This is a genomic window from Klebsiella sp. V115_8, assembly GCF_029967715.1.
GTDB classification, from domain to species: Bacteria; Pseudomonadota; Gammaproteobacteria; order Enterobacterales; family Enterobacteriaceae; genus Klebsiella; species Klebsiella quasipneumoniae.
Genome location: NZ_JASCAR010000002.1, coordinates 222443 through 280113 on the forward strand (window position 1 = coordinate 222443; position 57671 = coordinate 280113).

Genomic DNA, 57671 nt, shown 5'->3' on the forward strand with positions numbered 1-57671 from the left:
ACCTGCCAACAGAGCTGGCAGAGTTCACCGCGTACTGGAAATCCGAGGGGAAAGTGTTCACTCAGATTCAATGGGAGCAGAAATTTGCCCGCAGCGTGATAAGTGCCAGAGCCAAATCCAAACCACAACCAGCAACCGGAGGTAACGGCAATGCAAGAATTCAATCAGTTAACACCGCATCCCGGGCAGTCCAGCAAATTCAGGAAGCCAGAGAGCTCTGGGAGAAGCAACGCGGACTTGCTGGCGGCGGATACGGCATGGCGGCTATGGACGGTCATGGGGGAGATATTCTCGAATCGGTGGACCCAGAAGAACGGGGCGGCGCCCTCGGATATGTGGATTGCCCAGATTGGATCGATGAGTGATGCCCAGATTACCCTGGTCTGCCGCCAGTGCATGGAGCGCTGCGCCGCGGGTAACACATGGCCACCGGATCTGGCTGAATTCGTTGCTCTGGTATCTGCCAGCGGTGCTAACCCGTTCAATCTGACATCCGAATCTGTAATGGCGGAATACAAGCGCTGGAGGAATGAGTCTTACCGATACTCGGGCAGCGACAAATACCCATGGAAACAGGATGTTCTGTATCACATTTGCCTTGAGATGCGCAGAACCGGAGTTGAGAGGAACCTGACGGAGGGAGAGCTGAAAAAACTGGCAGAAAACTTACTCACGAAATGGACCAAACACCTGGCTAACGGGTTTTCGATTCCGCCAATTCGTCAGCAGTTGGCAGCACCGAGACATCCAGCAGGACCGACGCCAGCGCAGATTCTGATGGAAGAGTACAGACGCCGAAAGGCGGCAGGTTTAACCAAGTAAACGAGTTTTGACCATGACCAAACAATCAAAAACCAAAGTAACCAAAGCACAGATGGTGCTTGCCATCGTTAGTCGGACGCCAGAATGCGTCCTGCAGGATGTCTGCGATGCGCTGGACTTGCAAGCCAGTACAGCAGGTAACTTGCTGCGGCAGCTACATGCCGCGGGAAAACTCCATCGTACCCATAACGGCTACCAGTATGTCTATCGAGTGGTTGAAGGCGTTGAGGTTCCCGATGTTGCCCTGCCGCAGACTGCAACACCATTATCTGAAGAGGATGTGAAAAAAGTCCAAAACGCACTGTCCCTGGCGAAGACGCTGGAAGACAAAAAGCTGTGGCGCCGGGCTGCGACTGTTTACACATCGATGCTTGGAATGACGACAACAGCAAACGAGCTCTGGTTGCTTGCCAGAATGCGCAACCGCTGCCTGCGCAACGCGGCGAGGTGCTGATTATGACTAAAAGAACCCAACTGCAGAAGGTGCGGGATGTTCGGAGGATTATTGATTTTGTCAAAGAACATGGGCGCATCACCACCGAACAGGTAGCTGAAATGACTGGGCTTTCCATAAAAGCGGCTCGGCTGGATATGCAGGTTGCGCAGAGAACCGGGGAGATCATCCGCCATGGCCGTCATGGATTATTCCGCGATCATCGTGCTGCTATCGATTTTGACTTGGTGAGGTATGACTTTCGTAGCAAAGGGGAGATTCTATGACAATCGCAAAAACTCATACTGGCACCGTGATCACCAAAGACGGTCCTCAGCTTAAACTTCTGCATGAAAACGTCCTCTATGTGGGTTGTCGGGAAAACGGAGTGTTACAGGAAAGACACGGGTAAACGGCATTTTGCTGAGCATACGCGCCGTCGGCTGCTTCTCGACTCCATTAAGCCTATCCAAGTGAAGCATGGCTGATTTAATCAAAAGTTTTCGAAAGTTATTGCTGGATATTGATTTCTAGTAATGTATAGCAACCTAGGAATAGTAAATAACATTTAACATCATGCAATAAACAGCGAGCGAAAACTGCATCTTGTTGGCATTATTCTGGACTAATTGCGCGGCTTTAGGCCGCGTAATCATTTCTTCCGATGAAGAAATCAGCATTCGATCAAATTTTCATTTTTTTTTCTGTTTTATTGACATCTTCTCCAGGCCTCATGCGACGTGGACTTGAGGAATATTACCCTCCTGCAACCTCAATTTAACGTCAAAATCAACACTTGTGCTCAGCAAAATTCATCGGATAATAGGTTACAGAAACAGCAATTCGGTGTTTTGTTTGCATGAAAAAACCCGGCATTGCTTGCCGGGTTTTTCGGTACTCACGTCAGGTTGGAGGCCTGAATGTGAGAGGGGCTTTCTTTACTTGACTCAAAAATGATAAATCGACGCTCCCACCTTTGCAATGGCTGCGTGCATTTTTGCTGTGGGAAAGATGTTTTTACAGGTAAATTTATTGTTATCTCATTGAAACCGAAATGGAAACTTTATAAAGCAATAAACATTTTTTTTAAGTGTTGCTAAAGTAGTAATAGTCCTTATCGGTAACGGGTGGAACCGTTTCTGAAACCCTCACAGGAGGGGGCTTTCTTTACTTGACATAAAGAAAACCATTGCTTGAGGAAGATTTAAAGGGCAGCAATGGGCTCTCCTCCGCTTACCCGTAACTCTTTTAAAGGGAAGTGGACATGATAAATGTTCTTAACTTTATGCAGTTCGCGACGAACCTGATCGAGGCAGTAATTAACCTCGTGCAGGCCATTCAAGAGCTGCTCCATATGTTCCCGCCTATTGTTTAGTCGGTACGTATGGTGACCAAGGCCGGGCGCTAGCTCGGCTTTTTTTACGTTTTGTTTAAGTCTGCGTAGTTGACTAAATCGCCCTGCGACAATACTGTATTTATATACAGTATTGTCGCAGGGGGGTACTATTGTGGGATTTCCATCTCCAGCAAATGATTACGTTGAACAAAGACTTACGGTATCGAGCCTTTGCCATTTCGGTGCAAACTGCAGGGTCATAGAAACGAGCGCTGGTTATGCCGTTGTTGATGTGTCACGTCGAGCACGTCAGGGCGATCATGTGCTTATATCTTGCTCAGGAAACGTTCAGTTTGCCATCGTACGTGGTCGTTCCCTTATAACCACCGAAGGTGAGGCTATAGAAGGTGAGGCTCTTGATGATGTAGTGGTTGAAGGGGTGGTAACTTTCCTGATCAACCGTGCTTATCACCACGACGATGACCAAATACCTGTAATTTAAACCTCGACCCGCTATGGCGGGTTTTTTTCATTTATGGAGAAAAGATCAAGCTAAACATGAGCATGGGTAGTGAAAAGTGACATTAAGATCTTGAACATTTCGCCTAACAGGTATACTGTTTATTTATACAGTACTTGCATGAGGAGCTAGTTATGAAAGTGGAAATCACAATTGATCGCCAAAAAAAATTGCCGGATGGCGCTGTGCCTGCTCTGGAGAAGGAGCTACTGCGGCGATTGGATCAAAACTTTAATAACTGCCGACTTGTGATTCGCCGGGCCAGTTCTGATGGGTTAACCGTGCTTGGTGGAATGGACGGAGATAAAAAACGTATCGAAGAAATCCTTCAGGATACCTGGGAAAGCGCTGATGACTGGTTCTGTTAAGTTGAGGCCCAGTGGCTTACCTGGTTTATTTTGAGGATTTTGCTGTGGGTAAAAAACAAGAAATGCCGAACACCGGCTATGCAATTATCAGATGCGACGATGGTGTGATCGTTGCCCGTCTGACATCCTTTCCTGTATGTGAGCGCGCTTTGATGTACCGGCGCGGCGATACTGTTTCGTTTATGCCTCTGCAGCCGGATGAGATCGTGGGGACTCTCTCTCTCTTTTCACAGATGATTGAAAAGGCTAGGTCTGGAGTTGGTTACCAGGTTCCGCCTGGTTCTGTTACACTCCCGTCATAGGCCTGAACAACCTATACCTGCTGCGTCGCGGAGAGAAACCATGACGCAAACCCCCGAAGTATCAAAATCCCATCAGACTGGTGCTCCTTCATCGAGCGCCGGTTTGCTTTCGTCTTCAAAACTAACTTTTCGACAGCAGGAAGTTTTCGATCTGCTGGTGGCCTACATCAATCAGCATGGCTACCCACCTACGCTATCCGAGCTGGCCGATATGCTCGGCGTTAGCTCGTCTAATGCTGTCCTGTTGCATCTGCGTGCGTTAGAGAGAAAAAATTTTATAAAACTCTCTCGCCGTGTCTCCAGAGGAATTTCCATCGTCGGGCGAAAGGAGCCTATGCTCGCCGTGCAACTGCTGCAGGAAATGATCGCTGAAGAACCCGGAGCGCGGGAAAGAGCGATTGAGTTTTTGCGACTGTTCGGTGATCAGCCATGAAGAAAAGTTGGTTTTTACACGAGCAGCTTTCAGAGGCTGAGGCTACAGAGCTGGTGGAGCGATACCGTAAAAATAACTGTGTGGTTGAGAAGAGCTTATCCAGAGACTTTGCATCGTGGGAGATCCGCGTGTTGTTGCCGGAATCGAAGAAGCCGCCACGGATTGACAGGACCTACATACAGAAGATGTGGAGGGACTGATGCGAGCTTTGCTTAACGTGGATATTGCACGCCATCTTGGAATTGTCCTGCTTAAACCGGGTAGTGAATTAATGCCGTTATTCGGTGCCGGCCGAGTTCTTGTTGAAATACCGCCGGCAAGCATGAAAAAGATACCCAGTGGTCGTCTTCCTGATGCCCGGCAGCCGTTGCGGGATGATATGGGGATTAGACCTTTTTTCATGAAGAAGGCAGTTATCACTGCAGCTGGTGGGGTTAGTGCCCTCGAGTCATGGTTGCGTCGGCAGGTTAAAAACTGTCAGTGGACACATTCCGATTACCATCACCATGAGCTCGTCCCGTTTCGCCATTCGACGGGTGTAATAATCGCATGCTGGCACTGTGATAATGAGCTGAAAAACCAACCGGAACAAACCCTCGATCAACTGGTAGGTGTTAATAACGCTGACTGGATAATCGACACTGCACGTATCGCGCTTTGTCTGGACGCTCAGCGATCATTGTCACTGGCGGAGCTATGCTGGTGGGCGGTAGGCGCCGGGATTGGAAATGAAATTACAGAAGAAATGGCGCGCCGATCCCTGCGTATTAAAGACGATGGCATTAAATCGGTTTACAGGGAGAGTGAGATTGTTCCGTCGGTACCGGCCACCAGCATTCTTTCTCCTCGTATCGAAAAAGCAATCAGGCCAACGGCAATAGCAACGCCGGACAAACCTCTGTTACCTGTGAACGTCGATCCTGTTGCACCGGCGACACTATTCGCCAGACCTAAGCGGATTCGATGGTTATCAGCTGACTTTATTTCATGGGTTAAAAAACAGCCGTGTATGTGCTGCGGGCAGCCGGCAGATGATGCACACCACCTTATTGGCTGGGGGCAGGGCGGCGTAGGCACCAAGGCCCACGATATTTTTACGATCCCATTATGCCGCAAGCACCATCGCTCTTTGCACCATGACCCAGCCGCTTTTGAGCGTGAATACGGCACCCAGCCGGTATTGATTATTAAATTGCTGGATCGGGCTTACTCGCTCGGCGTTCTATCCTGAGGAGCTTTAAAAATGAGAGATATGTACGAAATAATGGACCGTTGGGGAGCTTGGGCGGCATCCGATAATAGTGGTGTTGACTGGCAACCCATTGCTGCTGGGTTTAAAGGCTTGTTACCTCATGGAAAGAAAACACGCCAGCAATGTGATGACGATGAGGGGATCATGATTGACGGTTGTGTGGCGCGTTTGCGGAAGTATAAGCCAGAAGAGTATGAGTTAATTATTGCTCATTTTATTATCGGAATCTCCTTACGTAGCATCGCTAAGAAACTTAAATGCTCTGATGGTACCATCAGGAAAGAATTGCATAATGCCATGGGGTTTATTGAAGGGGTTTTAATGATGCTTTAGACTAGCTGGAGCTAGGGCTCCAGCTTAAATTTTGATAAAAACATTTCCTATTGACTCAGCCATTTTTGGCGGAACAGCATTACCTATTTGTTTCGCCTTAGATAGCATGGAGCCTTTAAAAATGTAATCTATTGGAAACGTTTGAAGCAGGGCCGCCTCCCGAACAGAAATAGCTCTGTCTTGTTCGGGATGCCCAAACCGGCCGTTTGAGTAACTAATGCATCGTGTAGTTAACCCACTTGCTGGTTTATCCCATGCCAAACGCCCATAAACGTCGCTATGACCTGTATGCTTCTTGTGGCATTCAAGCAAAAGTTCTCTTGGCCAATATTCTCGTCCTTTACCTTCAGGGGTGCATCTAATTCGTTTTAAATTCAGCTCTGAAAGTTTTGCACTAACATGGTCTTTCACCAACGGATGAGATTCCCCGGCTTCAATAGAGGGTATGTTACCAATCCAATCTCTAACCGTAGCGAATGGAATATCAGTTCCATTATGAGTGCGCTCCGGCAAATGAATTTGAGATTCAAGAGATGCCATTAAAACAAATCTTTCACGCGTTTGCGGAACACCATACCATAATGCTGGAATAACGCCATAAACAAGATTGTAATTCCTATTTTTTAGAATAGAAATAAAACCATAGAGAGGACCGTCATTTACATCCACTTTTTGTAAACCAGGCACATTTTCTATCAATACATAATCGGGTTCGTAGAATTCGACAAAGCGACCGAATTCTGATAACAAACCTCTTCTGGGATCTGAAGTGGTTTTATTCTGATTTTGCTTTGAAAAAGGTTGGCATGGAGCGCACCCGCAGAACAGAATCTTTGCATCTTTTTTTGCCGTTTCAACTAATTGAGAGATGTCAGCAACATCAACTGACCTAATGTCATCATTGATGAATACGGCATCAGGATTGTTAGCCTTAAAGGTTTCGCTTGAGTCATAATCAAAATCTAGGCCAAAAACAATCTCACAACCAGCAGTTTTTAGACCTTGGCTAGTGCCACCGCAGCCAGAGAAAAAATCGAAAACTCTGATCTTTTTGCTCATTATAAAACCCGCCATAACTTTACTTATCCCTGATCATACCATGTTCAAGAAAAAATTTCAGCATCTCTCTTGTTTCTATAAATGCAGGATGATTATCAGGTATTTTTGATAGGATTCTGATTTGCGTGGCAAATATATCATCTGATGTAATTTCATTGCTCCCAATATCATTTTTACATATTTCCACGGTTATTTCTTTGGGTGATAGGCCTGATGTATCCTTGTCTTTGATTAAATCTAAATAAAAGTCAGGTAGGTTTTCGATTAAAAAAACCTCTGGGTTTATTACCGGTAAATAACCTATGAAATTATATGAGAAATCAATAAATCCACGATGAAGAAGCTTTTTTTGCTTCTCATTAGGTTTGCCGCCATTTCCATCTGTCGGAATTTTTATTTCACACCCAAGGATGCTTTTTAATATTTCAGATAGAGCAGGATCTTGGTCTTCTGGAATTTGGGTGGACTTTATAAAGTCAGTAAGTGTTTTTTGATCTCCATCCAATAAAAATACTGCATTAGTTACATTGGATAAAAATAACGGGACAGCAATATTACCTAATAAAGTGGTTGCTCCAGCAGGACAGTAAATTATATCAAATGTATTGACTAAAGCTGAACCACCAGTTTTTAAAGCCTTTTCAACGAATTTCTGAGCGAGTTTATCTTCGACGAAAATTGTTTTTTTTGACAGTCTGTCACCGAGAGTGAAAAATGCCTCCTCTGGACTAACATTTTCAAGAATACTTACTTTGCCTGTTGTGGAATTTAATGTAAAAAGTTTTATAGACTCTTGAGGAAGATCCCTTACAATTGATGATGAATGGGTCGAAATAACAACCTGATGTTTGTTTTTAAGACAAATTTGGTTTAAAAATTCCATGAGTCTTATTTGTGCAGCAGGATGGAGCGAAACTTCTGGTTCGTCTAATAAGATTAAAGAAGCATTTGGGGCTTTTATTATCTGATTAACCAATAAAGTTACTGCAAATTCTCCACTGCCTGCAAAGGCTTCAGAATAGTTAAGACTGTTTGATTCCAGTATAACTGTAGATGCTTTATCATTAGTGAAGAGGGCATGCTCCACTAGTCTGATGCTTTTATAAGTTCGACCTAAAATATGGCTTATAATTTCAACTTTCTCTTTGGAAAGAAGTTCGTTATTATATAACCTCTCCTTTTTACCCTTGAAAGGTTTGCAGCTGGATGAATTATTTTCAATTACATCTTTTAATATGTGGCTTCTTTTACGTAAAAAAGTTTTCTTAGGATAAAGATTAAAGTCAGAGTGGTAAAAAAATTTGTCAAAAGCACTTATTGATGCCCTGAAGTCGATATAGGTAACTAATTTATCAATTTGTTTCCATCGCGACTTTTGTTGATTTGGGGAAACAATATTTTTTGGCATTTTTTTCATGCCATCACCTGCAAGTGGTCTAGATGTTTCCCAAAGATCAGGATCATCAGGGTCAACGATCCTTGTTTTAATTACTTCGACAACTTCTTTGATTGAATAATCGAAATAACCATAAATGAATCTTGATCTTCCATCATCTTTTATTTCATCAATGTCAGTGGAAAACCACAAGCTACCAAGAGAGTAGTTATTAGGAGAGCCATAGAGGGCCCTTAAAACCGAACTCTTATTTGTTCCGTTTTGTCCTACTAATGCTGTGATAGGATAATTAAAATTAATTACACTGAACTCTTCAAGATTTTTATAGAAAGGAAACCTAATGTGTCGGATGAACGGCTCTATGGTTTTTGAACTCATCAGCCCTCTTAATTTTATGATCTCGCTCACGTTTTGTACTTCCGTGTTGATTTTTCTAATATCATATAAAAACACTAACGCGTACGCAAAAACTATCGTAATCTGTTAAGAGTGGTCACTTCGACACACCGCTTAACCATTAGAACCCTGCCGCTCGGCGGGGTTTTTGCTTTCCGGCGATACGACAGGGGGTATTCGCGATATGCATTGCATCAGTACCCTTGTCACATCGTCGTATATCGCATAATTGATTTGCTTCGCCTCACCGTGGCGTAGAGGTGTTGGGCAATAGCTCCCACTGTTATTTTTATAAACAAAAATGTTTATTCTTTGCTTGATGCTATAAACAAAAATGTTTATACTTGTCTCAAGTTAAACAGACAGGAGGAGGAAGTGAAGCAAAGCGAGTTGAGGCGTTGGCTTGCAGCTCAAGGGGCAGAATTTAAAGATGGTACTAACCACTTGAAAATCTATCTCAACGGCAAGCAAACGGTAATGCCGAGACATCCGGGGAAGGAAATACCGGAACCGCTGAGGAAGGCAATTCTTAAGCAACTCGGTATCAAATAAAATCCAGCCCCTCGGGGCTGGTACTCGCGGAGGTTCACTTAATCAATATGCGATACCCGGTAATTTTTGAGCATGACGAAACCGGCTGGGCGGTATTCTTTCCGGATATCCCAGAGGCAATGACGGGAGGAGAGACCAGGGAGGAAGCGTTAGAAATGGCGCAAGATGCCCTGGTGACGGCGTTTGATTTTTACTTTGACGACCGCCGAGAGATTCCCGCTCCATCAGCAGAAGGTGATGCGTTTGTTGAGGTTCCGGCCAGCGTGGCAGCTAAAGTATTGCTGTTAAACCGTCTGGTCAGCACCAACACCAGCAATGCTGATCTCGCCCGCTTGATTAACACGCGCCCACAGGAAGTGCAGCGCATCGTGTCTCTTGGTCACAGTACCAAAATCGATACGATCCAAAAAGCGCTATCAGCGTTGGGGCAAAAGATGGAAATTGTCGTCCACTAATCTCTATATCTCCTAATCAAAGGTCGCCGTACTGGCGGCCTTTTTCATTTCAGGCTCACGGGAATCATCATCGATACGGCTTGTTGTTAAATCAGCCCGATGGGCCTGTTCCTATCAAACACACGCACAGCACCCGCACACAGCGAGGTGAGAGTATGTATCGCATGGACAAACTAACAACCGGCATTGCCTATGGCGCATCAGCTGGAAACGCCGGGTTCTGGATGCTTCAGGTGCTAGATAAAGTCAGTCCATCACAATGGGCAGCCATTGGCGTGCTTGGCAGCCTTCTTTTTGGTCTGCTTACGTACCTGACGAATCTGTATTTCAAAATTAAAGATGACCGGCGCAAAGCGGCACGGAGTGGTGATGGGAAACAGAGCGAAACTTAGTGCAGCAATGCTGGCCCTCATTGCTGCTGGTGTATCAGCTCCTACATTGATGGATCAGTTCCTTGATGAGAAAGAAGGAAACAGCCTTACAGCGTATCGCGATGGCAGTCAGGGGATCTGGACAATTTGCCGCGGGGCCACGCGTATAGATGGTAAACCTGTCACTCAGGGTATGAAACTGACTCAGGCCAAATGCGATCAGGTAAACGCGATAGAGCGCGACAAAGCGCTGGCATGGGTGGATCGGAATATCCATGTCCCTTTGACCCCGCCACAAAAAGTAGGCATTGCCTCGTTCTGCCCATACAACATCGGGCCCGGAAAATGCTTCCCGTCTGCGTTCTATCAGCGGATTAACGCCGGTGATCGTAAAGGCGCATGTGAAGCGATTCGCTGGTGGATAAAAGACGGTGGGAAGGATTGCCGGGTGCGCTCCAATAACTGCTATGGGCAGGTAACACGCCGTGATCAGGAAAGTGCGCTGACTTGCTGGGGGATTGACCAGTGAGTGCAGCCCACTTAAAGCCAGCTATCGCCGTAATGATTATTGCTGGTGCCTTTGTTGCTGGTTTAACCTGGAGCGATCGGGCATGGGAAAAGCGGTGGGCAGAACGTGATAGCGACGAATCGTCCCAGGAAGTTAACGCGCAAACCGCCGCCCGGATGATTGAACAGGGGCGTCTGATCGCCCGCGATGAGGCCGTAAAAAATGCTCAAGCGCAAACAGCTGCAGCGCGTACTGCTGCCGCTAATCTCTTTGATACTGTTAGCCAGCTGCGGCAGCAGGCAAAAAAACTTGCCACCCGCCTGGACGCCGCAAGCCACACCGCAAGTCTTGCCGCTACCGTCAGAAGCAAAACAACCGGCGCCACCGCCGGAGTGCTCGCCGACATGCTTGGCAACCTTGCAGAAGAAGCTCGACGGTATGCTGCAATCGCTGACGAACGCTACACAGCAGGAATGACCTGTGAGCGGATTTACGAATCAGTAAGAACGTCTATCCCCAGTAAGGGATAAGATGATGTTTATCCCTTTATGGGGATATCAACTGAATGGCCTCGCATCTGCGGGGCTTTTTTATTCGCAGAAGGTAACGCGATGAAGAACTTAAAAATTGCATACGTAGACGAGAAGCTGGTGGCGATTGAGTGTGACAGATTGTCATGCTCATCGCTGCCCGTTTCAGAGTTTACCATCGACAGTACCACTTTAACTCTCCCTCAACTCATGCTCGAGGATGCTTATGCCGCCACGAGCTAAACGACCTTGCCGGCACAGAGGATGCGCGACTGTGACCAATGATGTCGGAGGATACTGTGAGATGCATCGGCAGCAACACGCTGGTGATGGCTGGCGTAACTACCAGCCCGGAAAAACTCGGCAGGAACGTGGTTATGGTCGACCGTGGGAAATTAAACGGGCCCGTATCATGAAGAGGGATAAATACCTTTGTCAGAACTGCAGGCGAGACGGTATTGCCACGAAAGCCTCAAGTGTCGACCACATCATTCCTAAAGCTCATGGCGGTACCGATGATGACTTTAATCTGGAGTCATTGTGCTGGACCTGCCACAGCAAGAAAACAGCAACAGAGAGAACCCGATGAAGAGTTTCAAAATTGAATACGTTGATGGCGTTTTGACCGTTCTGGAGACGGATGGTCAGTCACGAATGAATGAAGCCGTGCATGGCATCCATTTTGAGCATGTCCAGGGCGGCCGCCCACTGCTGAAACTGACGATTGCGCATGATATTGCACCGGCACCGGCTGCTGAGTCGGCTCAGGAACCTTTAGGGGATGAGCTGGTACAGGATCAACAATCTCCGTTTCCCGGCGGTCGTCGTTCCCGCCATCGTAGGGGAGGTAAGCAATGATGTATAAACGCACGGATCTGACGCTCTCCATGTTCTATGCATCCAGCGCTGATGCAGACGGGAACAAAGTGGCTACGTTGACGATGCAGGTAATTGCAGCAGAGGTTGGAGCCGTCCAGACCAGCCAGCTGCGATGTATAACCGATAGCGCGAAGAAAAAAACGTATAGCGTAGGTGAACAATCTGTCAGTAATGGTTCCGATCCGTTGCTGGTCGCGATTGAGAATTACTGGCGTCAGAGCACGGATGTCGTCGTTAAAGGATTGATCGCCGAGGTGACCGACTTCATCGCAGGGAACATCAACTCAGTTAGCACCTGGATCGGTCAGTTTGGGATGAAGGTTTTCGAGAACCAGCCATTAGATGAACGGCTTCCAGAAAGCGTACTGCAGGCCGATGGAGGATCTGCTACAGCGACAGGATCCTGACCGCCGGTATAACAACTGGTGTTCATTGAACGTCTGGGATATGCCGGCCCACGCAGTGCGAACCGTATTCGCCGCCGGCGCAGCCGGAATGACGACCTCCACCTCGACTGAGGCAGCTGCAGCCAGGGGGGAGGGGGGATCAAATCCCTGACCCCTTTCGCGCTTCGGGACTGCCCGTTGAAGTCTATTTTTACACGCCAGAAATAAGAAACTTTTTTCCGGAAGGTTTCATCTATCAAAGGAACGTTTATGGCCGGAGGAATTCGATCGTCCGGTGGTGGCCGAAAACCTACTTTACCCACCGGGCAAAAAAGCAAATTAACACGTATTGCGCCTCCCGCTGAGTTAATGGGGGAGGCGGCAATAAGAATGTGGAAGACGCAAAGCAAAATACTCATCGACCGAGGGGTGTTTGAGCTGGAGGACGCACCTTTGTTGCTGGCTTACTGCAATGCTTTTCATCTGATGCTCGAAGCCGAAAAAATGCTGGCCAGCGGACTGACCTCAGAAAGTGAAATGGGGGGCTTGAAAAAACACCCTGCAGTTAATGTCCGGAATGACTCGGTTTCCCAGCTTGCCCGCCTCGGCTCTCTGTTGGGGTTAGATCCGCTCAGTCGTCTTCGCATGACCAGCGGACAAAAGGATCCGGACGATGACGGGAATGAATTCGATGAGTTTGACTGATGGCTACCTATCCGAACGTCAATGCGGCGAACCAGTATGCGCGGGATATCGTTGGCGGGAAGATTCTGGCGTGTCAGTTAACGGTACTTGCCTGTCAGCGACATCTGGACGACCTCGAACGAGCAAAGGATCCCCACTGGCCCTACCGCTTCGATAAAAACAAAGCAGAACGATTTCTTCGTTTTGCCCAGAAAATGCCTCATACCTCAGGGGAATGGGCCCGGCGTAAACTCCGGATTGAATTTGAAGCCTGGCAGAAGTTCGCTCTTGGCGTACCGTTTGGATGGGTACACAAGAAGACAGGCCTGCGTCGTTTCTCTGAAATCTATATCGAGGTGCCCAGGAAGAACGGGAAATCCGCTATTGCCGCTGCTGTAGGAAATTATATGTTTTGTGCAGATGGCGAGCATGGTGCAGAAGTCTATTGCGGCGCCACGACTGAAAAACAGGCATGGAAGGTATTTTCTCCGGCGCTGCAAATGGTGAAAAAGCTGCCGGCATTGCGGCAAAAATTCTCGATAAAACCTTGGGCAAAAAAAATGACGCGCCCTGACGGTTCGGTTTTTGCGCCTGTGATCGGTGACCCGGGGGATGGTGATTCGCCATCATGCGCCATCATTGATGAATATCACGAACATACTACTGATGCGCTTTACACCACCATGACCACCGGTATGGGGGCTCGTGAACAACCGATGACACTGATCATCACCACCGCCGGCTATGACATTACATCCCCTTGCTATGAAAAGCGTACTCAGGTTGTCGAGATCCTGCGGAGAACCCGTAATGGCGAGGAAAATGAAACCATATTTGGGCTGATTTATGGCCTTGATGACGATGATGACTGGACGACTCCTGAGGCATTAATCAAGGCAAACCCCAACTATGGCATTTCGGTAAAAGCAGATTTTCTGCGGGCTAAACAATTATTGGGTATGTCGACTCCCGGGCAGACAAACAAGATTCTGACCAAGCATTTCAATCGCTGGGTAAGTGCAAAATCAGCTTATTACGACCTGAGAAAATGGATGGATGCAGCCGATAAAAACCTTAAGTTGTCAGATTTTGAAGGGGAAGAATGCTGGCTGGGTATAGATCTGGCCTCGAAAGTTGACCTCAATGCCGTGGTTCCAGTTTTTCGTCGTGAAATAGACGGAATAACACATTTTTACTGTGTTTCTCCTCTGTTCTGGGCACCAGAAGAAACCATTTACTCGCAGGAGACCGCGCTGAAAAGTACCGCAGAACGTTATCAGTCCTTTGTCCGGCAGGGTAAGTTGATCCCGACCGATGGTGGCGAAGTTGATTACAGGCTGATATTTGAAACGATCCTGAAGCTGCGGAATACCGTAAAAATTGCCCAATGCCCCATTGATCCTTATGGCGCGACTTCATTACGTCACATGCTTGAGGAAGAGGGGCTTGAGCCTGTCGAGATAAGACAAAATTTTACCCATATGAGTGATCCTATGAGAGAGATTGAGGCTGCGCTCATCTCGGGGAGATTCCATCATGACGGACACCCTGTCATGAACTGGTGTATTTCCAATATCGTCGGCCAGTACCTTCCCGGAAGTGACGATATTGTGCGTCCCGGGAAAGAAGGGCGGCAGAACAAGATAGATGGTGCGGTTGGTTTAATGATGGGGCTGGGGCGCGCCATGCTTAACAGTTCAGTGATGACATCCGTATATGATGAGGAGGATATAACATGCTAATTTCAGTTCTGAGTTTTATTGTCGGCCTCACTGGTGCTGGATTGTTATCCGCAGGTGCCTGGCTTATTTCTCCATCAGTGGGATTGATAACAGGAGGGATTATTTGTCTGGGCTGGTCATATATGACAACCCGGGCCTTTTCCTCCGGCGTCAGCAATGGCGGAGGTAAATAATGTTCCTACCCCAGATGTTCAGGGGCCGACAATACTCGGGTAATAGCTTCTGGGAAGCTATGCTGGGCGGAGTTCGTTCAAGCCAGAGCAAAACTGGCATCATAATCACGCCGGAAACCGCTCTGGGACTTTCTGCGATCCGGGCCTGTGTCACCCTCCTGGCGGAGTCCGTCGCGCAGCTGCCGTGCGAACTTTACCGGCGGGATAATAATGGCGGGCGCCAGCGTGCGACGGATCACCCGGTTTATGACCTGATTCACTCCCAGCCTAACAGGAAAGACACCTCATTCGAGTATTTCGAGCAGCAGCAAGGGTTGCTGGGGCTGGAGGGAAATTGCTACTCGATCATCGAACGGGACGGAAAAGGCTACCCGAAAGAGCTGATCCCCATTAACCCGAAAAAGGTCATTGTGCTGAAAGGGCCGGACGGTATGCCGTATTACCAACTCCCGGAAGTCGGCGAAATTCTGCCGATGCGCATGATGCACCATGTGAAGGTCTTTTCTCTGGATGGCTATATCGGCAGTTCCCCCATTCAGACGAACGCCGATGTTCTGGGGCTGAATCTGGCGGTTGAGGAGCATGCGGCCGCGACATTTCGGCGCGGGACAACGATGAGCGGGGTGATAGAGCGTCCGAAAGAGGCTGCGACCATTAAAAGCCAGGATGCTATTGATCGCCTGCTGGCGAAATGGACCGAGCGCCATTCCGGTATTCACAATATGTTCTCTGTGGCATTGCTGCAGGAGGGCATGAGCTACAAACAACTGTCGCAGGATAACGAAAAGGCGCAGCTGCTACAGTCGCGGCAGTGGGGCGTGGAAGAGGTCTGCCGGCTCTATAAAATCCCGCCACATATGGTGCAGATGCTGGCGAAAGCGACCAACAACAACATCGAGCACCAGGGCCTGCAGTTCGTGATGTATACGCTGCTGGCCTGGCTGAAACGCCATGAGGGTGCGCTGCAGCGCGATCTGCTTCTGCCCAGCGAACGCCGGGATTTGTACATCGAGTTCAACGTTTCCGGGCTGCTGCGAGGCGATCAGAAATCACGCTATGAATCGTATGCGCTGGGCCGCCAGTGGGGATGGCTATCCACTAACGATATCCGGCGTATGGAGAATCTGCCGCCAATTGCTGGCGGGGACAAATACCTGACGCCGCTCAATATGGTCGACAGCGCGAAGATCCTTCCTGGCGATAAGTCGCCGACAGCAAAACAGCTGGCCGAAATCGAAACCCTTCTGGCCAGAGCCTGATTATTTCCCGCCGCGCGGGATGACCTGGAAGACAACATGACAACGAAATTAATTAACCTGCCGCACCTGGCAGATATGGTCTTTGGCGTGCCGCATTACGTGACGCGGCAAACAATGGACTCCGTGAAAGCGGTGCTCATCCCCCGTATTCAGGGGATCACCGAAGATGCCGTCATTCAGATGGCGTTGAATCCGGGTAAATCACCTGCTGCTGAGCAGGTCCAGCCCACCGGCGGGGTGGCGGTGATCCCCGTTCACGGCATTCTTGTTCCACGCCGGGGGCAGATTACGGCGATGTGCTCCGAGCTGACCAGCTACGAGCGGATCCGCGGGCAGCTGCAGGCGGCGTTAAACGACCCCTCAATCAGCGAAATCGTTCTGGATATTAACTCCGGCGGCGGCGCAGCGGTGGGGTGCAAGGAGCTGGCCGATTACATTTACCAGTCTCGCGACACGAAACCCATCACGGCGATTGTGAACTACAGCGCGTATTCCGCCGCGTATTTCATCGCATCGGCCTGCAGCAAAATCATCGTCAGCCAGACAAGTGGCGTGGGGTCGATTGGTGTGATCATGGAGCACCTCGATACGTCGAAGATGGAAGAAAAAATGGGGCTGACGTTCACCACCATTTACCGGGGAGATAACAAAAATAACGGCACCCAACATGAACCACTGAGTGAAGAGTCGCTGGGTATGTTCCAGGGCATGATCGACGAAATGTACGAGACGTTTACGGGGTCGGTCGCCGATTATCGCGGCCTGAAGCAGCAGGCCGTCATTGATACGCAGGCGGGGCTGTATTTTGGCCCTGGCGCTGTGTCTGCCGGCCTGGCGGATGAAGTCTCTGACCCCCAGGCGGCGATCAATGCTATCGCGGCAAAGTATCAGCAACCCCGTCAAAAAACTTCCATTCAGATGCAGGCAGCCGCGATGGACCTGCAAACCAAAATGTAACCCGGCGCAAACACAAACCGCGTCACCTTAAGCAGCCAGCAGGCTGCTTTTTTTATGTCTAAAAAGAGAGAAATAAAATGCCACATATTGAAGAATTGCGTCGTCAGCGTGCGGGTATCAACGAACAGGTTCAGGCCCTGGCAACCATTGACGCCAGCGGCGGCACGCTGACTGCGGAGCAGATGACGGAGTTTGCGAACCTGCAGCAGCAGTTCACTGATATCAGCGCCAAAATTGAACGCCTGGAAGCGGCCGAACGTGCTGCGGCGCTGGTCGCAAAGCCCGTGAAAGCGACTCAGCAGGCCCCCGGCATTATTATTAAGCAGGAGCCGAAACAGTACACCGGTGCTGGCATGACCCGACTGGTGATGTCTGTCGCCGCAGGCGCAGGGAATCTGCAGGACGCGGCAAAATTCGCTTCAGAAGAGCTGAATGACCAGTCCGTATCGATGGCCATTTCCACCGCTGCGGGTTCCGGTGGGGCGCTCATCCCGGAGAACATGCAAAACGAAGTCATCGAGCTGCTGAGCGACCGTACCATTGTCCGTAAGCTGGGTGCCCGCTCCGTTCCGCTGCCTAACGGCAATCTGACGTTACCGCGCTCGGCTGGCGGTGCAACGGCCAGCTACACCGGAGAAGGAAAGGATGCCAAGACGTCTGAATCAAAATTCGACGACGTAAAACTGAGTGCCAAAACCATGATCGCCCTGGTCCCGATGTCGAACCAGCTGATTGGTCGCGCCGGTTTTAACGTTGAGCAGCTGGTCCTGCAGGATATTCTGACCGCCATCGCTGTTCGTGAGGATAAAGCGTTTATGCGCGATGACGGTACCGGCGATACACCGATTGGTATGAAGTCGCGTGCGACTCAGTGGAACCGCCTGCTGCCGTGGGAAGCGGGTTCCACGATCAACCTGAACACGGTTGATGAGTACCTGGACAAGATTATTCTGATGGCGATGGATGGCAACAGCCTGATGATCCGTTGCGGCTGGGGTATGTCGAACCGTACCTATATGAAGCTGTTTGGCCTGCGTGACGGCAACGGCAACAAAGTCTACCCGGAAATGGCGCAGGGTATGCTCAAGGGCTATCCGATTCAGTATACCAGCGCGATCCCGGTTAACCTGGGCGAAAGTGGTAAGGAAACGGAAATTTATTTCGCCGACTTCAATGATGTTGTCATCGGTGAAGATGGTTCCATGAAGGTCGATTTCTCCAGAGAAGCCACCTATCTCGATGCAGAAGGTAACCCCGTTTCTGCGTTCTCGCGTAACCAGTCGCTGATCCGCGTCGTCCTCGAACACGATATCGGCTTCCGTCATCCGGAAGGTCTGGTGCTGGGTACCGGCGTCCTGTTCTAACCCACTCATCTGTTAATAAAGCCCGCATATGCGGGCTTTTCCCTTTAAGGAGAATGCTATGGCTGCGAAAAATAAAGCAGTGGAGCCGGAAGAAACGGTCGCACAGGACAACCATGCGACTGAGACCGCACAGGATAACCGTGCGACCGTGGTCGCACAGGCAGAACGTAAATCCGTTGTGTTCCTCGGTCCGCATAGCCGTTATTCCCGTGGTGATATCGCGTGGTTTGAAGGATCGCACGCCGAAGAGTTGGTTAAGCGCCGTATCGCGGTATGGCCGAAGGATGCCGAACGCGCGCTGAAACCGAAGCCGGGAGACAGCGATTTTGATACTGACATTGGATGATTTGAAAACCCAGCTACGCCTGGAGCTGGATTTCACGGAGCATGACGCCATGCTCACGCAAATGGTGAACGCCGCGCAGCGGAGCATCGAGCGTGATTATTACTGCAAGCTGGTCACCAGTGATGAAGAACTGCAGGCACTCCCGGAGACCGTCCGCGGATTTATCGCGGATGAAGATATCCGGCTGGCCATTCAGTTTCTGGTCAGCGATGCGTATCTGAATGGCCATACCGGACAGTGGCTGGAAACCGCTGCGGTTAGGCATCTTCTTTTCCCCCTGCAGGAGCATACGCTATGAGCCTGAAACCGGGTGATATGAACTGTCGCATTGCGATTAGCTACGTTCAGTCCGGTCGGGGGCCGCTGGGCGAACCGCTACCGGAAAAGCAGGTTGAATCGGGAAAAGCGTGGGCAAAACGGGAGCTGGTATCGGGGCGAAAAGTCCGCACGCTGGATCAGCAGCAGGTGGTGGAAACCTGCCTGTTTACGGTCTATCCGGGTGTGCTGGTTGATATTGACTGGAAAATCACGACGAAAAATCTGGTTTATACCGTCCGGAATATCGACCGCAAAACAGACCGGATCATTATCACGGGGGAGGCTGACGGGCGGCATGATAGAGCTGGCGATTAAGGATGCGCTGGAGCGCATCACCGGCATGAATGCGTATCCGCTTTTACTGCCGGACACGCTCCAGGAAGGTGCGACCTTTCAGCGTATCTCTGACCCGGAAATGGTCTCGGGAATGTTGCGAACGGGGATTGTCTCTGCCCGTATCCAGGTGAATCTGTACCGTCTCGATGATTACACCTCACTGCTGCAGCTGGATAAAAAAATTTGGACGGAACTGAAGTCCGTCGTTCATGGCCAGCTGGAGGGTATCCCGGTTCAGTATGTGGAGCGAGGCGGTATCCATCAGGATAAAAACCAGCTGACGAATCGTCGCATTCAGTATCGCCTGACCCGCGATTTCATCATTCACTACGTGGAGGACTCTTCGTGATCCGAATGGAAGTTAAAGGGCTGGATGAGCTGGAGCGGCAGTTAATGGCCCTGGGCGAAAAAGTGGCGACGAAGGTATTGCGGGATGCCGGGCGCGAAGCGCTAAAGGTCGTCGAGGAAGATATGAAGCAGCATGCCGGCTTTGACGAAACGTCTGCCGGGCCGCACATGCGGGACTCAATCAAAATCCGCTCTTCCACCCGCAAGGGTAAAGGGAACGCGGTTGTAACGCTCCGTGTCGGCCCCAGCAAGCAGCACCATATGAAGGCGCTGGCGCAGGAGTTTGGCACGGTTAAACAGGTTGCAGACCCCTTTATCCGACCCGCCCTGGATTACAACCTCCAGACCGTTTTGCGCGTGTTAACCGTGGAAATCCGAAACGGCATTGAAAACAGGTAGCATCCGCTGCCGTATAAAAAGAGAGAGAAATATGGCTGATAAAACTTCGCCTGAATATGCGATGTTGCCGGCGGGCACCATTGTGAAATACGGGGAGCCTGGCGCTGCCACGTCAGCGCTGAAACCGCTGATTAACTGTAAAGCGTTGGGTGCAATGGGACAGACGGGGGGCTTTGTCGACTGCACCACGTTACTGGATAAGCAGAAACAGTCCATCAGCGATCTGCCTGACGGGCCTGAAAAGTCGCTGGGCTTCATTGATGATCCGGGCAATACCGATTTTGCCGCGCTGCTGAACGCAGCAGAAGCCCGCAAGACCATCCAGTTGTACGTCGAATTACCCAACAAGCGAACAGCGACGATGCTCCTGGCGCTGTCCGGCTGGCAGATGAATGAAATCGCCGCTCCGGCGAATGAGGTCATCCAGATCACTGTTCAGGGTAAGCAGAACAAGATCTCCTGGGGAACCGTCGCTGTCTCCGGCGGCGCCTGATTAACTTAACCTGTAAACAGCCACCTTCGGGTGGCTTTTTATTTTTAAGGACTACCTGTGAAAGATAAAGATTACCTGTCCACGCTGAAATCCGCGTTGCTTAAATCGGAGCCAACCGTCATTAAAACCGAGTTGTTTGGCGCCACCGTATTCATCCGCCGCCTGACCGGGGATTACCTCATCAGCTACGAAGAGAAAATGGCTGAAACCGCAAAAGCTGGCGCAGCGCGCGAGGCATCGGAGCAAGTCATCCAGATCGTCATCGATGCACTGGTTCAGCCGGATGGAACGGCCATTCCGGATGAGTTTAAACCCACGGCAGCCGAGCTGCTGAAGGCCCATGAAAACCCCGAACTGCTGGCCGCAGTGGAAAAAGTGAAGCAACACGCAATCGGCAAGCTGGAGGAAGCGGAAAAAAACTGAGTGACTCGCCCTGGCTGGAGCTGATTTTCTGGCTGGCCGACCGCTGGGGCGAGCCTGACCCATCCAAAATTGCCGCATTGCCGGCAAACACTCTGTACCACTGGCGAGCCTACTTCCTGAAACAGGGCACTTTCCGCCGTCCTGGCGATGAAAACGCGCCACCTACCGAAACCACACCTGCGCCATCCCGGGTCGATGATGAATGCGCGGCAGTCATGAGGGCATTAATGTAATGGCAGACGTCGCATCTTTAGCGGTCGGACTGCACCTGAACGCAGCCAGTTTTAAATCCCAGCTGCTGGGAGCGTATGGCGATGCGGAGAAGCAGTCACGACGGTTTAACCGTAATGCCCAGGCGGACGCGAAAAAGACGGAGGACGCCTATAAGAAGGTCGGTCTGTCGATATCCGGGATGGCCAGCCGGCTGGCGGGGCTGGCAGGAGCCGGCCTTTCCATCGGCACGATCGTCACCACGTCCAGACAATATGGACAGGCATTATCAGACCTGCAGGCCATCACCGGTGCGACTGCAGCTGAAATGAAAGCGCTGGATCTGGCTGCGCAGGAAATGGGGCGCACGACAGAGTACAGCGCCAGCCAGGCCGCCGAAGCGTTAAAGCTGATGGCGTCGGCTAAACCGGAGCTTTTAAAAACGTCCGATGGACTGCAGAAGGCTACGAACAGCGCGCTTATCCTGGCGCAGGCCGCCGGCACAACGCTGCCCGATGCGACCAGAACGCTGGCGCTCTCCTTAAACCAGTACGGGGCGAGCGCGCAGGAAGCGGATCGTTATATCAACGTGCTGGCTGCCGGCGCGAAGTACGGATCGTCGGAGATTGTGGATACAGCGGCCGCCATTAAAAATGGTGGCGTCGCAGCCGCACAGGCCGGCGTTGGTTTTGAGCAGCTGAATGCCGCGATTCAGGTGCTGGCAGAGCGTGAAATTAAAGGCGGTGAAGCCGGCACGGCGCTGCGTAACGTCATCCTGAACCTGGAAAAGGGCACAGACAAGAGCCTCAAGCCGTCCGTGGTTGGTCTCAGCCAGGCGCTGACCATTCTTTCCGGGAAAAATCTCTCCACGGCCCAGGCCGTAAAACTGTTTGGCGTGGAGAACCTGAATGCGGCGTCTATCCTGGTCCAGAACCGTTCAAAGCTTGATGAGCTGACCGCTTCCCTGACCGGTACCAAAACGGCGCATGAGCAGGCATCCATCAGGGTTAACAACCTGAACGGCGATTTGCTGGGGCTGAGCAGTGCGTTTGAGGGGATGGTCATTAAGATCGGCCAGAGCAGTAACGGGCCACTCCGCAGCGGGATACAGGTTGCCACGGAGGCACTGAACAGCCTAGCAGACAATTTCAACACCGTCTCCAGCGTGGCGCTTTACAGCCTGATCCCCGTGCTATCCACGAAACTGACTGCAGGGCTGCGGGAGAATATCGCGGCCTGGCGGGAAAGCCAGGCGGCGGTAAAAGCGAGGGCGCAGGCTGATGCGGATATTGCCCGCAAAACGCTGGATTCGACAGCTGCCATCCTGAAACAGAACGACGCTGAGTTTGGCCATTACCGGCAGATGGAGCGGACGGCTAAACAGTACGGGATGAATATCAGTTACCAGGATGAGTTTACCCGGCTTATCCGGCAGGAAACTGAGCAAACGAACCTGGCCAGCCAGGCGAAACTGAAACTGGCGGCGGCAAACCGGCAATTGTCGATATCAGCCCGCGCGGCCTCCGTTGCGGTGGGGCTGGCAAGAGGCGCATTAAATTTAATCGGTGGTCCGTTCGGCGCCGCGATGCTGGCCGGTTCGGGCCTCCTTTACTTTCATGAGAAAGCAAAGGAGGCCAGGCAGTCAGCCATTGATTTAAAAGATGCCGTAGTCGAAACCAGTGAAGCGCTGATGCGCCTCTCGCTTAACCAGTTAAATGTGAAGCAGTTCGACCTGGAGGATCAGTACGAAAACCAGGTCGTGCAGCGTAACCAGCTGATGAAAGAGATTCAGGATGCCGACAGTCGTATCGACAGCCTGAAAGGGTTTGACCCCTTCGGCCAGCTGGAAGGGGTAACAAAAGGCCAGGCGCGTGCACGGGCGGATCTCGATAGCGTTAACGAGGGACTCCGCAAAACCGAGGAAAACATTAAGCGTGTCAGTGATGCAAAAACACTGGCTCAGCTGGGTTTATCGGGAAAAATAACCTCCCTTACGGACGATCTGAAAGGGGCGTTGAGCACGCCCCCCAAAGAGACCGGAGAGGGAAATCCCTGGGGCGGCGATGGCGGTACCGGCACGGGGAAAGGCAGTAAGTCCAAGGTCGACCAGTTCAAAACGCTGCGGCAGCAAATTGAAGAAGCCCATGCGTCCAGCCTGGCCAGAATTAACCTGCAGGAAAAGGACAGTAACAGGGAGCTGCAGGAAGCGGCGAAGAAAAATGGCGCCAGTGATGCTGACCTGCAGCGCGCGCTGTTAATGAACGCAGAGAACTACCAGAAACAGCGACTGGATCTGGCCGCGCAGTATTCCCCCGCCCGGGAAACTCTGCGAAAAGAGCAGGAAGCCAGCCGGGACCTGGCTGAGCTTTTCAAAGCCCGCCTTCTTGATGAAAAAGAGTACCAGGCCGCACGAATAACGCTGGCCAGAGATACCGCGAAAGAGCTGCTGCAGGCGCATGCCGATGAAATCGCGGCGCCGGCACTGGATATCGCCGGCGAAGTTGATCCACTGGTCTCGCTGCGCAATCAGCTTGCGCAGCGGCAGGCATTGCTGCAGGCGTACTACCAGGGCAGCGCGATCAGCAAAGAACAGTACGAAATGCTGATGCAGAAAGCGACGAAAGAATCCGCCGATGCGCAGTATCAGACGTCGCTGGAGTTATACCGCTCACAGGGAGAATTCCAGAGCCTGGCCGTCGGGTTATTTGAAACGGCCCATGAGCGCTCAAGCAACTTCCTGACGAGCATGCTAACGCGGACGAGAAGCTTTAAGGAGAACATGGCTGACCTGTTTTCCTCGCTCACGCAGTCGGTCATAAAAAACCTCGTTGATATGGCCGCTCAGGCGCTGGTCACCAGTTCTGTCATGCAAACCATTATGGGCGTGGTGGGCGTCGGGACCAGCGTTTTCACGGGCGCCGCAGGTGCTGCAGATGCAGGTTCGGGGACGGCGATCCAGAATGCCGCCAGTAACTTCCAGTTTAACGCCAAAGGCGGCGTTTACGACTCACCGTCGCTGAGTGCATACAGCAACCAGGTCTACGATTCTCCGCAGTTCTTCGCTTTCGCAAAAGGGGCCGGCGTATTTGGCGAGGCCGGGCCGGAGGCCATCATGCCACTGACGCGTGCCGGCGATGGTTCGCTGGGTGTACGCGCTGTCGGTGGTGGTCAGAACGCCGGCGCGTCGGAAGGGCCAAAAGTCTATATCACGATTGAAGGCGGAAACACCTCAACGCAGGCGCCGTCTGGTTTTGAGCAGTTTGGCCAGCAGATTGGCTCGTTTGTGGAGAAAAAATACAGGGAGCTGATGGCGCAGGATATGCGACCTGGCGGGATGGTCTGGAATGCAGTTAAAGGGCAACGTTGATGGCTATTGAGATATTCACCTGGAGTCCGCGGGTTAATCCCCAGCAGACCGTTAACTTTCGTGTCCGGAAGGCGCAATTCGGTGACGGGTATGCGCAGGTATCCGGCGATGGTATTAACACCCGATCACAGGATTGGGAGCTGAGTTTTGTCGGTACGGAGGACTATATCCGACCGATTAAGCAGTTCCTCGACCGTCATGCCGGCACCCGCGCGTTTCAGTGGACCCCGCCTCTGGAAGAGGTGGGGCTTTTCCGCTGCGAACAATATAAACCGGTGCCGCTGGGCGGCGGAAATTACTCACTTTCAGCCACTTTTATTCAGGCATTTAAACCATGAGCCTTAACGCGAATTATCAGAAGTTAGAGCCAGGCGATGAGGTTCGTCTCCTGGAGATCGATGGCCAGGCGTTTGGCCTGGACGAGGTTTTGTATTTCCACGGCTATAACGTTCCCCATACTGCAGCCGAAATCCTCGCCGCTGGCGGCGACCTGGATAAGCTGCCGGCGAAAAGCATCTGGTGGCAGGGGCGGGAGTATAAAGCCTGGCCATGTGAAATCGAAGGGATCGAGTCCTCCACCACGGGCAGCGACGCGCAGCCAACGCTGCGGGTAGGGAATATCGACGGGAAGATATCCGCGCTCTGTCTTCATTACGACGATCTGGCTCTGGCGCGGGTTGTCATCCACGACACGCAAAAACAGTATCTCGATGCGAAGAACTTTCCGGACGGGAATGCCTCAGCCGATCCGACGCAGGAGAAACGGCGGCTCTTCTTCATTGACGTAAAGCATTATGAAGACGATGAGAAGGTGGAATTTACTCTCTCCAGCCCTTTTGCCCTGCAGGGGATGGTGATCCCCACTCGCCAGCTGCATGCGATTTGTACCTGGTGTATCCGCAATCAATACCGCAGCGGTAACGGGTGCGACTATGCCGGCACCCGGTATTTTGACAGGAACAATCAGCCAGTTGATGACCCGTCGCAGGATGTCTGCAACGGAACGCTCACGGCCTGCAAATTACGTCATGGTGAGAATAGTGAGCTGCCGTTTGGCGGGTTCCCCGGCACCTCATTAATCAGGAGCTGATATGCATCAGAAAACGATTAAGGCCATCAAGGAACATGCGGCCGCAGAATATCCGCGCGAGGCCTGCGGCCTCGTCGCCCAGAGGGGGCGAGTGGAGCGTTATTTCCCCTGCCGGAACCTGGCCACAGAGTCGAAAGATAATTTTGTGCTGGCGCCGGAGGATTATGCGGAGGTTGAGGAATGGGGAACGATCACCGGTATTGTTCACAGCCATCCTGACGCCACCACCCAGCCGAGCGAACTGGATAAAGCGCAATGCGACTCGACCCTTCTCCCCTGGCATATTATCAGCTGGCCAGAAGGCGATCTCCGTACCATCCACCCGCGTGGTGAGTTGCCGCTCCTCGAGCGACCATTCGTGCTGGGCCACTACGATTGCTGGGGCCTGGTGATGAGCTATTTTCGGCAAACCCACGGCATCGAGCTGCACGATTACCGCGTCGATTATCCGTGGTGGGAAAAGGAGTATCCGGACAATTTTTATCAGGACTGCTGGTATGAATGCGGGTTCCGTGAGTTTGATGGTCCACCGCAACCGGGTGATATGGTGATCATGCAGGTGCAGGCGGATAAGTGGAACCACGCCGGGATTCTGCTGGAAGGGAACCTGCTGCTGCATCACCTGTATGGCCATCTCAGCAAGCGCGTGCCGTATGGTGGGTACTGGATGGAAAGGACAATGAAAATCGTTCGATATCATTCTCTATGTTAACCTTTTGTTGAAACAGCAAAAGGATATAGGGAATGAAAAAAGCTATCTTCGGAGCCACATTACTTCTGGCATCATCAACTTTTGCGGGAACAGTTGATGATTATTTATCACGCCATCCGCAATTAAAAGAAAGCGCCACTGTCGATATTTATGTAAAACGCATGGCATTCATGATGGCATTAATGGATGCACAACAACGATATAATAGGTCAGACGATGACTTTATATATCAACTCCTTTCAAGCAATGGTGATAAATATGCAAGGATGGGCGTAAGGAAATTTGCCCGTGATTGCAGGATAGAGAGGAGTATAGGTCAAAGTGGCGATCTTAATAAAGAAGAGTGTGATTTAATAATCAAGGTAGACAAACAAAAATAGGTTAAATAAAAAGTAGCATTGAAATGCTGCTTTTTTCTGTTAGGTGCCAAATGAAAGAAACAATGACCAAAATAATACTTTCTGGAGTATTAGGTAAAACTTTTGGGAAAATTCACTATCGTTTAATTAGCACTGTTCATGAAGCAGGGCAGGCATTATCGGCAACGATACCAGGCTTCGAAAAATTCATGATTACCAGCAAAGAGCGTGGACTAACCTATGCGGTATTTAAGGGTGAAAAAAATATTGGGAAGGATGATTTAGGATTTCCTGTTGGTGGTGAAGTCATCCGAATTGTTCCTGTTTTAATTGGTAGTAAAAAGGCGGGACTGCTTCAAACAATTCTTGGAGCAGTTATTATTGTTGCCTCTGCTGTCGGCTCTTACTTTGTTCCTGGCAACCCCGTGTCAGCATTTGGTTATAAAATGGGGGCTGCGATGATACTCGGTGGCGTCGTTCAGATGCTTTCTCCACAGCCAGCTGGCCTGGCACGAAAAGAATCCGCTGACAATAAAGCGTCGTACGCCTTTGGGGGCGTGACGAACACTGCCTCTCAGGGATACCCAGTCCCTTTGCTTTATGGCAAACGCCGAATTGGCGGCGCCATTATATCTGCCGGTATTTACGTAGAAGACCAGCAATAAGTTTTATTCAGTAAACCATCCAATTCAAGCCACCCTGCGGTGGCTTTTTTTATGGGCGTTATATGGCAAATAACATAATTAAAGGGCGCAAGGGTGGCGGCTCAAAGCAGCGTACACCGACGGAACAGCCGGATGATTTACAGTCCGTCGCGAAAGCCAAAATTCTGCTCGCATTAGGTGAAGGTGAATTTGCAGGTGGTTTAACCGGAAAAGATATTTATCTTGATGGCACCCCGCTTGAAAATGCTGATGGTTCGCAAAACTTCAGTGGCGTGTCCTGGGAATTTCGCCCCGGCACGCAGGCTCAGACTTATATTCAGGGTATTCCCGGTACTGAAAATGAAATCAGTGTAGGAACGGAAGTTTCCAGCAAGACAGCCTGGACCCATACCTTTACTAATACCCAGCTTTCTGCCGTTCGTGTTCGTCTGAAATGGCCGTCCCTGATGAAACAGGAAGATGACGGCGACGTGGTGGGCAATACCGTCAAGTATGCGATTGACCTGCAGACCGACGGCGGCGCATGGCAGACGGTGCTGGAAACCGCTGTCACGGGTAAAACCACCTCCGGTTATGAGCGGAGCCATCGTATTGATCTGCCCCATGCCGGCAGTACCTGGACGCTACGCCTGCGTAAAATCTCTCCGGATGCAAACAGTGTCAAAGTTGGCGACGTGATGACGCTGCAGAGCTATACCGAAGTGATTGACGCGAAGCTGCGTTATCCCAACACCGCGCTGCTTTATATCGAGTTCGACTCCAGCCAGTTTAATGGCTCCATTCCGCAAATTTCCTGTGAGCCGCGTGGGCGCGTGATTCGTGTGCCGGATAACTACAATCCGGAAACCCGCGAATATACCGGCGTCTGGACCGGCGGGTTTAAATGGGCTTGGACGGATAACCCGGCCTGGATCTATTACGACATTGTTATAGCTGACCGTTTTGGTCTCGGTAATCGTCTGAGCAGCGCCAATATTTCAAAATGGACGTTGTACCAGATTGCACAGTACTGCGATCAGCTGGTTCCTGACGGGCGCGGTGGTGATGGCATGGAGCCTCGCTATACCTGTAACGTCTATGTCCAGGAACGCAACGATGCTTACACTGTGCTGCGAGACTTTGCCGCCATTTTCCGGGGCATGACCTGCTGGAACGGTGAGCAGATTGTTGTGCAGGCTGATATGCCGCGTGATGTCGACTTTACCTATACGCGCGCCAATATTGTCGGCAAACCCCGTTATTCGAGCAGCAGCAGCCAGGTTCGGTACACCAACGCCCTGGTTTCCTGGTCTGATCCGGATAATGCTTATGCTGATGCAATGGAGCCGGCGTTTATCCCGGAACTGGTTTCCCGCTACAGTTTTAACCAGCTGGAACTGACCGCGATTGGCTGTACGCGCCAGAGCGAAGCCCACCGTAAGGGGCTGTGGGGCATACTGACCAACAATAAGGACCGCATGGTCGAAATTGATGTGGGGCTGGACGGTCGCATTCCTCAACCCGGCTATATCATTGCCCTGGCGGATGAGTTGCTGGCCGGACGGGTCAACGGCGGGCGAATCAGCGCGGTGAATGGCCGGGTGATTACGCTGGATCGTGATGTGGATGCCAAACCTGGCGATCGCCTCCAGCTAAACCTGCCATCCGGGATCTCGCAGAGCCGGACTATTCAGGCTGTTAACGGACGCCGGCAGATTACGGTCACAACGGCGTACAGTGAGACCCCAGAACGGGAATGCGTCTGGGCCTTTGAATCCGATGATCTCTTCCTGCAGCAGTACCGGGTTACAGGAGTAAAAGAGAACAGCGATGCCACCCTCACCATCACCGGCGTGGCTCACGACCCGGATAAATTCGCCCGCATCGATACCGGCGCTATTATCGATCAGCGCCCGGTTAGCGTATTGCCGGCGGGCAACCAGTCACCTCCTGACGATATTGTCATCACATCCCGCTCGGTCGTGAATCAGGGGATCAGCGTCGAAACGATGCAGGTCAACTGGTCAGCGGTCAGCGGTGCGATTTCCTATGAGGCGCAGTGGCGACGAAATGAGGGAAACTGGATCAGCGTGCCACGTAACTCAACCACTTCGTTCGAGGTTAGCGGTATTTATGCCGGCCGCTATCTGGTGCGTGTCCGCGCGATCAATGCGGCGGAGATTTCGAGTGGCTGGGCGTATTCCGAAGAGAAGACCCTGACCGGGAAAGTTGGTGAACCGCTGCCGCCGCTGGCGTTAACGACGGCATCACTGACCGCGGGAATTGAGATCCGCTGGGAGTTCCCTGAGGGGGCGGAGGATACCCAGCGCACTGAGCTGCAGTACAGCCCTGATCAGGACGGTAAAGGCGCGCTGCCGCTGACCGATTTAGCGTATCCCGGTAAAAAGTACCAGCAGATGGGGCTGAAGATTGCCACACAGTTCTGGTATCGCGCACGCCTGGTCGACCGCCTCGGTAATGCCTCGCCATGGACCGGCTGGGTGCATGGAATGTCCAGCGATAACGTCGATGACTATTACCAGCAACTCGATGATGCAATTAAAGACACGGATACCTACGAAGAGCTAACTGGTGGTATTAAAGAGGTTTCAGACAGCGCCCAGGCTGCTAAGGATGCCGCCCAGGCTGCACAGGTGACTGCTGACGGCGCTGTAGCAACCAACAAGCAGCAACAGCAGCAGCTGAACGACCAGCTTGCTGACATCCAGCAGAACGCTAAGGACATCACCGACGCTGCGAATGCTGGCGCCGCTAACGCCGAGGCTATTGCTCAGGAGATTCTCGACCGGCAGGCCGGAGATCTGGCAACCGCAAATAAAGCGGCAAGCGACGTGGCTGACGCTATCGCCAAGGCTGAAACCGACGACGCAGAAGTGGCGGCCCAGGCTGCGGCCAACCTGCTGGCGACAAAAAACGAAGTCGAAGCGCAGATCAGCACGACCAACACCACGATGCAAGACGGCTTCGACAGTCTGGCGCAGCAAATGGCATCCATCGCGGCAGGCACTGGCGAGCAGTTCGACAGCCTCAAGATCTGGTATTTCGATAAGGATGCCGAAGGCTGGGCGTCGGATGACAGCAACATCAACATCCTTCCGGTTGACAGCGACGGCTGGATCTACCCTGCTGGTGCGTCGTCAACCATGCGTTCGCCAAACCCGCTGGCAATTGACGGGCAGAGCTACAAATACATTAGGCTTCGCATGAAGCGCGTGGGGAATCCTGCGTGGGCTGGCCGTCTGTACTGGATTGGCGTCGATGAGAAAGGCTGGGAATCATCGCGCTCTGTAGCAATTCCGGCACCTGACTTTGACCCGGCCACCGGCATCAGCGTCGTTTCCATCCCGGATCTTCTGTGGGCCAACTCCGGCACCATCCGCCGCCTGCGCCTGGACTTCTCAAGCAATCAGGATGCGGATAATTATTTCGCCGTTGACTGGATGGCCGTCGGCCGACCGACCCCGGGCGCGTCTCAGGCTCAGATCCAGGATCTAAAGACCGCCATGACAGCGGCGGACTCCGCCGAAGCCGCAGCGCGCAACACGCTGGCCGTTCAGCTTCGCGGCAACTATGAGGGAACCGACCCGGCCAAGCTGGTGACGGGCATTATCTACAACGAACGCCAGACCCGCGTCACCGCAGAACAGGCCATCTCAAGCGACGTTAACACGCTGCGCACCGACTACAACGCCAACAAGGCCGCAGTCACCCAGCGCCTTGACACGCTGACCAGCGAGAACCAATCGCAGGCCCAGGCTCTCACGCAGTTACAATCCGGCCTGACTGACGCCAACGGCAAGATCGGCGCGAACACCACCGCGATCAATCAGCTGAAAACCGACGTTTCAAACATTGACGGACGCGTGACGGCTAACAGCAGCCTGATCACCGGCCTTGAGAGCACGATCAACAACGACGCTATCGCGCTGGTCGCTAATCCGAACAACCTGCTGACGAACACCGGCTTCGAGCGTGATAAGGCAGCATGGACTGGCTTCAACTCGTACTCGGATATCTACGCGGCTCAAGTCCCGCATTCAGGGGCCAAAATCCTGCGCGGCAAGGCTGGTGGCACTACGGCGATCTCTCAGGTAGTGGCGAGCCTGAAAAAAGGCCGCACCTACCGCTTCGGCGGATACGTTAAGCGCAGCGGCGATCTGGTCATCGGTAACGCTGGCAACAACAAGTTCAGGATCGGCAACGCTGATACCGGCGCAGGCCCGCTGTCTGAACTCCCGTTCTCTCAGAGCAACGTAGGGACTAACTGGACGCTGCTTACTAAGGACTACGTCCCAGCCAGTGACCAGAACATCACCTTCGGGATTAATTTCCTGATCAACACCGGCGAGCTTTACTTTGATGATGTTTTTTTCGTCGACGTAACAGACGAAATTAACAACGCTGCGAACGCCAGCGCGATCACCGGGCTGACTACCCGCGTCACCGCAGCAGAAGGTGCCATCAGCACTAACAGCCAGTCGATCACCCAGCTTAAAGGCGACGTAAGCACCTTGCAGGGACAGGTTGCGAACAAAGCCGATGCAAGCGCGTTGCAGCAATTGCAAACCACTGTTAGCCAGCAGGGTGACAAGCTGGCGTCGCAGGGTAGCGCCATCACCGATTTGCAGAACACGGCTCAGAACGGCAAAGCCAAATACTGGCTAACCAAGATCTTCGACATCAAGGTTAATACCGGCTACGTGCCGAAGTTAACCGATCTCGCAGGCGCGCCGCCGCTGGCAGTATCCGAGATGGCCGACGCGGCCAAGCTGGATTTTCAGTCATACGGCGACTACAAAATCGCCTACGCGAAGTCGCTGGTTTACCTCAACGCCGACAAGACCATCGAGATCGCCCCTGGGTCACGCATCGTTGACGACACCGGCCGCCTTTATGTGAACAGCGTCGAGACTGCATCACTTGGCGCGAGCACCACGAAATACTCACTTGCTCTTAAAAAGGGCTGGAACACCATCGAGTTCGTCGTGGCTCAGATGACCGGCGGCTTTTACATCAACTTCGGCCTCAAGCTGTCCGACAACGTCGATCAATTGTTCAGTGGTGCCGGTCAGATGGCTGCGGCGTCCGCTGCGCAGGTTATTTCCTCCCAGGTAGAACAGACCGCCGGGAAGGTCGACGCGAACAGCAGCGCAATCCTGACCCTCAATAACTCGGTGAAGGATATCAACACCGCGTTAAACAATAAGGCCGACGCAAGCGCGTTGCAGTCGCTTACAACTCGCGTAAGCAACGCCGAGGGCAAGATCACCTCCCAGGGCAACGCCATTACCCAGCTCACCAACGACCTGTCGACGGCGAACGGCAAGATCACGGCCAACACTGGCGCGATCAGCAGCCTGACCTCGCGTGTAACGGCGGCCGAAGGGAAGATTGACTCTCAGGCTGAATCAATCACCTCGATCAACTCATCGATCAAGGGGATTCTGACGCAGGCCGCTAACCTCATCCCGAACCCGACGGTTGACCCTGCATACCCGCAAATGGGCATGACCGTTGTCTCTACCACGTCAGAAGGTGTTCCTGCCGGATGCCCTTACGCGTGGGCGATCAAGTGTCAGTACCGCGATCACGTCCCGGTGATGAACAACATCCCTTGCCGCGAAGGGCAGGTGTTCGAGATCTCCGTACTGGCAGCGTGCGGCACCGGGACGGCACCATTCCAACACTACATCGGGACGTCAACGCAGGTATCGGGCAGCATCGGCCAGCCGCAGGCGAACGGCGGCCAGATCTCCGCAGCAACCGGCGCACAGTGGACGCGAACCACATGGCGATTCAAGCCGAACGCCACGCACGCAGCAAAAGGCTATTTCCGCCCGTTCCTGCAAATCAACCAGGCAGGCCCGGACTTCGGCACTGTATGGTACGCCACTGACTGGCAGGTGCGGGACGTCACCGCAGCCGCGAACGCAGAAGGCAAGGCCGACGCTAACGCTACGGCGATTAGCCAGCTGACCACCCGTGTGACCAACGCAGAAGGGAAGATCACATCTCAGGGCCAGGCGATTACCACGCTGACCAGCGATCTGTCGACCCTAACTGGTGTCGTGAACAGCAAGGCGGATGCAAGTGCGCTTAACGCCCTGACAACCCGCGTAACCAGCGCGGAGGGCAAAATCGCGTCTCAGGGTCAATCAATCACCCAGCTTACCAACAGCATCAGCAACACCGAGTCGGCCATGGACGCCCAAGGCAAGATCCCGGGGAACCTGCTGGCAAACGCCTCGTTTGAACGCGGACAGGTTGCTTTTGATGGGTGGTCGGATCTAGCAGATGTTATTGATGCCACTAACCCGCATTCTGGAGGGAAAATCCTTAGAATGAATGCTGGCGCTGGCGTCAAAATCGGCCAAAGCATTGAGGTTACACAAGGCCGCCGTTACCGCTTCGGGGTGTTCGCCAGACAGAACGCAGGCACCGAGATTCAAGATCCTGCTAACACTAAATTCCGCATTGCTGACGGTTCAGATAACCTGCTGGCCGGTGTCAATTACGGGCCGTTCACCAATACGTGGCAACACGTATCCATGGACTGGACAGCGTCAAAAAACACCGTCGCAAAATTCCAGCTCACTGCGTTTCTTAAAACCGGCGTGATGTACTTTGACGACGTCTATGTGGTCGATATCACCAACGAGACGAACATTAAAGGGAACGCCGACGCGATCACCTCGCTGAACACGAAGGTAACGCAGCAGGGCAACGACATTACGTCGCAGAGCAACGCGATCACTAACCTGACTAACAGCCTCAAGACTCAGCAGTATTCGAATAGCAACCCATGGGTTGACGGGTCGTTTGAGTCATACGCTGACGGCCAGACCATCGGCGGGGCGAATGCTGCCGTAACCACTGAATACGCATTCAGCGGTTCGAAGTCGCTCAAATGTCGCCGTGCTGACGGTGAAACCGGCAACTCTGACAAGCAGTTCGGCTATGAAACCACCATCCGCGAAAACGCCGTTTATCGCTATGAATGCTGGGCAATGATGCCGGAAGGCGAGACGCCACCGGATGGCTGGGGCTGTAACGTCGGGATGATCGTTCGCACCGCAGCAGGCACCGCAGCATGGCCGACAGCTTTTGCCATCAACGAGGCAGCGCTGACAGCTGGCGGCGGTCGTGGTAAATGGGTCAAGTTCTCCGGCAAGCTGGCGCTTGACGGCAAGCAGAAGACTCGCGGCCGTTTGTGGATCTCCACTCGCGGCACCGCTGGCGGCCCGGGTTATCGTCTGTATATCGACGACCTCGTTATTACCGACGTGACCGACGCGCACGCAGCGCAGACCACCGCAGACGCGAACTCTTCGGCCATCTCCGGCTTGACCAGTCGCGTGACCTCAGCGGAAGGCAAAATCACCGCACAAGCTGACTCGATCACCAAGCTAACCGGCGAAATCAACACCATTAACGGCACGTTGAGCCAGAAGGCCGACGCCAGCGCGGTAAACGCGTTGCAGTCTCGCGTCACCACCGCAGAAGGCAAGATCGAGAGCCAGGGAACAGCCATCACCCAGCTGACAAATGGTCTTGAGGCGTACCGCCGTACCGGCGAAAACCTCGTTCAGAACTTCGACTTTCTGCAAGGCGACACCGCCTTCAACGTGCAGAACGCCAGCAAGGTGACTTTCGGCGACTATGGCGACGGCAAAGTTGGCGTGCGTATGGTGCGCACAGACGGCAACTCGCCTGGCATCTTCGCCAACAACAAGAAGCCGATCCCGCAGAACGGACAGCGCCGCTACCGTTATGTTGTGCGCGCGAAGGGTGTCAGTGGGGCGATGAACCTGCTAATGCGCCGCTGGAACTATAACGGCAGTGTTGAAGGCTCTTACGTCGACAAAAACAACACCCTGACGACCAGCTGGCAGACTCTGACGTGGGAGACAGATCTGACCCCGGCCACCGGCTTCGATGGCTCGGCGTTCGGTATGTATTGCCACCCAGCAAACGCGGAAGTCTGGATCGACTCCTTCAAGGTTTACGACATTACCGAAGAAGTGACGATCAAGGCGAATAGCGACGCGTTAAGCACGCTGACCAGCACCGTGACGCAGAACGGGAAAGATATCGCAGCACAGGCGAACGCTCTCACGCAGCTGAAATCCAGCTTAACGAATGACGCGGTAGCACTGGCAACCAATCCCAACAACATGGTTGCAAACTCTGGTTTTGAGCGTGGCACTGATAACTGGAGCGGTTTTAACGCTTACGCGGATATCTACGCGGCTCAATCGCCACGAACTGGCGCATATATTATGCGCGGGCTTTCTGGCGGTAACGTGGCAGTGTCTCAGGTCATCCTCGGGATCAAGAAAGGCCGCACCTACCGTTACGGCGGCTACATGCGCCGCGATTCAAACACGACCATCGGAAACCAAGGAAATAACAAGTTCAGGATCGGCAATGCCGACACCGGCGCTGGCCCGATTCATCAGGTCGAATACTCGCAAAGTAACGTAGGAACAAGCTGGACTCTGATTACTGGCGATTGGGTGCCAGCAAGCGATCAAAACATCGCTTTCAGCATTAACGTGCTTTTGACTGCCGGTAACTTCTACTTTGACGACATTTTCTTTGTGGACGTCACCGACGAGATCAACAACGCAGCGAACGCGACGGCTATCACCAACCTGACGACCCGCGTCACGTCGGCGGAAGGTAAGATCACGTCGCAGGGCACGGCGATCACTCAGCTTACTTCCGACCTCAGCACCGCGAACGGGAAGATCACGGCGAACGCCAACGCCATCACCAGCTTGCAGTCGACAGTCACCCAGCAGGGCAACACCCTGACCACTCAGGGGCAGGCCATCACCAAGCTGAACAGCGACCTTTCCGATCTGTCCGGCGTGGTCGACACGAAGGCCAGCGCGTCAGCCGTATCTCAGCTGACTACCCGCGTTACCAACGCGGAAGGGAAGATCACCGCCAACTCAACGGCGCTGAATAGCATCACTTCCCGCGTTGATGATGCAGAGTCGGCGATTGACGGCCTGAACGAGACGACAGCGGCGAACGGTCTGGCGATGGCTAACGGCTTCCAGCAACTGCGCGCGCAAATCGGTGATAACCAGGCGGCCATCACCCAGACGAACAAGGCAGTGGTGGATCTTGAGTCTGCAACGGCGCAGCAGATCGACACGATCAACGCGTCAATGGATGGCATGAGCGCTACCGTACAGCAGACCTCAACGGCGGTTGCGGATATCAACGGCAAGCTGTCGGCGCAGTGGGGCGTCAAAGTTCAGACTGACACCGGCGGCGGCAACCCGCGCATTGCTGGTATTCAGCTTGGTATCGACGCAAGCGGCTCATCTCAGTTCCTGGTCATGGCCGACACCTTCGCCGTGTACACCGGCGGGACGAACAAAACTTACCCGTTCGTGGTTCAGAACGGCGTGGCGTACATGCAGGAAGCGCTGATCCGCGACGGTTCGATCACCAACGCGAAGATCGGCAACGAGATCAAGTCTAACAACTTCGTGGATGGCTCGCAGGGCTGGCGCATCGGCAAAGACGGTAGCTCGCAGTTCAACAACGTTGTCGTTCGTGGCGCGGTTTATGCGACTGACGGCTGGTTCAACGGTACTGTGTACGCTAACAGGATTGAGGGCGATATTGGTTCCTTCGCCATCAACATCGCGCAGCACCGCACTCGCAAAGTGCCGAAGGCGACATGGCAGTGGTTCGAGCTGGCCCGATTCCGTCGCCAGAACTTCGACCAGGTGATCAATATTCGCGGCGGACTCTTGCAAACCGATAGCATCAACATCGACGGCGGCGCGAAACTCAGGGCGGGTATGTCTTATTCGCCTGGTTCAGATGGCGGCCTCGATCCGGGCTTCCTGTCGTATGCCATGTTGCTGCGTGGCACTGGCGCGACTTCTGGCGGCGGCAGCATGGAGATCGGCGTAGAGCTGGCCTATGAGACTGGCGGAGCTACACGCCTGCTGACGGCGCAAGAGTCGATGAACGTCGACAACATGTCGTTCGTCGTCCCTGCTGGCACCGGCGATGCAATCCTGCGCTACGGCTGTTACCTTGATCGTAATGGTCAGATGGTATTAACCATCCTTTCACGATTCGACGCTTTCGCGGCGCGGAATAACAACGTAATTCGTGGATCGTCCACGCCGTAACATGGAGGCGGCCCCTAAGGGGGCCGATATTGAATGGCGACAATTAGCGACCAACTCGCGGCTGATATTCACAACGCGTTTAACAAATACTACATAGACCTTTCGAACCAGGATCAGATTTTTTTTGGCGTCGGTGACGTGACAATCACGAAGCAGGACGGCACCACCGCGACCGTGCGATCTTGGAACAAGGTGATTGGCTCTCTGGATACCGCAGCACAGCGCGGAGCAGAGAACAACTTTACCGCCGTTCAGACGTTCAGTGCAGGGATGAAGGTTAACGGGAATATTAACTGTACTGCTGACAACGCAATGATCTACCTGGGTAAGAACTCAGATCTTGCGCTGCTGAAAAAGAGTGGTCAGGGCGGGACTATTGCCGTGGGCAGCGGGACGCCGTTTAGAATCCAGCGCACGAACACAGCGACTGTTTCGCCCTCATCGACGGTAGAGGACATTCTCGTTATTGGCACGAACAAGCAGGTCACGCTGGCTGGGCCTCTTGCTGCTGGTGGCAACATTGACAATACGTCGAAGGGGAAACTTCTCACGCAGGCAATCGAGCTATCTATGTCGACGCCATATATTGACTTTCATTTCAACGGCAGCACTGCGGATTACACAACAAGGCTTATCGAAGCGACATCCGGCGAGCTTACGCTTGAAGGTGCTTTCATGTGTAAAAAGCACCTTTACACATGGGGAGAGGTAATGGCTCGTAACATTGCGCCAAGCTCACCCGGTAACGGCACGCTTGTCACTGCGGCACCGTTAAAGTCTATGCTTCAAGGACGTGGTGACAACGGAGATTCACGCGGAGCTTACGCTGGTTTCTACCTGGAGGAGTTAGTCGGGACAGAGCACCGGGCAGTTATCTACCTTGATGGTTATTCCCGGACTGACGCATGGATTTTCCGCGCTGGCGGCACCATCTCCACTGGGAAGGGTGATGTTATGACCACCGGATCAGACGTGCGGCTGAAAGAGGGTTTCACAAAAGCGCCTCAGAACGCTCTGGATCGGGTCGACCGTTTAGGTGTGTGTGAGTATCAGATGAAGGGAGAAAGTCGAAGGAGGCGGGGTTTTATCGCGCAACAGGCTGAAACCGTAGATTCATTTTATACATTCATGGGGATCGAACAAGAGATAGGCGGAGATAGGTTCAAAGTGATGAATGTGGACTATGTAGCCATCATTGCGGATCTTGTATCGTCGGTGCAGGAACTGAGAAAACAAGTCACTGATTTAATGGAGACAAACAGTCAAAAGAAATGATTTCAGTTCAGATGTGATTGAACGATAGCTATACATTAAGAACATTTCTTTAAAGAAATCCTTAATGTAAACACAGAGTTTTCGTGATGTGAAATTATGCCGCTAAACTCTTATATCAAAATAGATTGGTCTCATGCAAAAGTCATTGAGTTAAAAGGTCTTTGCACCTTGCCAAATCGCAATGCATGCGATGTCAGAAAACAGCACGAGAGTAGTTTTTTATTAGCATTTTTAAAACATAATCCAGAATTAAATGCTTTTTTTATCACAAGTTATTATTACCATGCTAATCTTATGTGCACGAATCATTTTTCTTCGACCAGGCGTGACTGTTCGCGCAAAGACTGATGGTATAATCTTTTGGAAAATGGGCTAATATTGGTTATTGCTCATTTTAAAGTTAATGTCTTCCTAACTCTAAAATCATAGAATGCTATCCTAATACAAATCAAGAAGGTGCTTATGTTTCTTGAATCATTTATTTTGAAAATAAAAAGCAGTTTATGGGCTTATTTTTTACCAAATTTCATAACGAAGAGCAAAGTTAACAATGAAACATACAACTACTATGGTGTTTACTTTTCAGATGTAAAACAAGAGAAGTATGTCCTTTCGGAAATAGTTGATCATACTGTCATACTTGCGAAATGGGATCCCGAAACCAAATCCTACTCTGATAGAACGGCATTTTCAATCGCGGAAATCGAAATGATGAATGTCGAAATATTACATTGGTTAAAAAATGGACCATTAAAGTTTGATTCTATATTTAATTACACAATAAATCATTTCACCCGAGTTGCATATGTTAAAACTAGTCTTTCGAGAGCCAAGGGTAAAATACTATCAAAATTCCATTCCAATAATGAAATGATCGGGTTGGAACGTATCAATCTATTGCAAATGTTGATCAATGAATTTGTGCATCAATCACCTGAGAAGATTTACGATGGTGTTACATGCGATGAAACTATTGATATGATTTACGGAAATCTATGGCGCGATCATATTAAAAATGAAGATTTTCGAAGGAAGACTCTTTTGCTGCTACAATCATTCATTATTACTGGAGATGTTAAATATCAGAATGGAAGATACTACGTTCAGGGGCAAGCTATTGCAACCATCCTGTCCTGGCAAGCCGAAGAAAAAAAGGAGAGACAACAATCTAAAACGCAAAAAAATATCAGCCGATTAATGTTGGTAATCACAGCTTCAACTTTCATGATAACAATTGCAATTTTAGCTCAGGCAGGGATTGTTAACCTGCATAATCTATGGGGTTATGTTAAAGAGTTAGGGCCTTTCCGTGTGTTATTTAAACTAATTTGATAGCAATTCAAGAACTGATTCTTGAATGAGGTAGTAACAAGGTTGGTTTACCTTTCGTGTAACTGCCTCAGAAAGAATTGCACCAGCATATTGAACTGACGGCATACAGCAAGTGTTTTAACTTTTTATGCAGATATCCGATCTTAGCAGAATGGTAGTGCTATGATTTTAATAAGAAAACTGTTCCATTTATGTTCACGAGGACACCTTAATTAATGAGAATGCATTTTATTTGCTTAATAAGCTAAAAGTTCTATAGTTTTTTTGTAGTGATGCATGATACCACTAATATCTTAACGCAGCTGGTACCTTAAATACATGTAAATGCAGGGAGTTTTATGAATGCAAGAATAAAAATAACTATCTTATCTGGGATTTTTGTTTCCACATTTGCTCATTCAAGTGCACTTTACTTTTATGAGATTGCAACGGAAGATTCTGCTTTGGCTGGGGCTGGCCAAGCGGCTCGCGCTCAGGATGCTTCCACACTATTAACGAATCCTGCGGGAATGACTCGCCTGCCAGATCATATGGTCACCGGAGGGTTGCAGGCCATGGGGGGCGATATCTCTTATACGCTTGATGACAAATCCGGAGGACGCCAGAGCCCAGACAACGTTATGAAACTTTTCCCTAATGCCAGCATGTTTTATACGCAGCGCCTGAGCAATACGGTTACTGCAGGTGTAGGGCTTTATGGCAATTATGGGCTAGGTATTGATTTTGGGAATTGGGCGGGTGACCGTTTAATTAAGAAAAGTACTATGGTGGCCATGACTCTCAGCCCTGGTATTGCTTGGAAACTGAGTGATAGAGTCTCAATCGGAGCAGCGACTGGCCTGAACTATGGTTTTCTGTCGTTAACGCGGAACGTTGATGATAATGACGAAAAACAAAGCGATCACGACTGGGCAATGAACTACCGCCTTGGCTTGTTGATGGAATTAACCGACCAGACCCGGGCGGGGATAACTTGGACCAGTAAAACGGATTACCATTTTAACATCGATGGCAAGGCGCGCTTCCCAAACTTACCTAACGTTGAGTATGACCTGCCTATTTCTGCACAAGTGCGTGCACCTCAGCAAGTGATGATAAGCTTGGTGCATGATATCGACAAACAATGGTCTGTAATGGGGGATCTCGGTTGGCAGGACTGGAGTCAGTTCGGCAGTCCGCAAATTTCGGTTGATGGTAAAGCAGGCGACCGCAACAATCGGCTAAAGGATACCTGGCATACAGCCCTCGGTGCGCAGTATCGGCCTGACGAACAATGGCGGATTAACGCTGGAGTTGCCTTTGATAGTACGCCATACAAATCCCAAAGCGACGTGGCGCTTTCTTTGCCAACCGGTGACGAGTGGCGATTTGCTACCGGTGCTCAGTACCAAATTACACCTGCCAGTAATATCGGATTTGCGCTTGAATACCTCCACATGCAGTCGTCCCGGGTACAATCAAAGGCTTTTGGAGGTGAATATAATAACCCATGGCTTTGGTTTGCCAGCTTGAATTACAGTTATCAGTTCTAATTTAATATAATACCGTCTGAAATTTATTGCCTTGTTAATAGTCTCTTGGTTGAACAACGGAGGGGCTATTTTTATTACACCTCTCGCCTGTAACGCTTGAAACAATTAGGTTATGTTAACTATTCGTTAGTGGCGTGTGGTTTGGATAATTTTATCATTATTTCCGAGTAATTCTCCCTTAGTCTCAGTAGCAGTAAACACCTACCTTGTCAAATCTTCGAAAAAGGAGGGCGAGGTGTTTTTTTAATACATTTCAAGTGGTTATATATTTTCATCTCGCGTATCTCAAAAAAAAATAATTTTCAAACTAAGCCATTAATTTGAATGTGTAGTATTGCCAAATGTAAAAAAATGGTTATCTTTACAAAATAGTTATCTACAGTGGATATGTAGATGTATGAATCACTTTTTATCGTCAACGCGTAACTGCCAATACGAGTCAAAGAGGGCTCCAATGAAACTAACACAAATTGCCAGAAGTCTGGCGCTCGCCGGGCTGATGTCAACGGTCATCCTTCCTGCTTATGCTGATATCGCACCAAAAGATGCTACCGACGCCACTAAATCAGCCAACGACGCGCTTTATAATCAACTGCCTTTTTCTGACAACACAGATTTTACCAATGCACATAAAGGCTTCATTGCTGCTTTGCCTACTGAGGTTATCAAAGGCGAGCAAGGAAACGTAGTCTGGAACCCTCAACAGTATGCATTCATCAAAGAGGGTGAAAAAGCACCAGCTACCGTTAACCCAAGCCTGTGGCGTCAGTCTCAGCTGATTAATATCAGTGGTCTTTTTGAAGTTACTGATGGTGTTTATCAGATCCGTAATCTTGACCTCTCCAACATGACCATCATTGAGGGTAAAGAAGGGATTACGGTTGTTGACCCTCTGGTTTCAGCCGAAACGGCTAAAGTTGGAATGGATCTCTATTACAAAAATCGCGGAAAGAAACCTGTTGTCGCGATTATTTATACTCACAGCCACGTTGACCACTATGGTGGCGTGCGCGGCGTCGTGGATGAAGCAGATGTTAAATCCGGTAAGGTGAAGGTTTACGCACCATCAGGCTTTATGGAAGCCGCTGTAGCGGAAAACATCATGGCCGGTAATGTCATGAGCCGTCGCGCCAGTTATATGTACGGCAACTTGCTGAAACCTGATGCGAAAGGCCAGGTGGGCGCGGGTCTCGGAACTACCACTTCAGCGGGTACAGTTACGCTGATCGCCCCAACGAACATCATTGAAAAAGACGGTCAGAAAGAAGTAATTGATGGGCTAACCTATGACTTTATGCTGGCGCCGGGTTCAGAAGCACCGTCAGAAATGCTGTGGTATATCGAGGAGAAAAAACTCATCGAGTCTGCAGAGGACGTAACCCATACCCTGCACAATACGTACTCCCTGCGCGGCGCGAAAATTCGTGAACCATTACCATGGTCTAAGTACATAAACGAAGCTATCGTCCGCTGGGGCGATAAAGCCGAAATTATCATGGCCCAGCACCACTGGCCGACATGGGGCAACGAAAATGTTGTTAATCTGCTGAAAAGCCAGCGTGACCTCTATCGTTATATCAACGACCAGACGCTGCGAATGGCGAACCAGGGCCTGACCCGTGATGAAATCGCTGCAAACTTCAAATTGCCCGATAGCCTTGCGCACACCTGGGCTAACCGAGGTTACTATGGCTCCGTCAGCCATGACGTGAAGGCCACCTACGTGCTGTATCTCGGCTGGTTCGATGGCAACCCGGCAACCCTCGACGAACTTCCACCGGAAGAAGCAGCGAAGAAATTCGTGGATTATATGGGTGGCCCGGACGCCATCATGAAGAAAGCAAAAGAGGATTTTGCACAGGGGAACTACCGTTGGGTCGCTCAGGTTGTTAGCAAAATCGTGTTTGCCGATCCGAAAAACCAGGAAGCGCGTAATCTGGAAGCAGATGCCCTTGAACAGCTGGGCTATCAGGCTGAATCTGGCCCATGGCGTAACTTCTACCTTACCGGTGCGCAGGAACTGCGTAACGGCGTGCTGAAAGGACCAACTCCAAACACTGCCAGCCCGGATACCGTGCGCGCCATGACGCCGGAAATGTTCTTCGACTATCTTGCCGTCCATATTAACGGTGAGAAAGCAGGCAATGCGAAGTCAGTGTTTAACATTGACCTTGGTAACGACGGCGGGAAATATAAGCTGGAGCTGGAAAACGGAGTCCTGAACCACACGGCTAACGCCGAGGCGAAAGATGCCGACGCCACGATTGCCCTCGATCGAGCAACGCTGAATAAGATTATCCTGAAAGAGGAAACTCTCAAACAGGCGAAAGATAAAGGCGAAGTTAAGGTTACTGGCAACGGTGAGAAACTCGAAGAGATGCTCGGTTACATGGACAAATTTGAATTCTGGTTCAATATCGTAACACCGTAATTTCCTCATAATAAAAAGGCTGCTTAAAGGCAGCCTTTTTAGTAAAAGCGCCATAGATACAGCTGCCTTATTATACGTTTCGATTTACTTGAACAATGATATCCAGCCCCTGAATTTTTACATTTCCTACTACACAAGATGTTAGATGCCAGTAGAAACTGGTCCGTCACAAGTAATTCCTTCACATCCATTTCCGGATACACTCTACCTATTCATTTCGGTCTCGAAAATCGGACTGTGGAGGCTGAACTGTTACATTGCAAGCAAAAAATCCTTCTGCAAAACAATTATTATTTTCAAGAAAATCAAGTTGTTAAAACAGGGCTAAAAACTCTTATTTTCACATGCAGAAACAAGGATTTTTGTTTTAAAAACATATGCTTACTCTTTTCTTTTGGGTGTGACGGTGTGGTACATGGATATCGACACCGATGTGAAATTCAAAGCCGGCGGTGTGGACCAGAAAGTCAGCACCCGCCTGGATCCGTGGGTGTTTATGTTCTCCGCAGGCTATCGGTTCTAACGCCTGCTGCAAACTGGCCAGCGGACGGCCAGTTTGTTGCCTCCTCACTCCTCCCTGCGATCCCCCTTCGCCTGCGGATCACACTTCCGTCCACTGGCGCAGCAGGTTGTGATACATATTGAGCAGGGAGAGCACCTCTTCTCCGTCGCCAAAGCGCGTTTTGAGCGACTGGATCGTGCGGTCCAGGTCGTAGAGCATCGCGCGCTGCTTATCGTCGCGGACCATCGACTGGATCCACAGGAAAGAGGCCTGGCGTACGCCGCGGGTGACCGGGGTGACGCAGTGCAGGCTGCTGGCGGGATAGAGCACCAGATGCCCGGCCGGGAGCTTCACCCGATGCTGGCCATAGGTGTCTTCAATGACCAGTTCGCCCCCCTCATAGCTTTCCGGTTCGCAGAGAAACAGCGTCGCCGATAAATCGGTCCGCATCCAGCCCGCTTCGCCGTTCTGACGCACCGCGCCATCGACATGAAAGCCGTAGGTCTCCCCCGGCCCGTAGCGATTAAACAACGGTGCGGAAATCGTCCGCGGCAGCGCGGCGGAAAAAAACTGCGGATGGCCGCGCAGCGCGTCGAGTACGGCGGCCTGCAGACGGGCGTACAGCGGCGTGCGGGTATCGATCTGCTGGTTTTGTTTGACGGTCGCCCCCTGGCTGCCGACGGTAACCCGCCCGTCAACCCATTCGGCCTGCGCCAGCAGGCGGGCATATTCAGCCACCTGGTCCGCCGTTAGCACATCAGGAATGTGATACATCATTGCGGTGTCCTCTCAAAAAGGTGGGGCGCGATGGCCCCACGTACTGACTCAGAAATGGACGTTCGCCGTCAGCATAAAGGTACGGGGTTCGCCCGGATGATAGCGATAGCCGCTCTTGTTGATCGAAGCCACGTAATCGGTATCAAACAGGTTGTACATATTGAGCTGCAGATCGAGGTTGCTGTTGACCCGATAGCCCAGTTTGGCGTCGGCGACCCAGTAGCCCTCGGTATGATCCGGGGTACCCACCGCGCCATCGCTGCCCCGGCGCAGGCTTCCAACATAGCGCACGCCGCCGCCGACGGACAAATCGCTGGTGGCCTGATACTGCGTCCACAGCGTAAAGGCATGTTTCGGGGTGTAGGCCAGCGCGGAAGAGCCATCCTGCGCCACATTCTGCCCCTCCGTCACCTTGGCATGCTGCTGGGTGTAGCCGGCGATGATCGTCCAGTCCGGGGTCAGGTTCCCGGTCGCGGAGAGCTCATACCCCTCCACGCGCTTTTTGCCGTATTGCGACCAGGTTCCGTCATCGTTAGCGGTCACTTCGTTTTCAATATCGGTACGGAATAACGCCGCGCTGAGCAGCAGGCGCTTGTCGAGGATCTGCCACTTGGTGCCCAGTTCGCTGGATTTCGCCTTCTGCGGTTTAAAGTCGGTCCGGTTGGCGCTGTTGCCGCTGCCGCTGGCGGCGAGCGCGAAGCTGCTGCCCCCCGGCGGTTGCTGCGAGATGGCATAGTTGACGTAGATATTGCCCTGCTCGGTTAAGCGATACAGCGCTCCGGCCTTCCAGTTAACCAGGTTACCGGATTTGGCGGTATCGACTGTGGTGACCGGGCTGCCGGTCGACTGTCCTGGCGGGCAGGCGACAGCCCCGCGTCCGCTGCCGCCGCAGGCGGTGGCGCTGTCATATTTGGTATGGTAACTGTCGAGACGCAGCCCACCGTTGACCTCAACCCGATCGGTCAGCGCCAGCGTATCGAAGGCATAAATGCCGAAGGTATCGGTCTGGCCGTTGGCGTTCGCCCCGTTTCTGTCCAGCCCGCCAATCGACAGGCTGCTCACCGGATGATAGAGATTCACCGCCGGGGCGGTCAGGGCGTTGACGCCATAGTTGGTCTGGTTTTCCCGGGTAAACTCCACGCCGGTGCTAACGTCATGGCCTATCGAGCCGGTATTGAAGGTCGAGGTGATATTGGTCTGGTTGGTCAGAATGCGGTTGCTGACATCTTTGGTATTAACCAGCCGTGACCAGCTCCAGGTGTTGACGTCATTGATGTCGGGGGCGGTGATATTGCTCGCGCCGCCCATCACCGCAGTCAGGAGATACTCCTGCTTCACCCGCGACCAGCGGGTGGTATTGCGCACGGTGGTATTGTCCGTCAGATCGTGTTCGAAGCGCAGGGTGCCGCTGTCGGTGGTGGATTTATCGTAATCGGAGTCGGTGCCATAGAAATTGCTGGTATTGACCTTACCGGCGGAATTGAGCGCGGCATACTTCGGCGAAGGCGCTGAATAGCCCGGCAGGCCGACGGTGGGGATCCCGCCATCCGGGGTGTTGTTCTGCCGGACATGGAGATAGTTCAGATACAGACGGGTGGGCGTATCGAGGCCGAAGGCCAGCGACGGAGCGATGCCGTAGCGCTCGTTCTCAATCTTATCCCGGCCGGCGTCGTGGGTTTTTTCGCCCATCAGGTTGAGGCGAAACGCGGCGTTGTCGCCGAAGGCCTGGTTAAGATCAAGGGTACCCCGGCGCGACCAGGCGCTGCCGATGCTGGCCGAACCGTCGATCCCGGAGTCAAGACGCGGCTGTTTGCTGATCATATTGATCGAGCCGGAGGGGGCGCTGCGTCCATAGTCCGTGCCGGCGGGCCCTTTGATGACTTCCACCTGCTGGGTATTGAAGGTATCCCGCGTCACGCTGCCGATATCGCGAATGCCGTCCACATAAATACTGTTGGAGGTGTCCACGCCGCGCATAAAGATGGCGTCCCCGGTGGTTGAGCTGCCATTCTCCCCGGCGTAAAACGCCCCGACGCCAGGGACGTTCTTGAGGGCGTCAGTCAGGTTGGTGACGCCCTGATCTTTAATGACCTGTTCGGGGATCACGGTGATGGTGCGAGTGGTATCCACCAGCGGTTTATTAAACTTGGGATCGGCGGAGGCCCCGGGAGAATAAAGCGAAGGCGGGGCGGCTTCCACCACCAGCGTCTCTTCATTATTTTTGACTGATTTTTCCGCTGCCATGCCGGTTGCCGGCGCGGCCCCCAGACACAGACCCGTAAACAATGCCAATGAGTTGAAACTGCCAAACGGCAGAGAAGCGTTTTTTTCCATGATAAATGCAGGCTTATTTTTTGTTATTCGCACATATCACGCCGCGCAAAAGCGACGTTATTCGTCGTCTGGCTTGCGCTGACCCGGCGTGACTCTATAAATGATAAAAAGAATGGTTATCATTCGCCTTAATATTTACACAGAAAAGTTGACGTTTAAACTGATTTCTTCACCACCGTTTACAAATTTCATAAATTTTGAACAAAAAAGGCGGATTAGCTCGGCAAAGGCGGCGGGACAAAGCGGTACATAGCGTGGTGACCCTGGATCAATGACGCCGGGCGGGCGCCGGAGGACGCCCGGAGGCAGGCGTCCCGGCGGGCTTACCAGGGCACCGTGCGGCCCTGGTAATTCAGATACTCCAGTCCCGGGCGCCGCTGCTTGTCGAGCAGGACGTTCACCAGGCGTGGGATGGTCTCTTCGATGGTCAGGGGGGCGTCTGCCCCGCCGAGCTCGGTGCGGATCCATCCAGGAGCCATCACTACCAGCGGGTGGGAGGCCGAGGTGGGGCGAGCGGCGAAGCTGCGCATGAACATATTCAGCGCGGCTTTACTTCCGCGGTAGAGCTCCCGCTGGCCGCCGAGATTGTTCGTCAGACTGCCCTGGCCGGAGGACATCACACCCAGCAGCCCCTGCGGCTTGACCGCCGGCTGCGGCAGCTGGTGCGTGAGGTGTGTTGTGAGTAAAAAAAAAGCCCGCACAAGTGCGGGCAAAAATACTGGAAGCAATGTGAGCAATGTCGTACTGAATACCTGAGTTATTTACTCAACTATTCAGTAATGAGAAAGATAATATTTCTCATTTAAGATATCAACCCCATCTTTTGTGCGGAAGCGATTTTTATCCAAGGGTAAAGACCGTGCGCTGCTGGATATCATCAACGTGATGAACCAGCCGGTGGGCGATGAGCAGATCCTCCAGGCGGCTGGCGTCCAGCTGGAACAGATGCTGTTTCCGCTGCTGTTGGCGGTAGGGCGCCATGGCCCGGTGGGGGGAGCTGGCGGATCATTTAGGGCGCGATAACACCACCGTCAGTCGCCAGGTGAAGAAACTGGAAGCCCAGGGGCTCGCCTGTAAGCAACCGAACTAAATTCTCGCGTGTTGCCGCCCCGGCGCAACAATCATCTTTTTCCGTCACAAATCACGGGTCAGCTCGTCGATGTTGTCGGAAAGTATCTCCAGTAGGGATCGCAAATAGATAGTGTTATTTCCCTGATGCCACATCGCGCTGAGGGGAAGGCCTTCGATATGTTTTTTGGGCGCGAGCTTAAGGTATTTCACGCCGTCCGCATTCATATCTTTATATGACGCAGGCACCAGAGCAATGCCCAGTCCAGCGGCAACAAAACTCAGGATAGTCTGCTTCTCTTCGGCATACTGCGCGATGACAGGCATGCTGCCACCCTCCTTGAAAATATTCATTGTCAGGTCATGGCTGTGACGCCGGGTGCCTCTTTCCGGCACGATAACCGGCTCGTGTCGGAAGTCATCGATACTGACTTCGTCATAACTGACCAGGCGGTGGTTAGCGGGCACGGCGAGCACGCAGGTTTCATTGGCGATAAAACGTGTTGTCAGCGTGGCATCAATATGTTCCGGCGGACGTACAAAGACCACATCCAGCCATCCTGAAATGAGTCGGGGGATAAGTTTGTGAGATTTATCTTCCGTAAGATGAATGTCTGCCTCCGGAAAACGCTTGACGAAAAGATTAAGCAGTTCAGGAAGTAATCCTTTGGCTGCGCTATCGATAGCTCCGATCCGCAACGTCCTTTTCTGCAACAGGCTATTTTTACGGAATCGCTGCCGTAGCGCATCGAAATCAGCAATGACCGTTTTGGCCTCATTTAAAAAGGCGGCACCTTCAGGCGTTAGCGACACATTGCGGGTCGATCGATTCAGTAGTCTTATCCCCAAATCATCTTCCAGCAGTTTTATGAAGCGACTCAGTGACGCAGGCATCATTTCAAGTTTACGGGCAGCACGGCCGAAGTGAAGCTCATCACCCAATACCACAAAGCAACGTAGCTGATTTATATCCATTTTTTCACCAAAACCTGATTATGCAAATTATTTATATAAAGCCATGCCGATGATAAAGCGGTTCAAAACTTCATACTGGGTTTATTACAAAACGATAACAACCCTACATCACTATGGAGCATCCGTCATGAAAAACGACCTCGAAAAGAAGGTGATGCGCAAGGTTACCCTGCGCATTATTCCTTTCATCATGCTGCTGTACTTCATTGCCTTCCTCGACCGTGTCAACATTGGCTTTGCCGCCCTGACCATGAATCAGGATCTGGGTTTTTCACCCACCGTTTTTGGGCTGGGCGCCGGCATCTTCTTCCTGGGGTACTTTCTGTTTGAGGTGCCGTCAAACTTAATTCTCCATAAAGTAGGGGCCCGCATCTGGATCGCCCGCGTCATGATCACCTGGGGCCTGGTCTCTGGCTGCATGGCTTTTGTGCAGGGTACGACGAGCTTCTACATTCTGCGTTTTCTACTCGGCGTAGCGGAAGCCGGTTTCTTCCCGGGAATTATCCTTTATCTCAGTTATTGGTTCCCGGCAGCCAGACGCGCGCAGGTTACCGCCATCTTTATGGCCGCAGCCCCGCTCTCTACAGCATTGGGATCGCCTGTTTCTGCCGCCCTGCTGGAGATGCATGGCTTTCTCGGCTATGCCGGCTGGCAGTGGATGTTTGTGCTGGAAGCCTTGCCAGCGCTGATACTCGGCGTTGTGGTTCTGTTCTTTCTTACCGATCGTCCGGCCAAAGCCAAATGGCTGACTGACGAAGAGCGTGCATGGCTGGAAAACACCATGCAGGCCGAGGAGCTGGCCCGGGCGGCAAAACAGAACCACAGCAGCGCATGGAAAGGACTGGCGGATAAGCGGGTACTGGCTCTGGCGCTGGTCTATTTCGGTACTTCTGCCGGCTTGTACACACTTGGCATCTGGTCCCCGCAAATCATCCGCAGCTTCGGTGCTACCTCACTGGAGATTGGCTTCCTCAACGCCTTCCCGGCGGTCATCGGCGTCATCGCCATGATCCTGTGGGCGCGGCATTCTGACCGCACCAGAGAGCGCAGCTGGCATGTGATTGGTGCCTGCCTGCTGGCAGCAGCCGGTCTGATTTACGCCGGTAACGTCAGCACACTGTTTACCGTGATTGTTGCCTTAACCCTGGTCACCGCAGGCATCAGCGCCTCGAAACCGCCCCTTTGGAGTATGCCTACCGTGTTCCTCAGCGGCCCGGCTGCGGCCGCGGGTATTGCCACGATTAACTCCATCGGCAATCTGGGCGGCTTTGTCGGCCCGATGATGATTGGCGTGATCCGCGAGCAGACCGGTAGCTACACCTGGGGCCTGTACTTTGTCGCCGGACTGCTGGCTATTTCGGCCCTCATTGTCCTGATCCTTTCTGCCAGGGCGGGTAAACCGCAAACGGCAGAACTCACTCATCCTCATACTCATTAACCGGAGAATTTACTATGCGTAACTATAAAATTGCCGCCATACCTGCCGACGGTATTGGTCCTGAAGTCATCTCGGCAGGTGTTGAAGTGCTGCATGCACTGACACGCCACGATCCGCAGCTGAAGTTTGATGTGGAGACCTTTGACTGGGGGTCGGACTATTACAAAAAACATGGCGTGATGATGCCGGAAGAAGGGCTGAACACACTAAAAAAATTTGATGCCATTTACTTCGGCGCGGTGGGCGCACCGGATGTCCCTGACCACATCACACTCTGGGGTCTGCGCCTGCCAATTTGCCAGGGGTTTGACCAGTACGCCAACGTGCGTCCAACCAAAATCCTGCCGGGTGTCACCTCACCGCTGCGCAACCGCGGGCCCGGCGATCTTGACTGGGTGATTGTGCGCGAAAACTCCGAAGGTGAGTATTCCGGTAACGGCGGCCGTGCACACCGTGGCTTACCGGAAGAAGTCGGCACCGAGGTGGCCATCTTCACCCGCGTCGGGGTTACTCGCATTATGCGCTATGCCTTCAGACTGGCGCAGTCTCGTCCACGTAAACTGCTGACCGTGGTGACTAAATCCAACGCCCAGCGCCACGGAATGGTGATGTGGGATGAGATTGCCGCCGAGGTGGCGCAGGAATTCCCGGATGTGCAGTGGGACAAGATGCTGGTCGATGCGATGACGCACCGCATGACGCTGCATCCCCAGACCCTGGATACCATCGTGGCCACCAATTTGCATGCCGATATCCTTTCCGATCTGGCCGGCGCGCTGGCGGGCAGTCTGGGCGTAGCGCCGACCGCCAATATTGATCCGGAACGCCGCTTCCCTTCCATGTTCGAACCTATCCATGGTTCAGCTTTTGATATCACCGGCAAAGGCATTGCTAACCCGATAGCAACCTTCTGGACTGCGGTACAGATGCTTGAACATCTGGGAGAGCGTAACGCCGCGGCGATGATTATGGAAAGTATCGAATATGTTTGTGAGAAAGGCATTCTGACGCCAGATGTCGGTGGAACGGCCAGTACCGCGGACGTCACCCGCGCTGTAGTGGAATTTATTGAAGCCAGAGCAAATATCGCCGAGACCGTATAACCATGATAAATGAACAGCCTGCAGAGATCCTGCAGGATATTTTTCAGCATGCTGTCGACAGCGCCCGAGCCGGGCCTGCGATCCTGTCTAACCTGCCGGAAAAACCGCGTGGCCGCTGCGTGGTAATCGGTGCCGGTAAAGCCTCGGCGGCAATGGCAGCGGCTGTGGATGCAGCCTGGCCGGATGTGGAAGTGTCTGGCGTGGTGGTGACGCGTTACGGTTACGCGGTGCCTGCTGGTCGCATCCGCATTATCGAGGCTGCTCATCCGGTATCGGATTCGATGAGCGAAGTTGCCGCAATGCTGATTGTGGAAGCGCTGCGCGGATTGACCTCTGATGACCTGGTGCTTGCGCTCATTTCCGGTGGCGGGTCGGCGTTGATGGCGCTGCCCGCACCAGGATTAACATTGAAAGATAAGCAGGCCATTACCCGCGCGCTACTGCACAGCGGTGCCAATATCAAAGAGATGAATCTGGTACGTCGTCATCTCTCCGCGGTGAAAGGCGGCAAGCTGGCAAGAATAGCGCAACCGGCCCGTATTGTGTCACTGATTATCAGCGATGTGCCGGGGGATAACCCGGCAGATGTGGCATCAGGTCCTACTGTCGCCGATGACAGCACGCCGCTTGATGCGCTTCGGGTACTTCAGCGCTACGGTATTCAGACCCCGGAACCTGTTCATAAACTGCTAAGCCAGCCGGCAGGCCCGGTTGAAAGCACAGCGAACAGCGAAGTAAAACTCATTGCCACGCCGCAGCTGGCTTTGCAGGCTGCCGCGCTGGCTGCGTGCAGACACGGACTGACGCCGCTTATTCTCGGCGATGCGTTAGAAGGCGAAAGTCGTGAAGTGGCCATTGTTATGGCCGGGATTGCTAAATCCGTGAAGCAATATGGTCATCCGGTTTCCGGTCCGGCAGTGCTATTGTCGGGGGGCGAAACCACCGTGACGGTAAGTCAGGGTCAGCACGGGAAAGGGGGGCGTAATACTGAATTTGCGCTCAGTCTGGCCTGTGCGTTGCAGGGAGAAAGCGGTATATGGGCAATCGCTGGCGACAGTGATGGTATCGACGGAACGGAAGATGCAGCAGGTGCGCTGGTATTCCCGGACACGCTAACACGCGGCAAAATGGGTGGTCTAAATGCGGCTAGTTATCTTGATGCACACGATAGCTATAGCTATTTTCATGCGCTCGATGACCTGGTAATGACCGGCCCAACGTTAACCAACGTCAATGATATTCGGGCAATATTGATTGCCTGACCTATCGCTCTCCTGTACCAGGGAGAGCGATATTTTTACTTTCAACATGGTGCAAATCTTCGGTATCCGCCCGCCATCAATTTCCACGTTAAAGCGCATCGCCTGGCGTCAAGGTGTCGATCATCGTTCAGTCTGATGTGCAGGCGTGCAAGATGACGTGGAAGGGGAGCTAACGCGAGGAAATCGCCGCCCGGCGCAAGGCCAGGCGGCTGACGGTCAGGCGGTTTTGGTCGCCGCCTTCAGGCTCTGGACGAAGGCTTTCAGCTCGTCGAGCATGGCCTGCGGCTCATCAAGATGGCGTTCGATGATTTTGACGATGGCGGAACCGGAGATCGCCCCGGCGGCGCCGGCGTCAATGGCGGCGCTCACCTGCTCCGGCGCGGAGATGCCAAAGCCCTGCAGCGGCGGCGCGGCGTGATATTCCGCCAGCTTCTCCACCAGATGGTGCAGCGGCAGCGCAGCGCGATTTTCCGCACCCGTCACCCCGGCGCGCGACAGCAGATAGGTGTAGCCGCGGCCATATGAGGCAATCTGGCGCAGTAAATCGTCATCCGCATTGGGCGGGCAGATGAAAATCGGCGCGATGTTATGGCGCATCGCCGCCTGGCGGAACGGGGCGGACTCTTCCACCGGCACGTCGGCGACCAGCACCGAGTCGACGCCGACGCGGGCGCACTGGGCATAGAACTCATCGATACCCGGGCTGAAGACGAGGTTGGCGTACATCAGCAGGCCGATTGGGATCGTCGGATGCTTCTGGCGGATAGCGCCCAGCATCTCAAAGCACTGCGCCGGGGTCACCCCCGCGGCGAAGGCGCGCAGGGCCGCGCCCTGGATGGTCGGGCCGTCCGCCAGCGGGTCGGAGAAGGGGATCCCCAGCTCAAGGGCATCGGCGCCGCCTTCGATCAGCGCATCGATAATTTTCAGCGACTGCTCCGGTCCCGGATCGCCAAGGGTCACAAAGGGGACGAAGGCGCCTTCCTGGCGGTTTTTTAGTTGGGCAAACAGCGTCTCATAGCGTTCCATCAGATTTCCCCTCGCGCTTTCAGGATGTCGTGTACGGTGAAAATGTCTTTATCGCCGCGGCCGGAGAGGTTAACCACCAGCAGCTGCTCTTTTTCCGGGTTTTCGCGCATCATCTTCAGCGCGTGGGCCAGGGCGTGCGAGGACTCCAGCGCCGGGATGATCCCTTCGTGGCGGGAGAGCGCTTTGAACGCGTCCAGCGCTTCGTCGTCGGTGATCGACACATAGTCGGCGCGCCCGGTGCTGTTCAGATACGCGTGCTGCGGCCCAACGGACGGGAAGTCCAGTCCGGCGGAAATGGAGTAAGATTCCTCGATCTGGCCGTCGGCGGTTTGCATCATCGGCGACTTCATGCCGAAGTAGATCCCAACGCGACCATGCTTCAGCGGCGCGCCGTGCTCCCCGCTTTCGATACCGTGCCCGGCAGGCTCCACGCCGATCAGGCCGACATGGGTTTCCTCGATAAAATCAGCGAACATGCCGATGGCGTTTGACCCGCCGCCGACGCAGGCGATCACCGCGTCCGGCAGGCGTCCCTCTTTTTCGAGGATCTGCGCTTTGGTCTCTTCGCCAATCATGCGCTGGAATTCACGCACGATGGTTGGGAACGGGTGCGGACCGGCGGCGGTGCCCAGCATATAGTGCGCCTTCTCGTAGCTGCCGGACCAGTCGCGCAGCGCCTCGTTACAGGCATCTTTCAGCGTGGCGGAACCGCTGTGCACCGGGATCACTTCGGCGCCCATCAGGCGCATACGGAAGACGTTCGGCGACTGGCGCTCGACGTCCTTAGCGCCCATGTAGATACGGCATTTCAGGCCGAGCAGGGCGCTGGCCAGCGCTGAGGCGACGCCGTGCTGGCCGGCGCCGGTCTCGGCGATAATTTCGGTTTTGCCCATCCGTTTGGCCAGCAGAGCCTGGCCCAGTACCTGGTTGGTTTTGTGCGCGCCGCCGTGCAGCAGATCTTCGCGTTTCAGGTACAGGGTGGTGCGGGTCCCTTCGGTCAGGTTCCGGCATTTGGTCAGGGCCGTCGGACGACCGGCGTAGTTTTTCAGCAGGTCGGTGAATTCCGCCTGAAAGGCCGGGTCCTTCTGCGCGCTGACAAAGGCTTCTTCCAGCTGGCGCAGGGCGGGCATCAGGATCTGCGGCACATACATGCCGCCGAATTCGCCGAAGTAGGGGTTCAGTAAAGTGCTCATTATTGCTCCTTAATATGCGCGCAGCGTCTGGAAAACGGAGGCCAGCTTGCTGGCGTCTTTAATCCCGGGTTGCGACTCTACGCCTGAATTGAAATCGAGTCCGGCACAGCCGCTTTTGGCCGCTTCCACACAGTTATCGGCGCCGAGGCCGCCGGCCAGCATAACGTTGCGCAGATCCTGGCCCTGCAGCAGGCTCCAGTCAAAACGCTGGCCGCTGCCGCCCTGGCCGTTGTCGAGCAGATACTTATCGACATGGCGGAGTGTACGGGCCGGCAACGTTTCACCAACGCTCAACGCTTTCCAGATGCGGACGTTATCCGCGAGGGCGTCGCGCAGCGCGTCGATATAAGCCTGGTCTTCATCACCGTGCAGCTGCACGGCGGCCAGCCCCAGGGCCTGGGCGCGGGCGACCACCTCGTCCAGCGGCGCATTGCGGAAGACACCGACGTACTGCAGCGGCGCGGCGGCGATCACCGCTTTGGCCTGGGCGTCATTTACCGCCCGCGGCGAGGTCGGGACGAAGATCAGGCCACCGTAAATGGCGCCGGACTCCCAGGCCACCTGGGCATCCTGTGGGCGCGTCAGGCCGCACACTTTGTTCTCGCCGAGCAGCACGCGTTTGACCGCCGCTTCCAGATCCGCCTGCTCCATCAGGGCGGAGCCGATCAGGAAGCCGTTGGCGAAGTGGCTCAGCTCACGCACTTCGGCATAGGTATGGATGCCGGATTCGCTGATCACCGTGACATCCGGGCCGAGACGCGCCGCCAGCTGACGGGTGCGGTTAAGGTCAATCGACATATCGCGCAGGTCGCGGTTGTTAATGCCCACCACCTTCGCCTTCAGAGCGATGGCGCGCTCCAGCTCCTCTTCGTTGCTGACTTCGGTCAGCACGCCCATATTCAGGCTGTGAGCCACCGCGGAGAGCTGACGATACTGTTCATCGTCGAGCACCGAGAGCATCAGCAGGCAGGCGTCGGCCTGATAGTAGCGCGCCAGGTAGATCTGGTAAGGGTCGATGGTGAAGTCCTTACACAGGATCGGCTGCGGCGCGACCTTGCTGACGATCGGCAGAAAATCGAAGCTGCCCTGGAAATATTTCTCATCACACAGCACCGAGATCGCCGAGGCGTAGTGTTTGTAGATGCTGGCGATCGCCGCCGGATCGAAATCTTCGCGAATCAACCCCTTCGACGGCGAGGCCTTTTTGCACTCGAGAATAAACGCGGTGCGGGTGCCGGCCAGCGCGTCATAGAAATTGCGCTGCGTCGGGACGACCTCATTCTGAAAACTGGCTAACGGTTGTTGTTGTTTGCGGGCTTCCACCCAAATCGCTTTGTCGGCAACGATTTTTGCTAAAACGGTCTGCATTCTTTACCCTCTTGCCGCTAAGGCGGTCACTCTGTCATAGGCCGCGCCGCTGTGCAGCACATCCAGTACCAGCTGAGCGTTAGCTTTCAGATCTTCATGCCCGTGTAAACGCATCAACATGGCGACGTTGGCGGCGACGGCGGCTTCGTGAGCGGCTTCACCTTTACCTTGTAGCAAGCGCGTCAGAATGTCACGGTTTTCTTCCGGCGTACCGCCCGCCAGCTGCGCCTGATGGTAAGGCGTCAGGCCGAAGTCGTCGGCGGTCAACTGATAGCTTTTGATTTCTCCGGCATGCAGCTCGGCGACCACCGTGGGC

At 52.8% G+C, this 57671-nt stretch carries 55 protein-coding genes and 4 pseudogenes (2 of these 59 running past the window's edge); 49 read left to right on the plus strand and 10 right to left on the minus strand.

The features are described from left to right. The 12 genes and pseudogenes from QLG03_RS03415 to QLG03_RS03465 all read left to right on the plus strand — a co-directional run. A protein-coding gene (locus QLG03_RS03415; RefSeq protein ID WP_282473571.1) for a DnaT-like ssDNA-binding domain-containing protein crosses the window boundary here: on the plus strand, window positions 1-365 show its final stretch. It extends 619 nt beyond the left edge of the window; the window shows 365 of its 984 coding nt (coding positions 620-984); its start codon lies off the left edge, out of view; the stop codon is at window positions 363-365. Next, complete coding sequence (locus QLG03_RS03420) at window positions 277-822, plus strand: replication protein P (protein ID WP_282473572.1); 546 nt, start codon at window positions 277-279, stop codon at window positions 820-822. Before QLG03_RS03415 ends, QLG03_RS03420 begins: the two co-directional genes overlap by 89 nt. Window positions 823-835: 13 nt before the next feature. After that, entirely contained in the window at window positions 836-1276 is a 441-nt protein-coding gene (locus tag QLG03_RS03425; protein ID WP_200793164.1) for a hypothetical protein, read from the plus strand. 2 nt (window positions 1277-1278) lie between these two features. Then, window positions 1279-1542, plus strand: a complete 264-nt coding sequence (locus QLG03_RS03430) for a DUF977 family protein (protein ID WP_282473573.1) — start codon at window positions 1279-1281, stop codon at window positions 1540-1542. Continuing rightward, a pseudogene (locus tag QLG03_RS03435) lies at window positions 1539-1743 on the plus strand (hypothetical protein). The gene QLG03_RS03430 and the pseudogene QLG03_RS03435 overlap by 4 nt, the downstream one beginning before the upstream one ends. A 1020-nt stretch (window positions 1744-2763) precedes the next feature. Further along, window positions 2764-3093, plus strand: a complete 330-nt coding sequence (locus QLG03_RS03440; protein ID WP_072056617.1) for a hypothetical protein — start codon at window positions 2764-2766, stop codon at window positions 3091-3093. A gap of 152 nt (window positions 3094-3245) precedes the next feature. Further along, the gene (locus QLG03_RS03445) at window positions 3246-3479 is read left to right on the plus strand and encodes a DinI family protein (protein WP_048297249.1); all 234 of its coding nucleotides are present in this window, start codon (window positions 3246-3248) and stop codon (window positions 3477-3479) included. An 11-nt stretch (window positions 3480-3490) separates the two neighbouring features. Then, window positions 3491-3781: a hypothetical protein gene (locus QLG03_RS03450; protein WP_077257741.1), complete on the plus strand. Its 291-nt coding sequence runs from the start codon at window positions 3491-3493 to the stop codon at window positions 3779-3781. A 40-nt stretch (window positions 3782-3821) separates the two neighbouring features. After that, a complete protein-coding gene (locus QLG03_RS03455) occupies window positions 3822-4214 on the plus strand; it encodes a hypothetical protein (protein ID WP_016160645.1) in 393 nt (130 codons plus the stop codon). Then, window positions 4211-4414: a hypothetical protein gene (locus tag QLG03_RS25300; RefSeq protein WP_017898980.1), complete on the plus strand. Its 204-nt coding sequence runs from the start codon at window positions 4211-4213 to the stop codon at window positions 4412-4414. Before QLG03_RS03455 ends, QLG03_RS25300 begins: the two co-directional genes overlap by 4 nt. Then, window positions 4414-5445, plus strand: a complete 1032-nt coding sequence (locus QLG03_RS03460) for a DUF968 domain-containing protein (protein ID WP_135704264.1) — start codon at window positions 4414-4416, stop codon at window positions 5443-5445. Before QLG03_RS25300 ends, QLG03_RS03460 begins: the two co-directional genes overlap by 1 nt. A gap of 12 nt (window positions 5446-5457) precedes the next feature. Next, a complete protein-coding gene (locus tag QLG03_RS03465) occupies window positions 5458-5799 on the plus strand; it encodes an antiterminator Q family protein (RefSeq protein ID WP_282473574.1) in 342 nt (113 codons plus the stop codon). A gap of 24 nt (window positions 5800-5823) precedes the next feature. Here the strand turns inward: QLG03_RS03465 and QLG03_RS03470 are convergent, their stop codons facing one another. Further along, a complete protein-coding gene (locus QLG03_RS03470) occupies window positions 5824-6858 on the minus strand; it encodes a DNA cytosine methyltransferase (protein ID WP_071600377.1) in 1035 nt (344 codons plus the stop codon). A gap of 19 nt (window positions 6859-6877) precedes the next feature. Further along, window positions 6878-8662, minus strand: a complete 1785-nt coding sequence (locus QLG03_RS03475; protein ID WP_282473575.1) for an ATP-binding protein — start codon at window positions 8660-8662, stop codon at window positions 6878-6880. A 363-nt stretch (window positions 8663-9025) separates the two neighbouring features. Between QLG03_RS03475 and QLG03_RS03480 the strand changes: the two genes are divergently transcribed. From QLG03_RS03480 to QLG03_RS03640, 33 genes and pseudogenes are all read left to right on the plus strand, one after another. Further along, complete coding sequence (locus QLG03_RS03480) at window positions 9026-9202, plus strand: type II toxin-antitoxin system HicA family toxin (RefSeq protein WP_012542177.1); 177 nt, start codon at window positions 9026-9028, stop codon at window positions 9200-9202. Between the two features lie 47 nt (window positions 9203-9249). Then, a complete protein-coding gene (locus QLG03_RS03485; protein ID WP_017898984.1) occupies window positions 9250-9657 on the plus strand; it encodes a type II toxin-antitoxin system HicB family antitoxin in 408 nt (135 codons plus the stop codon). Between the two features lie 155 nt (window positions 9658-9812). Next, on the plus strand, window positions 9813-10049 hold the full coding sequence (locus QLG03_RS03490; protein ID WP_004111739.1) for a class II holin family protein: 237 nt from the start codon (window positions 9813-9815) through the stop codon (window positions 10047-10049). Continuing rightward, window positions 10027-10557, plus strand: coding sequence for a lysozyme (locus QLG03_RS03495; RefSeq protein WP_282473576.1), 531 nt, complete (start codon window positions 10027-10029; stop codon window positions 10555-10557). The genes QLG03_RS03490 and QLG03_RS03495 overlap by 23 nt, the downstream gene beginning before the upstream one ends. 32 nt (window positions 10558-10589) lie before the next feature. Then, window positions 10590-11066: a DUF2514 domain-containing protein gene (locus QLG03_RS03500; RefSeq protein ID WP_282473602.1), complete on the plus strand. Its 477-nt coding sequence runs from the start codon at window positions 10590-10592 to the stop codon at window positions 11064-11066. 226 nt (window positions 11067-11292) lie between these two features. Further along, window positions 11293-11655 (plus strand): HNH endonuclease, encoded by a 363-nt coding sequence (locus QLG03_RS03505; RefSeq protein ID WP_014228901.1) that lies wholly within the window; start codon window positions 11293-11295, stop codon window positions 11653-11655. Continuing rightward, window positions 11607-11924, plus strand: coding sequence for a hypothetical protein (locus tag QLG03_RS03510; RefSeq protein ID WP_282473577.1), 318 nt, complete (start codon window positions 11607-11609; stop codon window positions 11922-11924). Before QLG03_RS03505 ends, QLG03_RS03510 begins: the two co-directional genes overlap by 49 nt. After that, window positions 11921-12352 (plus strand): hypothetical protein, encoded by a 432-nt coding sequence (locus tag QLG03_RS03515; protein ID WP_017898991.1) that lies wholly within the window; start codon window positions 11921-11923, stop codon window positions 12350-12352. The genes QLG03_RS03510 and QLG03_RS03515 overlap by 4 nt, the downstream gene beginning before the upstream one ends. A gap of 249 nt (window positions 12353-12601) precedes the next feature. Beyond that, window positions 12602-13036 carry a phage terminase small subunit P27 family gene (locus QLG03_RS03520; protein ID WP_012542168.1) on the plus strand — a complete coding sequence of 145 codons (435 nt, stop codon included), beginning with the start codon at window positions 12602-12604 and terminating at the stop codon, window positions 13034-13036. After that, complete coding sequence (locus tag QLG03_RS03525) at window positions 13036-14757, plus strand: terminase TerL endonuclease subunit (protein WP_282473578.1); 1722 nt, start codon at window positions 13036-13038, stop codon at window positions 14755-14757. Before QLG03_RS03520 ends, QLG03_RS03525 begins: the two co-directional genes overlap by 1 nt. After that, the gene (locus tag QLG03_RS03530) at window positions 14751-14930 is read left to right on the plus strand and encodes a hypothetical protein (protein WP_017898992.1); all 180 of its coding nucleotides are present in this window, start codon (window positions 14751-14753) and stop codon (window positions 14928-14930) included. Before QLG03_RS03525 ends, QLG03_RS03530 begins: the two co-directional genes overlap by 7 nt. Then, entirely contained in the window at window positions 14930-16189 is a 1260-nt protein-coding gene (locus QLG03_RS03535; protein ID WP_061154057.1) for a phage portal protein, read from the plus strand. The genes QLG03_RS03530 and QLG03_RS03535 overlap by 1 nt, the downstream gene beginning before the upstream one ends. A gap of 36 nt (window positions 16190-16225) precedes the next feature. Beyond that, a complete protein-coding gene (locus QLG03_RS03540; protein WP_180263779.1) occupies window positions 16226-17146 on the plus strand; it encodes a S49 family peptidase in 921 nt (306 codons plus the stop codon). Between the two features lie 77 nt (window positions 17147-17223). Continuing rightward, complete coding sequence (locus QLG03_RS03545; RefSeq protein WP_043519468.1) at window positions 17224-18510, plus strand: phage major capsid protein; 1287 nt, start codon at window positions 17224-17226, stop codon at window positions 18508-18510. 58 nt (window positions 18511-18568) lie between these two features. Further along, entirely contained in the window at window positions 18569-18856 is a 288-nt protein-coding gene (locus tag QLG03_RS03550; protein ID WP_064141493.1) for a hypothetical protein, read from the plus strand. Then, the gene (locus QLG03_RS03555) at window positions 18837-19154 is read left to right on the plus strand and encodes a head-tail connector protein (protein ID WP_282473579.1); all 318 of its coding nucleotides are present in this window, start codon (window positions 18837-18839) and stop codon (window positions 19152-19154) included. Before QLG03_RS03550 ends, QLG03_RS03555 begins: the two co-directional genes overlap by 20 nt. Further along, complete coding sequence (locus tag QLG03_RS03560) at window positions 19151-19489, plus strand: head-tail adaptor protein (RefSeq protein WP_014228910.1); 339 nt, start codon at window positions 19151-19153, stop codon at window positions 19487-19489. Before QLG03_RS03555 ends, QLG03_RS03560 begins: the two co-directional genes overlap by 4 nt. After that, a complete protein-coding gene (locus QLG03_RS03565) occupies window positions 19470-19859 on the plus strand; it encodes a hypothetical protein (protein ID WP_282473580.1) in 390 nt (129 codons plus the stop codon). Before QLG03_RS03560 ends, QLG03_RS03565 begins: the two co-directional genes overlap by 20 nt. Continuing rightward, on the plus strand, window positions 19856-20257 hold the full coding sequence (locus tag QLG03_RS03570; RefSeq protein ID WP_017898997.1) for an HK97-gp10 family putative phage morphogenesis protein: 402 nt from the start codon (window positions 19856-19858) through the stop codon (window positions 20255-20257). Before QLG03_RS03565 ends, QLG03_RS03570 begins: the two co-directional genes overlap by 4 nt. Before the next feature lie 31 nt (window positions 20258-20288). Continuing rightward, window positions 20289-20750 carry a major tail shaft subunit gene (locus QLG03_RS03575; protein ID WP_048337008.1) on the plus strand — a complete coding sequence of 154 codons (462 nt, stop codon included), beginning with the start codon at window positions 20289-20291 and terminating at the stop codon, window positions 20748-20750. Window positions 20751-20807: 57 nt separating this feature from the next. Further along, window positions 20808-21173, plus strand: coding sequence for a phage tail protein (locus QLG03_RS03580; protein WP_014228914.1), 366 nt, complete (start codon window positions 20808-20810; stop codon window positions 21171-21173). 232 nt (window positions 21174-21405) lie between these two features. Then, a complete protein-coding gene (locus tag QLG03_RS03585; protein ID WP_282473581.1) occupies window positions 21406-24750 on the plus strand; it encodes a phage tail tape measure protein in 3345 nt (1114 codons plus the stop codon). After that, window positions 24750-25088: a phage tail protein gene (locus QLG03_RS03590; protein ID WP_032418052.1), complete on the plus strand. Its 339-nt coding sequence runs from the start codon at window positions 24750-24752 to the stop codon at window positions 25086-25088. Before QLG03_RS03585 ends, QLG03_RS03590 begins: the two co-directional genes overlap by 1 nt. Further along, window positions 25085-25840: a phage minor tail protein L gene (locus QLG03_RS03595; RefSeq protein WP_282473582.1), complete on the plus strand. Its 756-nt coding sequence runs from the start codon at window positions 25085-25087 to the stop codon at window positions 25838-25840. Before QLG03_RS03590 ends, QLG03_RS03595 begins: the two co-directional genes overlap by 4 nt. Before the next feature lies 1 nt (window position 25841). After that, complete coding sequence (locus QLG03_RS03600; RefSeq protein WP_282473583.1) at window positions 25842-26552, plus strand: C40 family peptidase; 711 nt, start codon at window positions 25842-25844, stop codon at window positions 26550-26552. A gap of 32 nt (window positions 26553-26584) precedes the next feature. After that, the gene (locus QLG03_RS03605; protein WP_282473584.1) at window positions 26585-26932 is read left to right on the plus strand and encodes a hypothetical protein; all 348 of its coding nucleotides are present in this window, start codon (window positions 26585-26587) and stop codon (window positions 26930-26932) included. A gap of 50 nt (window positions 26933-26982) precedes the next feature. After that, window positions 26983-27576, plus strand: a complete 594-nt coding sequence (locus tag QLG03_RS03610; protein WP_217966045.1) for a tail assembly protein — start codon at window positions 26983-26985, stop codon at window positions 27574-27576. Between the two features lie 62 nt (window positions 27577-27638). After that, complete coding sequence (locus QLG03_RS03615) at window positions 27639-37739, plus strand: carbohydrate binding domain-containing protein (RefSeq protein ID WP_282473585.1); 10101 nt, start codon at window positions 27639-27641, stop codon at window positions 37737-37739. 33 nt (window positions 37740-37772) lie between these two features. After that, window positions 37773-39014, plus strand: a complete 1242-nt coding sequence (locus QLG03_RS03620) for a tail fiber domain-containing protein (RefSeq protein ID WP_282473586.1) — start codon at window positions 37773-37775, stop codon at window positions 39012-39014. Window positions 39015-39476: 462 nt separating this feature from the next. Beyond that, window positions 39477-40346, plus strand: coding sequence for a hypothetical protein (locus QLG03_RS03625; RefSeq protein ID WP_255987307.1), 870 nt, complete (start codon window positions 39477-39479; stop codon window positions 40344-40346). Between the two features lie 338 nt (window positions 40347-40684). Beyond that, entirely contained in the window at window positions 40685-41878 is a 1194-nt protein-coding gene (locus tag QLG03_RS03630) for an outer membrane protein transport protein (protein WP_202023545.1), read from the plus strand. A gap of 454 nt (window positions 41879-42332) precedes the next feature. Next, a complete protein-coding gene (locus QLG03_RS03635) occupies window positions 42333-44309 on the plus strand; it encodes an alkyl sulfatase dimerization domain-containing protein (RefSeq protein WP_180263787.1) in 1977 nt (658 codons plus the stop codon). A gap of 388 nt (window positions 44310-44697) precedes the next feature. Continuing rightward, a pseudogene (locus QLG03_RS03640) lies at window positions 44698-44832 on the plus strand (OmpW family outer membrane protein); the annotation flags it as partial. A gap of 78 nt (window positions 44833-44910) precedes the next feature. On the opposite strand, the gene ybiX reads toward QLG03_RS03640, so the two are convergent. From ybiX to QLG03_RS03655, 3 genes and pseudogenes are all read right to left on the minus strand, one after another. Continuing rightward, window positions 44911-45588, minus strand: a complete 678-nt coding sequence (gene ybiX, locus QLG03_RS03645; RefSeq protein ID WP_032428774.1) for a PKHD-type hydroxylase YbiX — start codon at window positions 45586-45588, stop codon at window positions 44911-44913. Between the two features lie 48 nt (window positions 45589-45636). After that, window positions 45637-47922, minus strand: coding sequence for a catecholate siderophore receptor Fiu (locus tag QLG03_RS03650; protein ID WP_274578610.1), 2286 nt, complete (start codon window positions 47920-47922; stop codon window positions 45637-45639). A 323-nt stretch (window positions 47923-48245) separates the two neighbouring features. After that, a pseudogene (locus tag QLG03_RS03655) lies at window positions 48246-48569 on the minus strand (short-chain dehydrogenase); the annotation flags it as partial. A gap of 178 nt (window positions 48570-48747) precedes the next feature. On the opposite strand from QLG03_RS03655, the pseudogene QLG03_RS03660 reads away from it, so the two are divergent. Continuing rightward, window positions 48748-49009: pseudogene (locus QLG03_RS03660) on the plus strand (helix-turn-helix domain-containing protein); the annotation flags it as partial. 47 nt (window positions 49010-49056) lie between these two features. Here QLG03_RS03660 and QLG03_RS03665 read toward each other — a convergent pair. After that, window positions 49057-49965: a LysR family transcriptional regulator gene (locus tag QLG03_RS03665; protein WP_064158331.1), complete on the minus strand. Its 909-nt coding sequence runs from the start codon at window positions 49963-49965 to the stop codon at window positions 49057-49059. 127 nt (window positions 49966-50092) lie between these two features. On the opposite strand from QLG03_RS03665, the gene QLG03_RS03670 reads away from it, so the two are divergent. Genes QLG03_RS03670 through QLG03_RS03680 form a run of 3 tightly spaced genes read left to right on the plus strand, consistent with a single transcriptional unit; the run spans window position 50093 to window position 53768 of the window. Then, entirely contained in the window at window positions 50093-51403 is a 1311-nt protein-coding gene (locus QLG03_RS03670) for an MFS transporter (RefSeq protein ID WP_004203856.1), read from the plus strand. A gap of 14 nt (window positions 51404-51417) precedes the next feature. Next, on the plus strand, window positions 51418-52506 hold the full coding sequence (locus QLG03_RS03675; protein WP_004203857.1) for a tartrate dehydrogenase: 1089 nt from the start codon (window positions 51418-51420) through the stop codon (window positions 52504-52506). Window positions 52507-52508: 2 nt separating this feature from the next. Then, window positions 52509-53768 carry a glycerate kinase gene (locus QLG03_RS03680; RefSeq protein ID WP_255987315.1) on the plus strand — a complete coding sequence of 420 codons (1260 nt, stop codon included), beginning with the start codon at window positions 52509-52511 and terminating at the stop codon, window positions 53766-53768. Between the two features lie 216 nt (window positions 53769-53984). Here QLG03_RS03680 and trpA read toward each other — a convergent pair whose 3' ends face one another. The 4 genes in view from trpA to trpD are tightly spaced (at most 9 nt apart) and all read right to left on the minus strand, a layout consistent with a single transcriptional unit that may run on beyond the window. Then, entirely contained in the window at window positions 53985-54794 is an 810-nt protein-coding gene (gene trpA / locus QLG03_RS03685; protein WP_255987317.1) for a tryptophan synthase subunit alpha, read from the minus strand. Next, entirely contained in the window at window positions 54794-55987 is a 1194-nt protein-coding gene (trpB, locus tag QLG03_RS03690; RefSeq protein WP_023289323.1) for a tryptophan synthase subunit beta, read from the minus strand. Before trpB ends, trpA begins: the two co-directional genes overlap by 1 nt. A 9-nt stretch (window positions 55988-55996) precedes the next feature. Continuing rightward, window positions 55997-57355 (minus strand): bifunctional indole-3-glycerol-phosphate synthase TrpC/phosphoribosylanthranilate isomerase TrpF, encoded by a 1359-nt coding sequence (gene trpCF, locus QLG03_RS03695; protein ID WP_023289324.1) that lies wholly within the window; start codon window positions 57353-57355, stop codon window positions 55997-55999. 3 nt (window positions 57356-57358) lie between these two features. Beyond that, on the minus strand, window positions 57359-57671 hold the 3' end of the coding sequence (gene trpD, locus QLG03_RS03700) for a bifunctional anthranilate synthase glutamate amidotransferase component TrpG/anthranilate phosphoribosyltransferase TrpD (RefSeq protein ID WP_255987320.1). 1283 nt of this gene lie beyond the right edge of the window; the window shows 313 of its 1596 coding nt (coding positions 1284-1596); its start codon lies off the right edge, out of view; the stop codon is at window positions 57359-57361.

Bases quoted from the DNA above. Each gene is read 5' to 3' on its own strand.
- QLG03_RS03420 (WP_282473572.1), top strand. From the start codon at position 277: ATGGGGGAGATATTCTCGAATCGGTGGACCCAGAAGAACGGGGCGGCG.
- QLG03_RS03425 (WP_200793164.1), top strand. From the start codon at position 836: ATGACCAAACAATCAAAAACCAAAGTAACCAAAGCACAGATGGTGCTT.
- QLG03_RS03430 (WP_282473573.1), top strand. From the start codon at position 1,279: ATGACTAAAAGAACCCAACTGCAGAAGGTGCGGGATGTTCGGAGGATT.
- QLG03_RS03445 (WP_048297249.1), top strand. From the start codon at position 3,246: ATGAAAGTGGAAATCACAATTGATCGCCAAAAAAAATTGCCGGATGGC.
- QLG03_RS03455 (WP_016160645.1), top strand. From the start codon at position 3,822: ATGACGCAAACCCCCGAAGTATCAAAATCCCATCAGACTGGTGCTCCT.
- QLG03_RS25300 (WP_017898980.1), top strand. From the start codon at position 4,211: ATGAAGAAAAGTTGGTTTTTACACGAGCAGCTTTCAGAGGCTGAGGCT.
- QLG03_RS03460 (WP_135704264.1), top strand. From the start codon at position 4,414: ATGCGAGCTTTGCTTAACGTGGATATTGCACGCCATCTTGGAATTGTC.
- QLG03_RS03465 (WP_282473574.1), top strand. From the start codon at position 5,458: ATGAGAGATATGTACGAAATAATGGACCGTTGGGGAGCTTGGGCGGCA.
- QLG03_RS03470 (WP_071600377.1), bottom strand. From the start codon at position 6,858: ATGAGCAAAAAGATCAGAGTTTTCGATTTTTTCTCTGGCTGCGGTGGC.
- QLG03_RS03485 (WP_017898984.1), top strand. From the start codon at position 9,250: ATGCGATACCCGGTAATTTTTGAGCATGACGAAACCGGCTGGGCGGTA.
- QLG03_RS03490 (WP_004111739.1), top strand. From the start codon at position 9,813: ATGTATCGCATGGACAAACTAACAACCGGCATTGCCTATGGCGCATCA.
- QLG03_RS03495 (WP_282473576.1), top strand. From the start codon at position 10,027: ATGGGAAACAGAGCGAAACTTAGTGCAGCAATGCTGGCCCTCATTGCT.
- QLG03_RS03500 (WP_282473602.1), top strand. From the start codon at position 10,590: ATGATTATTGCTGGTGCCTTTGTTGCTGGTTTAACCTGGAGCGATCGG.
- QLG03_RS03505 (WP_014228901.1), top strand. From the start codon at position 11,293: ATGCCGCCACGAGCTAAACGACCTTGCCGGCACAGAGGATGCGCGACT.
- QLG03_RS03515 (WP_017898991.1), top strand. From the start codon at position 11,921: ATGATGTATAAACGCACGGATCTGACGCTCTCCATGTTCTATGCATCC.
- QLG03_RS03520 (WP_012542168.1), top strand. From the start codon at position 12,602: ATGGCCGGAGGAATTCGATCGTCCGGTGGTGGCCGAAAACCTACTTTA.
- QLG03_RS03525 (WP_282473578.1), top strand. From the start codon at position 13,036: ATGGCTACCTATCCGAACGTCAATGCGGCGAACCAGTATGCGCGGGAT.
- QLG03_RS03530 (WP_017898992.1), top strand. From the start codon at position 14,751: ATGCTAATTTCAGTTCTGAGTTTTATTGTCGGCCTCACTGGTGCTGGA.
- QLG03_RS03535 (WP_061154057.1), top strand. From the start codon at position 14,930: ATGTTCCTACCCCAGATGTTCAGGGGCCGACAATACTCGGGTAATAGC.
- QLG03_RS03540 (WP_180263779.1), top strand. From the start codon at position 16,226: ATGACAACGAAATTAATTAACCTGCCGCACCTGGCAGATATGGTCTTT.
- QLG03_RS03545 (WP_043519468.1), top strand. From the start codon at position 17,224: ATGCCACATATTGAAGAATTGCGTCGTCAGCGTGCGGGTATCAACGAA.
- QLG03_RS03550 (WP_064141493.1), top strand. From the start codon at position 18,569: ATGGCTGCGAAAAATAAAGCAGTGGAGCCGGAAGAAACGGTCGCACAG.
- QLG03_RS03560 (WP_014228910.1), top strand. From the start codon at position 19,151: ATGAGCCTGAAACCGGGTGATATGAACTGTCGCATTGCGATTAGCTAC.
- QLG03_RS03565 (WP_282473580.1), top strand. From the start codon at position 19,470: ATGATAGAGCTGGCGATTAAGGATGCGCTGGAGCGCATCACCGGCATG.
- QLG03_RS03575 (WP_048337008.1), top strand. From the start codon at position 20,289: ATGGCTGATAAAACTTCGCCTGAATATGCGATGTTGCCGGCGGGCACC.
- QLG03_RS03585 (WP_282473581.1), top strand. From the start codon at position 21,406: ATGGCAGACGTCGCATCTTTAGCGGTCGGACTGCACCTGAACGCAGCC.
- QLG03_RS03590 (WP_032418052.1), top strand. From the start codon at position 24,750: ATGGCTATTGAGATATTCACCTGGAGTCCGCGGGTTAATCCCCAGCAG.
- QLG03_RS03595 (WP_282473582.1), top strand. From the start codon at position 25,085: ATGAGCCTTAACGCGAATTATCAGAAGTTAGAGCCAGGCGATGAGGTT.
- QLG03_RS03600 (WP_282473583.1), top strand. From the start codon at position 25,842: ATGCATCAGAAAACGATTAAGGCCATCAAGGAACATGCGGCCGCAGAA.
- QLG03_RS03605 (WP_282473584.1), top strand. From the start codon at position 26,585: ATGAAAAAAGCTATCTTCGGAGCCACATTACTTCTGGCATCATCAACT.
- QLG03_RS03610 (WP_217966045.1), top strand. From the start codon at position 26,983: ATGAAAGAAACAATGACCAAAATAATACTTTCTGGAGTATTAGGTAAA.
- QLG03_RS03615 (WP_282473585.1), top strand. From the start codon at position 27,639: ATGGCAAATAACATAATTAAAGGGCGCAAGGGTGGCGGCTCAAAGCAG.
- QLG03_RS03620 (WP_282473586.1), top strand. From the start codon at position 37,773: ATGGCGACAATTAGCGACCAACTCGCGGCTGATATTCACAACGCGTTT.
- QLG03_RS03625 (WP_255987307.1), top strand. From the start codon at position 39,477: ATGTTTCTTGAATCATTTATTTTGAAAATAAAAAGCAGTTTATGGGCT.
- QLG03_RS03630 (WP_202023545.1), top strand. From the start codon at position 40,685: ATGAATGCAAGAATAAAAATAACTATCTTATCTGGGATTTTTGTTTCC.
- QLG03_RS03635 (WP_180263787.1), top strand. From the start codon at position 42,333: ATGAAACTAACACAAATTGCCAGAAGTCTGGCGCTCGCCGGGCTGATG.
- ybiX (WP_032428774.1), bottom strand. From the start codon at position 45,588: ATGATGTATCACATTCCTGATGTGCTAACGGCGGACCAGGTGGCTGAA.
- QLG03_RS03650 (WP_274578610.1), bottom strand. From the start codon at position 47,922: ATGGAAAAAAACGCTTCTCTGCCGTTTGGCAGTTTCAACTCATTGGCA.
- QLG03_RS03665 (WP_064158331.1), bottom strand. From the start codon at position 49,965: ATGGATATAAATCAGCTACGTTGCTTTGTGGTATTGGGTGATGAGCTT.
- QLG03_RS03670 (WP_004203856.1), top strand. From the start codon at position 50,093: ATGAAAAACGACCTCGAAAAGAAGGTGATGCGCAAGGTTACCCTGCGC.
- QLG03_RS03675 (WP_004203857.1), top strand. From the start codon at position 51,418: ATGCGTAACTATAAAATTGCCGCCATACCTGCCGACGGTATTGGTCCT.
- QLG03_RS03680 (WP_255987315.1), top strand. From the start codon at position 52,509: ATGATAAATGAACAGCCTGCAGAGATCCTGCAGGATATTTTTCAGCAT.
- trpA (WP_255987317.1), bottom strand. From the start codon at position 54,794: ATGGAACGCTATGAGACGCTGTTTGCCCAACTAAAAAACCGCCAGGAA.
- trpB (WP_023289323.1), bottom strand. From the start codon at position 55,987: ATGAGCACTTTACTGAACCCCTACTTCGGCGAATTCGGCGGCATGTAT.
- trpCF (WP_023289324.1), bottom strand. From the start codon at position 57,355: ATGCAGACCGTTTTAGCAAAAATCGTTGCCGACAAAGCGATTTGGGTG.